Raw genomic sequence first — 57,324 nt, forward strand, 5'->3', positions numbered from 1 at the left:
TTGGGGGTGGGGTTCGGGGTGGGGTCGGGGGTGGGGTCGAGGTCCGCCTCGAAGCAGCAGAAGGTGACCTGATCGGCGAAGCATTCCGCGAGCTGGTCGCCGGTTTGGACCGGACGGGAGACGTATCTTGAGCGCCAAGGGAGGAACGAAGGTCACGGGCCGAGGCAGCGCTGGCTTGCCGCCACGCCTGCTCGATTGCATCCGCAGGTTTGGCGACGAAGGCTGGCGCGAGCGCAAGCAGGCCGTCGAGGAGGTGCTGATGGTCCTCGCTACCGAGCAGCCCGACGGCCCCACCTTCGCCGCGCTGATCGACACGCTGATCGACGGCGTCATCGATCCGCTCGACAGCGCGATCTATGAGGGTCGCGAGAACGAGACCAAGGTCGTGGCGGGCGGGGGCGTCAGCGCGCGCGCGGCCTGCCAGGACGTGCTGATCCAGCTCGGTCGCGCGAGCCTGCCCAAGGTCCTGCAGCGGCTCGACCCCGAGGATACCCGCAGCTCGGGAACCCGGCTGATGGTCGACATGATCGGCCAGATCGGTGGCGAGTCCGAGATCTCGATCCTGACTGGGTTCCTGCGCGACGCCGAGGCCGACGAGAACCTGCGCGCGTCGGCGGCCGCGGCCCTCGGTGAGATCGGCGGACCGCGGGCGATCGACGCGCTCGAGCAGCTGCTCGCCGACGACTCCGAGATGCTGCAGCTGTACGCCCTCGACGCGCTTCGGGCCGCGAGCGCGGCGGTCCCGGTCGAGCGCCTGGCCCCGCTGTTGAGTCACGCGGTGACCCGCAAGGGCGCCGCGGCGCTGCTCGGGGTCACGAGCTCACCCGACGCCGTGCCGCTGCTGATCCCGCTGCTCGGGGACGACATGCGCGGGGTCCGGGCGGCGGCGATCGAAGGCATCGCGCGGCTCCGAGTCGCGCTCGCCGATCACGACCTGTCCGACATCGTCGACGACGCGGTCGCCAACATCGACGACGAGACCAAGGCCAAGGTCCGCGAGCTGATCGGGCACCGCGAGCGCGACGTCTCGATCGCCGCGATCGCGCTCGCCGGGCTGGCCAAGGACGCCGGGGCGGTCGCGGCCGTGCTCCCGCGCATGGAAGATCCAATGGTCTACGAGCGGGCGCTCGCGCTGGTCGAGCGGCTCGGGACCGCGGCCAACGACGCGCTCGTCGAGGTCCTCGACAGCCTCGAGGTCGCCTCGCGCGAGGCCCTGTATCGGTTGATCGGCGCGCTCCCGGGAGAGGTCGATCAGCGGCTGATCAACCTGCTGCTCGAGGGGCTCGAGGATCCGCTCGAGACCGTGGCCGCGGCCGCCTGCGACGCGCTGCGGCGGGTCGGTGGCCGCTCGGCGATGGCCCCGCTGTACCGCGGCTGTGGTCGCCAGGGCCCGGTCGGTGAGCACGCCGCCGAGGCGCTCGCCGAGGTCGCCGAGCGGATGTCGAGGGCCCGGCCAGGCGGCGGTCACGATGAGCTGCTCTTGCTGATCGGCGGCTCGTGGCCGCACGCGGGCTCGCTCGCGCGCAACCTGTGTCGGGTGGTCGGCCGGCTCGGGTTGCTGGAGTTCGTGCCGCCGCTGGTGTCGATGCTCGGCTCGAGTGACCTCGGCGTTCGGGTCGCGGCCGCGCTCGCGCTCGGCAACGTCGCGGGTGAGCACGAGGGGGTGGGGGCGCTGTGCTTCTCGCTCGCTGACGAAGATCCACAGGTCCGCGCGGCCGCGTGTCGCAGCCTCGGTCAGCTGGCCGACACCCAGAGCGTGCACCCGCTGCTGGCCGCGACCTCCGATCCGATCGCCCTGGTCCGGGCCGCCGCAGTCCAGGCGCTCGTTGCGATCGGCAACCCGATCACGCTCGCCCGGATGCGGGAGATCATCCTCGACGACAGCTCGACCAACGTCGTGGTCCATGCCATCGCGGGGCTCGGGCGCTCGACTCAAAACCAGGATCTGACCCTGCTCATGAGCCTGTGCGCGTCACAGGACCACGAGGTCGTGAAGGCGGCGGCGCGGGCGCTGAAGCACTACCCCGCGCACCGGGCCACCGCGGCGTTGCTGGGTCTGCTCTCGCACGAGCGCTGGGACGTCCGCTGGGCGGCCGCCGAGGTGCTGTCGGAGCGCGGTGACGTGACCGCGTTGGGACCGCTCGAGCGGGCTCGAAAGCTCGAGCAGGACGCCCTGGTTCGGCAGATACTTGGACAGGCGATCGATCGCCTGCGGGTGCTGTCCGATCCGAGCAGCGCGGCTGCCGGGGCATCTGAAAAACGCGAGGACTTCAAGCGGGCGTAATCGTGCCTCGTACCAACTCCACCGACCGACTCTTCGCCGGCCTCGGCACCGACAGGGTGCGGATGTCCGACGACGAGACTCGTCTGTTGGTCGAGGCGATCCAAGAGCACAGCGGGATCACCCTGGCGACCAATTCCGGCTTCTTCTTGGAGCGCCGGTTGAGCTCGCGGCTCGAGGCGCTGGGGCTGTCGAGCTACCTCGACTACTACCAGTACCTTCGCTACGACCCGGCTGGCGCCCGCGAGATGGAGGAACTGGTCGAGCGGATCACGACCCACGAGACCTACCTATTTCGCGAGCAGTATCAGCTCGACGCCTTCTCCGAAGAGATCATGCCCGCGCTCGCCAAGCAGCTCGAGCGGCAGCAACGGATCCAGGTGTGGAGCGCCGGCTGCTCGACCGGCGAAGAGGTGTACACCATCGCGATGCTGCTGCTCGAGAGCGGGCTGTTCCGCGGCTGGAACATCCGCGTGATGGGCTCGGACATCAGCCGCAAGGTGCTGGCTACCGCACGCGCGGCGGTCTACGGCGAGAACAGCTTCCGGACCACGTCCCCCGCGCTGCGCCGCAAGTATTTCGTCGAGGCCAACGGTCGCTGGACGGTCCGCGATGACGTCCGCGCGCTGTGTTCGTTTGGCCAGCTCAACCTGATCTCGACCGAGCGATTTCGCGTGCTCGGACCGCAAGACGTGATCTTCTGCCGCAACGTCTTGATGTATCTTTCTCAGGAGTCCCGACACAACGTCGTCGAGGCCTTCTATGATCGCCTGACGCCTGGCGGTTTCCTGCTGCTCGGTCACTCCGAGAGCTTGTTGAACGTGACGACTCGGTTCGACCTCGCCCACCTTCAAAAAGATCTCGTGTACCGCAAGCCCCCCACCGCGACCCCTCCGTCGAGCTTCTAGCCGCCGTGCGTACCGATGTCCGCAAATAGCGAAAACCGACCCCTCCGGGTGCTGGTCGTAGACGACTCCGCCTACAATCGTCAGACCATCACGAGCATGCTCGAGTCCCGCGAGGGGGTCGAGGTCGTCGGTCGGGCGACCAACGGCAAAGAGGCGCTGAAGCTGGCGTTCGACCTCGAGCCCGACGTCATCACCCTCGACCTCGAGATGCCCGAGATGGACGGGTTCTCGTTCCTGCGCCTGCTCATGAGCCGCCGGCCGATCCCGGTCGTGGTGATCTCTGGGTACGCGCAGCGAGACAACGTGTTCAGGGCGCTCGAGCTCGGGGCCCTGGACTTCATCGCCAAGCCGCGGCGCCACATCAGCCCCGACATCCGCAACATCGAGGACGACCTCAGCTCCAAGATCACGATGGTCCGGCGGCTGCAGACCGTGCGGCTCAAGCAGCGGGCCGACTCGCTGGCGGCTCAGGGCGCGCGCCCGCATGGCAGCAGCGACGCCGAGACCATGAACCAGCCGCTCGAGGGCGAGCCCGCCCAGTTCGTGGTTGGGATCGGCTCGTCCACGGGTGGTCCGCCCGCGATCCAACAGCTGCTCGCGGGGCTGCCCGCGGATCTGCCCGCGGCGGTGGTCATCGCCCAGCACATGCCCGCGCGGTTCACCAAGGCCTTCGCCGCGCGCCTCGATCGCGTCGTCGATCTTCGGGTGGTCGAGGCCGCCGAGGGCCAGCCGCTGTGCCGCGGGGTGGTCTACATCGTGCCGGGGTCGTGCAACATCGACGTCGAGACCAGCGCTGGCGGCACCGCGACGATCCGCATCGTCGAGCCCCAGCCAACCCGGGCTGGGGTCGCGCCGCTCACCCCCTCGGCGGACCACATGCTCAAGTCGTTGTCGGCCGCGTTCGAGCGCCGGCTGGTCGCCGTGATCCTCACGGGCATGGGCTCCGACGGGACCAACGGGGCGATCGCCGCCCGGCGCCTCGGTGCCTACGTGTTGGTCGAAGATCCGCGAACGGCCGTGATGCCGGGGATGCCGCACTCGGCCCTCGAGGCGGGCGCCGTCGATCGGGCGCTGCCGCTCGAGCGCCTCCACGACGCGATCATCGAGGTCATCGACAAGCGGCGCGCCGAGGGGGGCTCGTGAGCCCCACGCTCGACTTCAGCCCGCGCTGACTCGGTCTGCGTCGCGCTGGGCGGGTCGGCGTCGCGCTGGGCGGGTCGGCGTCGCGCTGGCCGGGTCTGCGGCGCGGGGGCGTAGCTTTACGCCCCAACGCCAGCCCGCCGCGGCGCGGCGAGGCAGATCGGGCAGCGATCTCGTGTGGATGGCGGTCGTTTTACCCGCAAATCCACGCCTGGACTGGACACCCGTGCTCTCGCGCGCAGCGTCGCTGTGTTACTGTGCGGGCGGTGAGCGCCGACGACCCCAGGCAGAGCCTGCAGCGGAAGACCGACGAATTCTTGCGCGACTTCTTTGAGAAGGGCGAGATGTTGGTCAAGGAGCTGATCACTGAAAATGATCGCCTCCGCTCGCAGCTCGAGACCAAGACAGATCCACGCGAGACCGAGGCCAAGCCCGTCACTCGCGACAACATGGTCGATCTCTTGATGATGCGCATCGGAGCGCTCGAGCGAGAGTGCGACGAGATTCGTCGGATCGCAGGCAACGTCGAGGAGGAGTCCGGTGGGTTTCGCTACCGGCTCGACTCCCTCGAGTCTGAGCACTATCACCTCGCGTCGATGTTCGTCGCTGGTTCGCAGTTCCACGCGGCCACGAGCTTCGACGAGGTGCTGCGAACCATCACGGAGATCCTGCTCAACTTTGTCGGAGCCGGGGCCTTCGTGGTGTACCTGGTCGATGAAGAGCGGCAGGTCTTGTTCCCGGTCGCGCGCGAGGGCGGGCTCATCGACGACATCAAAGAAATTTCGCTCAACGGCGAGGACGCTGGGCCAGCGCAAGCGGCTATCGTCGCGCTCGGGCGTCCGTGGAAGAGCGGCGACCCCGAGTTTCAGATGGGCTCCGAGATCATCAACCTGCCGCTCGTCAGCGGGTCGCGGCTGGTCGGTGTTGCCCGTCTCGAGTCTTTCCTCGAACAAAAGCACGGTTTCGCGGACAACGATCACCAGCTGCTCGGCCTGATCTCCGAGCACGCAGGCATCGGTGTCGAGAACGCCTGGATCCGCGCCCATACAAAAGACGTCCCGCTACAGCGTCAGGCGATCGAACATCTGGTTGGAGCATGAGCACTTCGGGAGAACGTCGTTTCAACGCCTTGGTGGTGGAGGACAGTCCACCAATGCGAAAGATGATCGTGTTCGCGCTGTCGCGCGTACGTGAGCTCGATGTCGTCGAGGCCGATGACGGCGTCGATGCCCTGCGGCGGATCGCAGGGACAAAGTTCGACATCATCATCACTGACATCAACATGCCGATCCTCGACGGGCTCAAGCTCGTCAAGCGGCTTCGCGCGGACGACAATTACAAGGACGTGCCGATCGTGATCATCACGACCGAGGGCGCGGCCGAGGATCGTCAGCGGGCGCTGGCGCTGGGCGCGAACGCGTACATCACCAAGCCGATCCAGGCCCAGCAGGTCATCTCGCTCGTCCGCGAGATCCTCAGCCTGGATTGATTTAGACCCCCACATCCTTCTTCGCACTTCGGGGTCACTCGCTTCGCTCGCTCCCAATGGGCTAGCTGTTCGCGGGCGCATGTGTGGCCCCCTCGAAGGGGGCTCTCGTCTGGGCTCCAACCGCCACCGGTCGGCGCTCCATCCTTCTTGGCGCCCGTGGGTGTTGGGGGGTGGCGCTCTATCCACATGGGGCAGCTCGGGGCTCTCGTCTGGGCTCCAACCGCCACCGGTCGGCGCTCCATCCTGCTTGGCGTCCGTGGGTGTTTGGGGGGTGGCGCTCTATCGACATGGGGCAGCTCGGGGGCTCTCGTCTGGGCTCCAACCGCCACCGGTCGGCGCTCCATCCTTCTTGGCGCCCGTGGGTGTTTGGGGGGTGGCGCTCTATCGACATGGGGCAGCTCGGGGGCTCTCGTCTGGGCGGCGCTCTATCCACATGGGGCTCGGGGGCATTTGTTGGGGGCTCGACCGGGCCGTGCTAGGGGTCATCGGTGGCGCGTGCGCTCGAGCTCGACGATGCCGTGGAGGACTACCTCCAGCACCTCAAGGTCGAGCGCAACCTGGCGCTGAACTCGGTCGAGGCCTACGCCAACGATCTTCGCCAGCTCTTGGATCACCTCGGGTCGGTGGGGGTCACCACGACCGCTCAGATCACGCCGCCGCTGCTGCTTGGGTTTCTGCGCGCGCTGACCGAGCGCGGGCTCGCGGCTCGGAGTCAGGCTCGCCGCTGGGTGGCGGTGCGCGGGTTGTTTCGCTGGCTGCGGCTCGAGAATTTGATCGACGTCGATCCAACCCAGGGGATCCGCATGCCCAAGGCGGGGGCCAAGCTGCCCGAGCTGCTCAGTCGGACCGAGATCGACGCGCTGCTGGCTGCGCCCGGCGTCGACACCCCGCTCGGCCTGCGCGACACGGCGCTGCTCGAGTTCATGTACGCGACCGGCTGCCGGGTCTCGGAGGCGTCTGACCTCGAGCTCGACGCGCTGCACCTCGATCAAGGGCTGGTCGTGCTGACCGGCAAGGGCGACAAGCAGCGGATGGTCCCGCTCGGCGACTGCGCGCTGGTGGCCCTGCTGGCCTACATCGAGAGCGGCCGGCCCGCGCTGATCGAGCGGGCGCGCGGCAAGGCCCGCCGGGATCCGCATGTGTTCTTGAACTGCCGCGGCGCTCGACTGTCGCGCCAGGGCTGGTTTCAGCGCCTGCGTGAGCATGCGATCGCCGCTGGAATCACGCGCGCGATTTCACCGCACAAGCTGCGACACAGCTTCGCCACCCACCTGATCGAAGGCGGCGCCGACCTGCGGGCGGTCCAGACCCTGCTGGGTCACGCCGACATCTCGACAACCCAGATTTACACGCACCTGAGCCAGAGCCACGTGCGCCACGCCTACGACCTGCACCACCCGCGCGCCTGACGGGCTTGCGGGGAACCGGTCGGACTTGCTAGGTAACTCCCTCCGCTCGGTCCGCCCGCGCAGATTGCGCGAGCGTCGGCGGGCGATCTCGGCCCGCACTCTTCGAGACCGCCGTGTCCGCACTCGTCGCCATCGATTTTTCGAGCGAGACCCTGATGACAGTCGGGCTGTACCTGATCTGTCTGATCATCTCGATCGCCGTACACGAGTACTGTCACGCGGTCGTGGCAGATCGCTTGGGAGATCCAACCCCCGAGCGCGACGGTCGAGTGTCGCTCAACCCGATCGTCCACGCCGATCCGGTCGGGACCTTGATCATGCCGATCGTCGCGGCGTTCACGGCGTTCCCGCTGCTCGGCTGGGGCCGCCCGGTGCCGACCCAGCCCAGCAACTACACGCGCAAGGTCAGCATGCGGGGCGGGATGGCGTTGGTCGCCGTCGCCGGACCGTTCGGCAACCTGGTGTTGGTGCTGTTGGTGTTGGGGATCGCCGCCGGCATGGCCCTCGTCACCGGCGACATCAGCCGGGGCATGCACACGGTGCTGCTCACGATGTTGCGGCTCAACGTGCTGTTGATGGTGTTCAACCTGCTGCCGCTGCATCCGCTCGACGGCGGCAAGATTCTGGCCGCGTTCTTGCCCGCGCGGCTCGAGTACATCGACGACTTCTTGCTCCGCTACGGCCCCTGGATCTTGCTTGGGTTGGTGTTTCTCGGCGGCAGCTTCCTCGGCCGCCTGATCGGGCCGATCAACTACCTCGTCGAGACCATGTACTTCGTCGCGGTGGGTCGATGAGCTCGCAGGCGGGTCAAACGGCGGAGACCTCCGAGTCGCCGCCGCCGGCAGTCGAGTCTGCTGGTGTCGAGCGGGCCAAGCCCGAGCGCCCGGCGACCGACTCGATGGCCGACGGGGTCGGCTCGCGCAGCAGCTACGCGGTCGCGCTCGACGTGTTCGAGGGCCCGCTCGATCTGCTGCTACACCTGGTCCGCCGCCACGAGCTCGACATCCTCGACATCCCGATCGCGTTCATCACCGAGAAGTACATCGAGTACATCAGCCTCGCGCGCTCGCTCGATATCGAGGTCGCGGGTGAGTACCTGCTGATGGCGGCCACGCTCGCGTTCCTCAAGAGTCGCGAGCTGCTGCCCGTGATCCCCGGTGAGGACGAGGACGAGCAGGACGAGGAGGACGGCGTCGATCCGCGCGAGGAGCTGATCCGGCGCCTGATCGAGTACGAGCGGTTTCGTGACGCGGGCCTCGAGCTGTCCGCGCGGCCGATCGCCGGCCGCGACGTGTTTCCACGTGGCGGTGACCTGTCGATCGAGCCGCCCGAGCCGGGCCTCGCGCCCGTGACCCTGTTTCGCCTGGCGGAGGCCTACAACCGTGTGCTCGATCGGGCCGTCCTCCGCGAGGACCACGAGGTCGTGCTCGAGCCGATCACGGTCCGCCAGCGGGTCCAGCAGCTCAGCTTGTTGCTCTCGGGCGGCGAGCGGGTCGACTTCGAGAAGCTGTTCTTGCAGCAGACGTGGCCGAACGAGCGGGCGCTGCGGCAGATGCTGGTCGTCACCCTGATGTCGGTGCTCGAGATGGTCAAGCTGGGGGTCCTCGGCGTGCACCAGGCTCACGGCAGCGACGCGATCGAGCTCGAGCTGACCGTCGACGTGACGCAGCTGCAGCAGGTCGTCGCGGACTTTCGCGGTGATGACGAGGAGATCGCGGCTGCGGCCGCGGCTGCGGCTGCGGGCGGACCGGTGGCGAGCGAGGCGGTGGCCGCTGCGCCTGCGGGGAGCGGTGACGCCCCGTCGATCGCACCCGAGCGAGTCGATCCGAGCGCGGAGCTGGGCGCGGAGCTGGGCGCGGAGTCCGATGCGTCGGTGATCGTCGAGGCGGACGTGACGACGGAGGTCGGCGACGCGGTTCCAGACGCCGATCTCGACTCGGCGCGGCTAGCCGAGGAGCTGGCGGCCGACGAGCCTGTGGTCGAGGAGTCTGTGGTCGAGGAGCCAGCGGACGAGTTCGAGGCCGAAGAGCCAGCGGCTGAGGTGCCAGCGGTCGAGGAGTCAGCGGTCGAGGAACTCGAGGCCAAAGAGCGCGAGGCTGAGGAGCCAGCGGCTGAGGATTCAGCGGACGAGCCCGAGGCTGAGGAGCCCGAGGCTGAGGAGCCAGCGGCTGAGGAGCGCGAGGCCGAGGAGCCTGAGGCTGACGAGCCGACTGCGCCCAGTGAGAGCGAGAGCGACTGACCATGGCCAAGAAGCCTGTCCGCAAGCAAGCGCCCCCGAAGCTGACCAGGCGCGCCCCGAGCACCCCGACCGAGGCCGCAGCCGAGGCCGACGAGCCGAGCGTCGACGCGTTGGTCGCTCAGCTTGGCGCCGAGCCTTCGGAGAAGCCTTCGGAGGATCCTCCGGCGGACGACGTCGAGCCGGCCGAGTCCGACGACACGGGCACGGATCGAGCCGACGACGCGCCTGCGGACCAAGCCGCTCCCGAGGAGGGCGACGCCGAGACCGAGACCGAGAGCGAGGGCACGTCAGCGTCAGCGACGGATCCCGAGCAGCAGGAGCTCGCGGAGGTCGAGCCGGCCGGGGTGCAGCTCGTCGACAGCCTGCCGATCGACATCGAGGACGATCTGAGCGACGTCGAGGGCGAGGCGTCCCCCCACTTGGTGTCGATCGTCGAGAGCCTGTTGTTCGCGTCGACCAAGCCGCTGCGGGTCAAGCAGATCCGCAAGCTCATGCTCGAGCCCTCGGTGCGACAGATCCAGCTGGCGCTCAAGCACCTGATCATGGGCAACGAGGGGCGCGGCATCAACGTCGCTCAGGTCGCGGGCGGCTTCGTGCTGCAGACCAACCCGAGCAACGCCCAGTGGGTCCAGCAGCTGCTGCAGGCCAAGCCGGTCCGGCTCAGCCGACCGCAGCTCGAGTCGCTCGCGGTGATCGCCTACCGCCAGCCGGTGACGCGACCGGAGATCGACCACATTCGCGGCGTCGACAGCGGGGCGGTCGTCAAGGTGTTGCTCGAGCGTGAGCTGATCCAGATCGTCGGGAAGAAGGACGAGGTCGGCCGACCGATGCTGTACGGCACCACCGTTGGGTTTCTGGAGTTCTTCAACCTCATGAGCTTGCGCGACCTCCCCGACCTCCGAGAATTCCGCGAGCTGTCCGACGACACCAAGGCGACCCTGCGCAAGAAGATGGACGCCGACGAGGTCGAGGCGCTCGGCCAGGAGGTCTTGAACTTCGCGCGGGACGACGACGAGCCCACGGACGGCGACGGCGACGTCGCGAAGGAGCAGCAGGAGATGGACGCGGAAACAGACGACGCGGAGACGGGCGAAGTGACGGGCGAGGACGCGGAGCCGAGCGACGCGGAGCCGGGCGAAGAGGACGCGGAGCCGGGCGAAGAGGACGCGGAGCCGGACGAAGAGGAAGAGGAAGAGGAAGAGGAAGAGGACGACGAGGAAGAGGACGAAGAGGAAGAGGACGAAGAGGAAGAGGGCGACGAGGAAGAGGAAGAGGAAGAGGAAGAGGAAGAGGAAGAGGAAGAGGAAGAGGAAGAGGGCGACGAGGAAGAGGACGAGGAAGAGGAAGAGGAAGAGGGCGACGAGGAAGAGGAAGAGGAAGAGGAAGAGGAAGAGGAAGAGGAAGAGGACGAGGAAGACGAGGACGAGTAGTCCCGCGGCCCGACCTCCGAGACGCGCGCGGCTCGAGCGGTTCGCGCCGCACCCACGGGCCTCAGATCCCAACCTCACGCGCGAGAGCCCCCGCTTGCAGCGATGCCACAAAGGTCGCAAGCTCGCGGATCCCCATGGCCAACTCCCGCGCACCCAAGTCCCGATCCCAGCAGCCGCGAGCCGACACGGGCTCGAGCTCAGGTCGGCGGCGCGCAGGCTCGCGCGACGCCGGACCAGACAAGCCGCCGTCGGGCCTCCGCCCAGGCAAGCGGGGCCCGCACAAGAAGACCCGCGAGCAGCCGTTCACCCCCAACGAGCGCGAGCTGCAAGAGGGCATCCGGCTGCAGAAGTTCATCGCCAGCGCCGGGATCTGCTCGCGCCGAAAAGCCGAGGACTTGATCGTCTCGGGGGTGGTGCAGGTCAACGGCCAGCGGGTCCAGACCCTCGGTACACGGGTGTTTCCGGGCCGCGACCGGGTGACCGTGCGCGGCGAGCCGGTCGTCGCCGAGGCCAAGGTCTACTACCTGCTCAACAAGCCCGATCAGATCGTGTGCGACGCCTCGGGCAGCGTCGATGAGCGCGGGCGAGCCACGGTGCTGTCGCTGATGCACGGAATCGCCGAGCGGCTGTACCCGGTCGGGCGGCTCGACTACCACTCGCGCGGGATCTTGCTGCTGACCAACGACGGCGAGCTCGCGGCCGCGCTCAGCCACCCGCGCCACGGGGTCGTGAAGACCTACCACGTGAAGTTTCAGGGCAAGCTCAGCCCGGATCAGGAGCAGGCCCTGCGCGACGGCGTCGAGCTCGACGATGGCGCGATCACGCGGCCGCTGGTCGAGCTGTTCGCGTTCCGTGAGACCGAGACCAACGTCTGGTACCAGGTCGGGCTGGCCCAGGGGCTCAACCGCCAGCTGCGGCGCATGGGCGAGGCGATCGGCCACCCCGTGCTCAAGCTGATCCGCGTCGCAATCGGCGACATCAACGCGGACGGCCTGCCCGAGGGCGAATTCCGCCAGCTCACCGCGACCGAGGTCGGCCGCTTGCTGGCCAGCGTGAAGCTCGATCCGCCCACACTACCCCGCCAAGACTCACGTAAGACCCCCCGCAAGCCGGCTGCTTCTGGGGGCGCCGGGGGCCGCTCGGACGCCAGGCCCGGATCTGCTCAGCGCTCGGGCGCAGCCAGGAAGACGGGCGCGCGTGGGGCAGGCCCGTCCAGGGGCCCAAACCCTGGCCGCCGCACCCAAAAGAAGTGAGCTTTCATGCTCAACGGCGCAACTCAGTCCGCTGCCCACGGTGGACCAGTCTACGAACGGCGCCTGCAAGCGGGTCAGAAGTCTGACCCGAGCTGAAAACGGTCTGACCCGAGCTGAAAACGGTCTGACCCGAGCTGAAAACGGTCTGACCCGAGCTGAAAACAGCCTGACCCGAGCTGAAAACAGCCTGACCCGAGCTGAGAACAGCTTGCCCGAGCTGAAAACAGCCGCGGCGGCCCCCCTTGCCAGTCCAGGCTCTGCAAGGTAGGTTGCCGCCCCCGTCAGCAGTCGCCGGCGGTGCCGCCGAAGGAAACCTCGACAGATGGCCAAGCTCTCCCAAGTTCTCCGCGACAAGAAGCGCGAGAAGCTGATCGTAAAATTCGCGGACAAGCGCGCCCAGCTGCGCGCTCAAATGAAGGACCCGGACCTCGACCCCGACGTCAAGGCCGAGGTCATGGCGAAGCTCGACAGCCTCCCGCGCAATTCTTGCCCCACGCGCCTGACCCGGCGCTGCTTCCTCACTGGTCGCAGCAAGGCCGTCTATCGCAAGTTCGGGCTCAGCCGTATCGCCCTGCGCGACCTCGCGCTCCGCGGTGATCTGCCCGGTGTGACCAAGTCGAGCTGGTGAGGAATCCGACCATGCGTAGCGGAATTCATCCCGAGTATCACAAGGTCATCTACCTCGACACCTCGACCAGCGACGAGTGGGTCGGGTACTCCACGATCATCGGCGACGAGCGCAAGATGGTCGAGGGCGAGGAGCTCCCCGTGGTCCGACTGGACATCTCAGCCAAGTCGCACCCGTTTTGGACCGGCCAGGCGCGCACCGTCGACGCCGAGGGTCGGATCGATCGCTTCAAGCGTCGCTACAACCGCAAGAGCTGACTCAGCCGAGTCCGCGACCGCGCCCGGTTCCCCCGTCAGGAGGAGTCGGGCGTCTGCTTTTGTGCCACAGTGCGTTGGATGCCGAAGTCAGCGACGGCCAAAGCCAAGCCCACTGCGTCTGCCGCCTCGCCCGCGCTCGTTCGCACGCCCGAGGCGCCGTTCATGACGGGTCCCCAGGCGATCTCGCGGCAGCTCGCCCAGCAGGTGCTCGAGCGGGCGCTCGCTCGCGGCGGCGACTTCGCCGACCTCTACTTCGAGTATCGGCGCTCGGCCTCGATCTCGATGGAGGACGGCCGGGTGCGCAGCGTCGGTGGATCGGTCGACATGGGTGTGGGCATCCGCGTCGTCGAGGGCCAGGGCGTCGGCTACGCCTACGCCGAGACCCTCGATCCCATGGCGATGCTCGACGCGGCCGAGACGGCCGGCCAGATCGCTCGCGCGGGCGCCAAGATCCGGCCGATCAAGGTCCGCAAGCGCCGGACCGCCGACGTCTACTCGGTCGAGGCCGAGGTCGTCGACATCGAGGGCCGATCTCGCGTCGAGCTGCTGCGCCGCGCCGACAAGGCCGCCCGCGCGGCCAGCCCCAAGATCGTCCGCGTCGACGCCAACCTGGTCGCCGTACACAAGGAGATCTTGGTGGTGTCGAGCCACGGCGAGCAGATCGACATGGTCTACGACTTCCAGCCGATGTGCCGGATCTCCGTGTCCGCGGTCGCGCGTGAGGGCACCCGCAGCGAGAGCGGCAGCAGCTCTGGCGGCGGTCGGATGGGCCCAGAGTACTTCGATCTGGTCAGCCCCGAAGATCACGGCGTCGAGGCCAGCCGCGTGGCGCTGCTCAACCTCGACAGCCGCGAGGCTCCAGCCGGGACCTTCCCGATCGTGCTGGCCCCCGGCGACTCGGGGATCTTGCTGCACGAGGCGGTCGGGCACGGGCTCGAGGCCGACTTCAACCGCAAGCAGACCTCGAACTACTGCGGCCGCGTCGGGCAGTCGGTCGCGTCGGCGCTGGTCACCGTCGTCGACGACCCCGCGATCGCCAGCTCGCGCGGCAGCATCAACGTCGACGACGAGGGCGTGCTGCCCAAGCCCCACCGGTTGATCGAGGGCGGCAAGCTGCGCGGCTACCTGCAAGATCGGATCAGCGCCGAGTGGTTCAAGACCAAGCCAACCGGCAGCGGTCGGCGCCAGAGCTTTCGCCACGAGCCGATGCCGCGGATGACCAACACCTTCATGGAAGAGGGCCAAGACGCGCCCGAGGACATCATCAAGTCGGTCAAGCGGGGCGTCTACGCCAAGAAGTTCTCCGGCGGCCAGGTCAACATCTCGAACGGCGACTTCGTGTTCTCGCTGACCGAGGGCTACCTGATCGAAGACGGCAAGCTGACCGCCCCGCTCAAGGGCGTCAACCTGATCGGCAACGGCCCCGAGGCCCTGGCCACGGTGAGCATGGTCGGCCATGACTTCGAGCTGTCCGACGGCATGTGGACGTGCGGCAAAGATGGCCAGAGCGTCCCGGTCGGCGTCGGCATGCCGACCGTCAAGCTCGACTCGCTCACCGTCGGTGGCTCCAGCGTCGGCTAGCGGTGCTCGAGTCGTCGCACCGATCCACCGATCCATCACCCCCTCAGCGAGGAACAGCAGCGTGAATTCAGCCAAGCAGCGCGGCGGCAAGTCAGCCCGCAAGATCACCGCCAAGAGGTCGCCCAAGTCCAAGGTCGCCAAGAAGAAGGGCGCCAAGAAGGTCGCCAAGAAGGTCGCCAAGAAGAAGGGCGCCACGAAGGCCGCCAAGACCAAGGTCGAGATCACGACCAAGAAGGCGAGCAAGACCAAGCGGATCGCCAAGACCCCGCCGGTCGCCAGCGCGCGCAAGGGCGTGCCCAAGCGCAAGGCTCCAGCCGTGATCGCGAGTGTTGGTGACGCGCTGCCTCGCGCCTCGCGGCGGCTGCTCGACGATCTCGAGGGCACGGCGCTGCGAGCCCTCGACCACCTGCGCGAGCGTGGAGTCGAGCACGCGGAGATCTCCGTCAGCCAGGGCGAGCAGCTCGAGACCGGGGTCCGGCAAGGCGAGATCGAGCTGATCAAAGAGGCCAAGTCGAGCGGGCTCGGGGTCCGGGTCGTCCACAACGAGCGGGTCGCGACCTCGTCGACCACGGATCTCGCACCCGAGGCGCTCGAGCGGTTCCTGGATCGCGTGATCGAGATGGCCGAGCTGTCCGAGACCGATCCGCTCGCGGTCCCGCCCGATCCCAAAGAACTGATGATCGGCGCCAAGGCCAAGTTCCCGGCCCTGGATCTGTGGGACGACAAGATCGCCAAGATCAAGGCCGACCGGGCGCTCCGCCTGGCGCTCGCGGGCGAGAAGGCGGCGTTCGCTGCGGATCGTCGCATCACCTCCTCCGAGGGCGCGAGCTGCTCGCGCGGGGCCAGCCACAGCGTGCTAGCCAGCTCCGGCGGGTTCGTGGGGCGGACCGCGGGGACCCACGCGAGCCTGGTCGTGCACGTGGTCGCCGACGACGAGGGCGGCAAGAAGCGCAACGGGTTCGAGTGGACCGCGGGACGGCACTTCGAGATGTTGATGAGCCCGGCCGCGGTCGGGCGTGAGGCCGCGTCCCGGGCCGTGCGCTCGCTCGGCTCGATCAAGCTCGAGACCGGCGTGTACCCGGTCGTGTTCGAGCGCGAGGCGGCCCGCGCGATCGTTGGCTTGGTCGCCTCGTGCGTGGTCGGTGACGCGATCTATCGCGCGCAGAGCTACCTGGGCGATCGCCTGGGCACCGCGGTCGCGAGCTCGAAGGTGACGATCGTCGACGATCCTCTGGTGCCGCGCGGCCCCGGCTCGCGCATGCATGACGGGGAGGGCAGGGCGGTCCGGCGCAACACCGTGATCAGCGGCGGCGAGCTGCGCAGCTTCCTGCTCGACACCTACAGCGCGCGCAAGCTCAAGCTCGCGCCGACCGGCTCGGCGGGCGGCGGCGGCGGGATCCCACACGCGACGACCAGCAACTTCTACATGAAGGCCGGGCGGGCCAAGCCCGAGTCGCTGCTGCGCGGCATCGAGCGCGGCCTGTTCGTCACCTCGATGATGGGCTTCGGGTTTGATCCGGTGACGGGCAACTTCAGCCGCGGGGCCTCGGGGTTTTTGATCGAGAACGGCGAGCTCACGGTCCCGGTCAGCGAGGTCACGATCTCGCGCAACCTCGACGAGCTGCTCAAGGGCATCGACGCGGTCGCCAACGACCTCGAGCACCGCGCGTCGATCTCGGCCCCGAGCTTCCGCGTCGATCACATGACCGTCAGCGGACGCTGAGCGCTACCGGCAAAACCAGGTGTCCGCGAGCGGGCGCAGGCGGTCGACGAGCGCGTCGTGGTCGACCCCGGGGCCGCTCGCGAGCAGGCCGAGATCGTTGCCGAGGACCGGGCCGGCATAGTTCAGCGGGGCGCCGCGCATGTCGGTCAGGCGCCCGCCTGCCGCGTGGAGGATCGCCTGAGGGGCCGCGCTGTCCCACAGCTTGGTGCCCACGGTCGGGTGCGCATAAAACTCGGCCACGCCGCGCGCGACCATGCAGATCTTGACCCCGGTGCTGGCGGTCCGCAGGGTCTGCTCGGGCGTGATGCCAAGCAGCGCCATGATCGCGTCGAGGCGCTCGCTGCGGTGGCTCTTGCTGGTCACCAGGCGCCACTGCTGCTCGCAGCGGCCGATCCCGTGGAGGGCTTCGACGCGACCCTCGGTGTCGTGACGACACCACGCGTGACGCTGATCGAGGTGGTCGATCGCCCAGCTCAGGCGATCGTGGCCAGGCTCGTGGACGATGCCCAGCGCGGGGTGACCGTCGATCACGAGGCCGACGTGGATCGCCCAGCTCGTGTCACCGCTGGCGAAGTCCTTGGTGCCGTCGACTGGATCGATCATCCAGACCCGTGCGTGCTGGCGCCACTGTGACGCGCTGGCGCTCTCCTCGGCCAGGATCGCGTCGTTGGGAAACGAAGTTCGCAGGGCCGCGACGATCAGCGCCTCGACGGCGAGATCGGCCCGCGTCACGGGGCCCTGGTCATTGGCCTTGTCGCTGGTCTGAAGGCTGTCATCGCCGCCCGCCTGGATCTCCAGCGCGATCGCTCCGCTGCGCTGCACCACCTCGGTGGCGATCTCGAGTTCGTGGTTCAGCAGGGTCATCACCGGGGATTATGACGGCAGTTCAGACATCTGCGGCCGTACGCCGCGTGAGCCAACCGGGTTCGACATCATCCCGTGAACGACAGCCGATCGCTGTCCAAGGTGAACCAGTCTACGAAGGGCGCCTGCAAGCGAGCGAGGCGGCTCGCCGGAGCTGAAACCGGAGCTGAAACCCGAGCTGAAACCCAAAAACAGGAGCTGAAAACAGACGCGCCGGATGAGGTCGAGGATCACGGCTCGCCGACCCGAAGCTCGAGCGCCGCCTGGACCGCCGGCAACGCGTCTTCGTGCCCGGCGCGGGCCAGCGTCGCAGCCAGACGCTTGGCCGGGTCGACGTACGCGAACCACAGATCTGCCGACCACGGGTGCCCGCGCGGGTGGGTGAGACCGCTGAAGTCGCCGGGTCGGATCCGCATGCGGGCGCTCGCGGCCAGGTGACGCGCGAGGATCTGTTCGTGGGTCCACGCCGAGGCGGTGAAGGTCGGGTGCCCGGTGGGCGGTGGCACGCGCCACAGCATGCCCTCTGGCACCTTGGGCAGCTCTGCAGCCGGCCGCGAGAACACGTTGGCCAGGTAGATCGGCAGCTGCGCGAGCTCGGGGTCGGACCAGATCGCACCGATGAGCTGCAGCGGCTTGTCGACGTCGGGGAGCTTGGGCAGGCGGGCACGCAGGCGCTCGCGGTACCACGGGTGGGCCAGCAGCTGCGCGTCGACGTAGAGCGTGTGCGAGCCGGCGCCCAGGACGTCTTGGACATACAGCACCGGAAAGCTTCGGTGGTCGTCGGTGCCAAACACGATCGCGCGGATCGGCGTGGCGGTGGCGCTCGGGATCGCCGGCCCGTCGGGATCGGGGCTGCTGACCAGATCGATCGCCGCGAGCTCGACGGCGCGCTCGCTGCTGGGGCGCCCGCGCTCGAGCACCCCACCGAGCTGGGCCAGCAGCATGACCGCCGCGATCGCGAGGCCGCCCGCGGTCGGGATCCACGGCCGCACCTTCGAGCCCTTGGAGATCTGCTCCGCGGTTTGGTCGGCAATCCATGCGATCGCCAAGCTCGCCGGGACCACCAGGACCAGCACGGTCAGCAGATCGAAGCGCTCCAAGATCCACGCGCCCATGCTGCTCGTGGGGTCGATGTTCTGGATGCTCGGAAACGCGAATGCGCTCAGTATCGCGCTGGCAGCCCAACCTAACGCGACTGGGACGGGCAGCTGGTCGCGGTGGGATCGCGTCCACAGGCCAGCGAGTGTCAACACCAACGCGATCCCCAGACCTCCGACCCAGGCCGCGCTCAGTAATCCAGCCGACATGACCTCGCCGACGCTGGTCAGCGCGCGGGCGACCGTGTCGGCGGCGGCCACCTGCTCCTCGTGGAGGCTGAGGCTGAACGTCCCGTAGTCGCGGCGCAGGACGTGGTGCCACCAGCCGGACGCGGTCTCGACTCGACCCCAGCGCCAGCTGCCGCCCCGACCGATCGCCAGGGTCGCAAACGGCAGCAAGCCCACGAGGCTACCGGCGATCCCCAGACCACCCGCGCGCAAGATCGCCGGCACACTCCGTTGGCCTGCGCGAGGCCACGCCGCACCAATTGCGAGTGGCACCAACAGCACGGCGGTGAGGTGGTGGCTGACCGCCACGCCCAAGCTGATCCCCAGCAGAAAAGCCCGTGGTCGGGCCCGCGTGCGGATCACCGTATGAACAAACAACCCAGACAACAAAAGCAAGGGACCCCACACTTCGCTGTCATTGACGTGCAGGACCACCAGCGACGAGCTCGCCGCCAGCAGCACCACGAACGCCCCGATCCAGGCCCGACCCAGCAACACGCAGCTGCGGTGGATCAACAGCCAGCCCCCGACCCCGCACAGCGCAGGCGGCAGCGCGGCGGCGGTCGCCGGCGGGAGACCGAGCGCCCACAAGCCTCGCGCGACCAGGCCGAGCGCACGCATCCACGGGTAGCCCGATGGATGTGGCACGCCGCCGGTCAGCATCACCGTGGCGAACTCGCCCGCGTCGCCGGCCTGAATCGCGGTCGGCACTGACCACAGTGCGAGTGCGACCAATAGTGGCGCGAGCAAGACGACCGACCACTCGGGGCGGGTGTCGGGTTGAATGGGTGTATCGATCCGCTGCGCTTTGTCGCCACCCATGGTCGGATCGATGTTATCCTAGGATCGTGTCGCGCCGATGCAATGCAGGTTTGAGGGAAGCGATCATTCAGACCAGCCTCGAGCTTGGCAGTCAGCTCGGTGAAGAGGGGCTGACCATGCGCGGAATCGCCTCGCGCTTGGGTGTCAGCGCCACGGCCCTGTATCAGCACTTCGAGAGCAAGGCCTCGATCCTCCGAGAAATTCGCGTCTACGGCATCGACCTGATGTACGACGCGATCAGCCCGGCCCTGCAAGAGAATGTCGATCCCGCCGAGCGGATGCGGCTGATCACGCGTCGCTACATCGACTTCGCTCGCGAAAACAAGTGGCTGTACTCGGTGCTGATGGAGCACGACCAGCTCGAGTGGGCCGAGCTCACTCCGGAGGACATCAGCCGCAGCCTGCGTCCGCTCACCGCGGTCCGCCAAGCGGTGGCTCAGGGCCGGGAGGCCGGAGCCTGGCGCGACGGGGTCAACGACGAGCTCGCGGCGTTTCAGCTGTGGGCAAGCGTCCACGGTCTGTGCTCGCTGCTCAACAACGGCCGGTTCAACGAGCAGCACCCGGCGTTTCCGCTCAGTGACGAGCGCTCGCTGATCGACATGTTCGTCGAGGGCTGCGTCCGCTCGATCTCCAAGTGAGTCGATTGGCGCTGAGCTAGCGGCGCAGCAGGCTGTCGAGCGCCAGCATCAGCTCACCGGCCGCGGTCACCACGATCGCCGCGCCGTCCATGCGAGCGATCACGGCCTCGCGCAGCGTGACGTTGAGGTCGCGCAGGTCATCTGACTCCGGGGCGTTGGGCTCACTGCCCGGGTCGAGCAGCTCGAGCGCGAGGGGATCCACGAGGCGCTGCCAGTCACTGGTCGCGTCGAGCGTGTGACAGCCATCGGGCCACGCCGCCAGTCGAAACACGCGGCCCTCACGATCCAGGATGTTCTGCAGCCACGGGTTGCGAGCGGTGCACAGCAGGTCCAGCTCGGTGTCGGTCCAGCTGTCGGCCGCGACCACGTCGAGCGCTCGACCCAGGCGTGGATCGAGCGGCGCCGGACCGCGCATCGAGTCTTCCGGGCTCGGGCCGCCGCCCGCGAGCGTGCTCAGATCTTCGACGGGGGTGCGCAGCCGGGTCAGCGTCTCGCGGGCGGTTGGACGCGCGCGGGGATCCTCGTCGATCAGCAGCGCGATCTCGTCTTGGTCGCCAGCCGGCAGGTCGTCGAGGCTCGGCGCGAACTGACCGGCCAGCAGCGCGGCCCACAGCGCGCCTACCATGTACACGTCGCCCGCCTGGGTCGGCTCGGCGCCACCGCGCTGCTCGGGCGGGGTCATCGAGAGCAGCTCCTCGAGCCCACCGGTGCGGGTCGCCATCAGCCCCGACAGGTGATGGGCACCGAACGGTCCGAGCAGCGGCCGCCCGAGCGCGTCACAGACGATCTGGCTGGGCAGCAGCGATCCGTGCACGAGCCCCGCGGCGTGACCGGCCGCGAGCCCATCGAGCATGAACGCGACCATCGAGCGGGCCCGGGCCGTCGCTTGCTCGAGGCCAGGGGGCCGGATCAGGCTGCGCAGCACCGGACCTTCGCGGCGCGGCATCGCCAGCAGCCCGATCTCCGTGTCGATCCGCAGGACCGGCCGGATCGCGGGGTGGCCCAGGGCGCTGGCCCGGAGCGCGGCGGCGGCGAACCGGTCGAGCGCCTGGTGGACCGCCGGGCCCGGACGCTCGATCTCCCCGTACTCGGCGACGAGCAGGTGCAGCTCGACCTCCTGCAGGCTGACCCGATCGACCCCGACGTAGGCCGCCCCGGCGTAGGCGGCTGGCAGCGTGGCGGTGACCCGATAGCGACCCTGCGGCGCGAGCTCGCTGGGGCTGCGCTCCGGCTCGTCGTCGTCGGCCTCGGCGAGCACCAGCTGACCGGCGAGATCGTGGCCGAGACTCGACAGCGCGCGGGCGAGCAAGGTTCGGACCTGGCGGCCGAGCTCGCCCTCGAGCGCGCCCGCCCGTCGGGCCCGCTGGGCGTGGCGGGCCGTGGCTTCGGCGTCGCCGAGGTCCCAGCTCAGCGCGGCCGCCAGCGCGTGCTCGCGCGCAGACGAGGCCGACGCGGGGTTGCTCAGCTGCGGGTGAAGTCGCTGGGCCCCCCCGTCGGCCCCGTGGTGGCCGGCGAGGGTGTCGAGCGGGCCCAGGGTCTCGAGCGCGCGCCTGGGCAGGCCCGCCTCGGCCAGCGTCTGCGCGGCCGCGAGTCGATCGCCCGCGTTCATCAGCGCCGCCGCGCGCAGCTCGGGGCGGGCCTCGGCCAGCTCGAGCACCTGCGCCGCGTCGTCGTGGCGACCGCGTCGCTCGAGCTGCCTGGCCGCCTCGTGGAGCAGCTCGGGCTGCTCGCGCGCGTCCGCCAGGACCTGGAACACCGACTGCCACGCAGCCGGGGCGGCGGACTCGATCGCGGTGCGCAGCGCGTCGAGCACCCGCCCGCCGCTGAGGTAGTGGGCGGTCGCCCCGGCGAAGTCCCAGATCTGTTCGAGCACCCAGCCGGCCTCGGCGTGTCGGTTGGCGCGGGCGAGCTCTTTGGCGAGGCCCTCGTGCTCGCCAGCGTCGAGCCGGGCGCGGGCGGCCGCGTCGAGCGAGCCGCCTAGATCTTCGGGGCGGGCCATGGGGTCATCGCTAGTTGAGCTTCTCGAGCTTGACCTCGACCTCGGGGTCGGGCCCGACGACGGGATCATCTGGAAGCGTATACTCGTCGGGGTGCAGGCCCTTGGGCGTGGCGAGCAGCTTCATCAAGCCCAGCGGGGCCCAGTAGAAGCGATCAAAGCCGACCATGCGCGCCGGCTCGTCCCCGATCAGCGACAGCCCGAACCCGGCGAGCGCGCCGCGGGGATCACCGGTGACGCGTGCCGTGATCGCCTCGGCGTCACCGAGGTCGGCGCAGGCCCGGCCGATCGTCAGGCCGACCTCGCTGGGGGGGCCGATCTGGGCGTGGATCCACAGCGCGGCCTCGGCCCAGCACAGCGCCTGGCGGCCAGCGTCGACCGCCAGCGCGGTCGCGGCTGGCTCGGGCAGGCGGGCGAGCAGCATGATCCGGCGCAGGTGCAGGTGGACCCCCGTCGACCACTGGCCGCTGACCAGCGCGACCTCGGGCAGCTCGAGGGCTCGCAGCGCGCGGCGCTGCGGCTCGATCACGCCGAGGTCGAGCAGCTCGAGCACCAGCTGTCCGTCGCTGAGCGGGACGTCGCCGAGCAGCGCGACGTAGCGACCGCAGTCGAGGGTCGGGGCCTCGACCTCGGGGATCACCTCGAGCTCGGTGCGCAGGCGCGACAGGGTGGCCTCACAGCGGGCCGCGTCGACCGGGCGCGGCTCGTCGGCCGCGAGCAGGTTCGGGTCGTGGTCGCCGAGCAGGGCCTCGCGCAGGGCCTGCCAGCGGGCGACGTGGCGCTCGATCTCGGCGAACGCTGGGGTCGGGACCAGATCGATCCGCTCCTCGACGGAGAGCCGCCGAGTCAGCGCCGCCGCGCCGACGATCGCCGGTAACCGCTCGACCGTGGTGACCCCGCCGGGCCCGACCGGCGCCGGGGTGGCCGTCCACTCGTGGCTCTTGCCAGCCTCGGGCAGGGTCACGGCGAGCTGCTCGAGCCACGCGTGATGCTCGTCGCAGGCGGCCGCGAGCTGCTCGAGCCCGAGCCGCAGCGGCTCGTGGTGCTCGGCGAGCAAGGGCTTGCCCGCGAGCGCCCGAGCCTCACGTGCGAGCTCGTCGCTGACGATCGCCGCGCGCGTGACCCCGGCGACCGACGCCGCGCTCAGCTGCGGGCGCAGGCTCGCCACGTCGAGCGCGAGCGTGGCCGGCAGCGCTTCACAGGACGACGGATCGCAGTCGCCATGGAGCAGCCGATAGCGGAGCTCGTCCAGCGCAACCTCGACCGCGTGGAGCCCGACCAGCGGATCTTGATGGGCGCGTGGCCGCCGGTACAGCTCGTCGTTGAGCCGCGCGAACGCGAAGCGCATGCTGCGAAGGATCACGACCTCGGCCGCGGCCAGGTAGGACTCGTCGATCTCGTCGATCGCCCGCCGCGCGGTCTCGGCGACCCGCTCGAGCGCCTGGCGCTGGGTCGGTCGCAGCGGGGGACCGCTCGCTGGCGCGAGGCCAGCTCGCCAGGCCTCGACGGGGTCCGCGGCGATCAACGCCCCCCGCGCCGAAGGCAGCGCCCGCTCGAGCGCGTCCTGGTACGCGTCGCGCTTGAGCGCGTCAGCCTCGCCGTGATCGATCGCGGGCGGCTCGACCCGCTGGTCGGGCTCGGGCGGATCCTTGCAACCAACCAGCGCGAGCGCACAGGTGAGCGCGGTGAGGGTTCGGCGTAGCACGACCCCGAGCATAGCTTGCGCCTACAAGCCCGGGGCCGGGAACTCGGCCAGGAACTCGGCGATCTCGCCGCGCATGCGAGCGGCGAATTCCTCGGAGACCTGGCCGTCGTTGCTCGCGGCCTCGCGCACGCCGTCGCTGATGAAGCCGGCGAGCATCGGCATGTGCTCGGGCCGGAGCCCGCGCGAGGTCACGGCCGCCGCGCCAATCCGCAGACCCGAGGGATCGAACGGCTTGCGCCGATCGAAGGGGATCGAGTTGCAGTTGAGCTCGATCCCGCAGCGATCGAGCGCCTTGGCGCCGACCCGGCCCGAGATCCCCGTGCTGGTCAGATCGACGAGCATCAAGTGGTTGTCGGTCCCGCCCGTGATCAGATCGAGCCCGGCGCCGATCAGCGCTTCGGCGAGCGCCTTGGCGTTGGCGACCACGGTCGTCGCGTAGTCGCGGAAGCTCGGCTGCGCCGCCTCTTTGAACGCGACCGCCATGGCCGCCGTGGTGTGGTTGTGGGGGCCCCCCTGCAGGCCCGGGAACACGGCCTTGTCGATCGCCTTGGCGTGTGCCTTGCGACACATGATCAACCCACCGCGGGGGCCTCGGAGCGTCTTGTGCGTGGTGCTGGAGACCGCGTGGCAGTGGGGGATCGGGCTGGGGTGAGCGCCGCCGGCCACGAGCCCGGCCACGTGTGCGATGTCGGCGGCGAGGTAGGCGTCGACCTCGGCCGCGATCTCGGCGAACGCCGGGAAGTCGAGCACGCGCGGGTACGCTGAGTGTCCGACCCAGATCAGCTTGGGCCGGTGCTGCTTGGCGAGATCGCGGACCTGATCGAGGTCGATCAGGTGGTCGCTCTCGCGCACGCCATACTGCACCGAATTGTAGTAGATGCCGGTCGCGCTGACCTTCCAGCCGTGCGTGAGGTGGCCGCCAGCAGGGAGTGACAGCCCCATGATCGTGTCGCCCGGCTCACACAGCGCGAGCAACACGGCGAGGTTGGCCGGAGAGCCGCTATAAGGCTGGACGTTGGCGTGCTCGGCTCCAAACAGCGACTTGGCCCGGTCGATCGCCAGCCGCTCGAGCGGATCGATCACGCTCATGCCCTCGTAGTAGCGCTTGCCAGCGTAGCCCTCGGCGTACTTGTTGGTCAGGCTGCTGGCGCAGGCCTCGAGCACCGCCTTGGAGGTGTAGTTCTCACTGGCGATCAAGCGCAAGCTCTCGCGCTGACGCCGATCTTCTTGCAAGATCAGCTCGTTCACCTCGGTATCGGCCACGGCTAGGGACGGATCGCGCTCGGTCATCGGCATGGGTTGTCGACTGAGCCACGGCCAAAGTCAAAGTGCGCTCGAGGTGTTGATCGTCAGATCGAAGCGGCGCATGAATTGGTCCAAAGCACATGTGCTGATCGGTCCTACTCCGCCGCACCACCGCCAAACCCGCGCACGGGTGAGCATGCTCTTCACTTGTGTAGGGGGGCCATTCGCTCGACAACCTGGTACGCTCGGTTGGGATGACCTCGGTGCCGCCTAGTGATTCGACGGTCGTGCGTGAGCCGACGGTCGTCACCACGCTACGTGCGTTAGAGGACATGGTGACCGGGCCGGCCTGCCTCGTGGTGCTGCAGGGCGACAACATCGGTCACACCTACGATCTCGACGCGAACAAAGTGCTCACGATCGGGCGCGGTCGCGACAACGACATCTGCGTCAACCACCGGTCCGTGTCGCGCAACCACGCGGAGATCCACGTCGACGATCGCGGCGCGCAGCTGCGGGACCTCCGATCGACCAACGGCACGTTCGTCAACGAGGCGCAGGTCGGCAACGCGTACTTGCGCGACGGCGACCGCATCAAGGTCGGCCGCACGATCCTCAAGTTCATCAACGGCAGCGCGATCGAGGCCGCCTACCACGAGCAGGTCTACACGATGACCCGCTACGACGCGCTGACCGGCGTGTACAACCGGCGCAGCTTCGACGAGAAGATCGAAGACGAGGTCGAGCGCGCGCATCGCTATGAGCGGCCGCTCGCGCTGCTGTTGTTCGACATCGATCACTTCAAGCGCTGCAACGACACCTACGGGCATCGGACCGGCGACTACGTGCTCCGCGAGGTCGCGCAGCTGGTCTCGGGTCGCGCGCGCAAGCACGACTTCGTGGCGCGCTACGGCGGCGAGGAATTCGCGGTGATCCTGCACGAGTTCGAGCAGCCGGCGCCAGCGCTGTTCGCCGAGGAGATCCGTGCGCTGGTCGAGGGCCACGCGTTTGCGTTCGAGGGCCACGAGATCTCGATCACGATCTCGATCGGGCTGGTGGTGTGGAACGCCTCGTACGAGAACTCCGGGCAGATGATCGAGGCCGCGGATCGGTGCCTGTATCGGGCCAAAGCCGGCGGGCGCAATCAGGTCGTCGTCCCGGCCTGAGGTGTTGTGATCTCCGGCGATTTCTTGAATCGTTGCGCCGGGAGAGCATGAACGCGGCGAACACCGAGAGCCTGGCAGGGAACGACAAGCCCAGCGTCAAATTGATGCTGAAGTGGGTCGGTCTGCTGTTGCTGGCTGCGGCCGCCTGCATGCTCGTGGTCGGGCTGTTGCTGCCCCGCGAGTGGCATGTGGAGCAGAGCGTCGAGATCCAGGCTGACGTGGCCCAGATCCACGCCCTGGTCGGGAACGTCGAACGGTGGGACGACTGGATGTTCGACCCGGCGCAGGCCGAGGCCGACATGTCCGTGACGACCGAGGGCGAGCCGGGCCGCGTGGGGTCGACGATCAAGTGGTCGGGCAAGGGCAGCAACGGATCCATGACCCTGGTCGAGGTCGACCCAGAAGCCGGGATCCGCTGGGACGGGCGGATCGAGACCGACGAGATCAACAACCATGGCTCGATTCGCTACGAGCCACTCGAAGGCGGGGTCGTGCGGGTGACCTTGACCGACGACGGCACGCTGCCGCCGGTCCTGGGCGGTTACTTCGTCCCGGTCATGAACTCGGCGTTGTCGCAGCACTTCGAGGCGGCGCTCGGGCGGCTCGCGGTCGCGGCCAAGGCCCCCTGAATGTTGTTTCCGGTCTGGCGGGAGCTGCTGTGCGACGGCGAGACGCCGGTCGGCGTGTTCGCGCGGCTGCGCCGATGCCTGGCCAGCCGAGACCAGCACAGCTTCCTGCTCGAGTCCGTCGTCGGCGGCGAGCGCTGGGCCCGGTGGAGCTTCATCGGGGTGGGTCATCGCGCGGTGGTCCGCGGCTGGTGGCGCGAGGGTCGGCTGGTCGTCGAGTGTGAGCCTGGGCCCGGCTTCGAGTCCCCGCTCGGATCGCTGGGGGGACCTCGCGGGGGCGTTGGCGAGGGCAGCGGGGCGGCGCTGATCGAGGACCTGCTCACGCGTTACCGCGGCGGGGTGGATCCGGATGAGCCAGCGGCTGGCGGCGACGAGCTGCCGCGGTTTTGGGGCGGGCTCGTCGGGGTCTGGGGCCACGACATGGTCCGCGACCTCGAGCGGATCCCGACGCCCGCGTGGACCAGCCCCGCGGATCTGCCGGCGTTCGAGCTGCTGGTCACCGACACGCTCGTCGTGTTCGACAACCTCTCGCAGAAGGTCCGGGTGTTCGCGACGGCGTGCCCGGCCGAGGACGGCGGCGTCGTACAAGCCCGCGCCGCCGCGCGCCGCCGCGTCGACGCTGTGGTCGCGGCCCTGCGCCAAGGTCCGACGCTGCAGCCGCGGCGGCTCGACGAGGCGCTCACTGCCCCGTCGCCCGAGCTGGCCGCGGCCTGGACAGGGGCGGGGTTTCCCAGCCAAGTCGAGCAGGCCAAGCAGTTCATCGGGTCGGGCGATGTGTTTCAGGTCGTGCTCAGCCAGCGGTTTGACCAGCCGCGGGCGCGCGCCGGGCACGACGTCGACCCGCTCGATGTCTATCGAATGCTGCGCGTGACCAACCCGGCGCCGTACATGTACTTGCTCGAGCTGCCGTCGGCGAGCCTGGCCGGGGCCTCGCCGGAGGTGTTGGTCCGGGTCGACGCGGCCGATCGACGGGTCACCGTGCGGCCGCTGGCCGGCACTCGCGGGCGCGGGCGCGACCTCGCCGAAGATCAGGCCCTCGAGCGCGAGCTGCTCGCGGACCCCAAGGAGCGGGCCGAGCACCTGATGCTGATCGATCTGGGCCGCAACGACATCGGTCGGATCGCCGCCGCCGGCTCGGTCGAGGTCGCGGCCTCATTCGAGATCGAGCGCTACAGCAAGGTCATGCACATCGTCTCGGAGGTGTCGGGCGTGCTCGCGGACGGCCTGTCGGTCGTCGACGCCCTGCGCTCCACGTTTCCAGCCGGCACGCTCAGCGGCGCGCCCAAGGTCCGCGCGCTCGAGATCATCGACGAGCTCGAGCCGGCGCCGCGCGGCTGGTATGGCGGCGCGGTCGGCTACTTCGGCTACGACGGCGGCGCCGACTTTGCGATCTGCATCCGCACGGTCGTGCTCACGCCCGACAGCGTGCGGGTCCAAGCTGGCGCCGGGATCGTCTACGACTCCGACCCCGACGCCGAGGATGAAGAGTGCGGGCGCAAGGCCGCCGCGGTGTTGCGGGCGATCGAGCTGGCCCGCGCCAGCGCAGGAGCCGTTCCGGAACCGGGGGAGGGCGCGTGAGCACGCCGGGGCCCGGGGGTCGTCGCTATCAGCCGCCGCCAGGCCGCCAGCGTGCGGCCGCGCGGGTGGTGGTGATCGACAACTACGACTCGTTCACCTTCAACCTCGTCCAGTACCTGCTCGAGCTCGGGGCGATCGTCGACGTGTATCGCAACGACGCGATCACGGCCGCCGAGGTGCTGGCCGATCGCCCCAGCCACCTGCTGTTGTCCCCGGGCCCCGGGCGGCCGCAGGACAGCGGTGTGTGCCAAGACCTGTGCGTAGCCGTGTGCGACCCCCAGCGCCCGCCGCTGCCGACCCTCGGGGTGTGCCTGGGTCATCAGACCCTGTGCGAGGTCCATGGCGCGACGGTCGAGCGCGCTGGCCGGATCATGCACGGCAAGCGCTCGCCGATGCTGCACGCCCACGCGGGCATCTACGCCGGGGTGCCGTCGCCGTTCGAGGCGACCCGCTACCACAGCTTGATCGTCGACGAGGCCACGCTCCCGGCCACGCTGATCGCCGACGCGCGCACCCCCGAGGGCGAGCTGATGGGCGTCCACCACCGCGATCGTCCCGTGTTTGGTGTCCAGTATCACCCCGAGTCGATCCTGACCGAGCACGGCCACCAGCTGCTCGACAACTTCTTGCGTGCGGGCTGAGCCCCCGTCGAAGCTACCCGCCACTCTCCACGCAATGACCCCCTCAGACACGCTGCAGCTCGCTCGCACCCGGGACGGCGGTCTGGAGGCTCGGCCATGAACACGCCGAGTCGCAGCGACGCGCCAGGATCGGCGATCCGCGCGGGCCTGCGCAGCCTCGCGCGGGGGCATCACCTGAGCACCGCGTCGGCGGCCGCGATCTTTCGCGAGATCATGGCGGGCGCCTGCGAGCCCGCGCAGATCGGCGCCCTGTTGATGGCGCTCGCGCTCAAGGGCGAGACCATGGGCGAGATCAGCGGCGCGGCCGAGGCCATGCGCGAGGCCTCGACCCGAGTCGCAACGGCCCGCGAGCGGGTGATCGACGTGTGTGGCACGGGCGGCAGCGGGATCCCGCGGCGCAACGTCTCGACGGCGGTCGCGGTCGCGGTCGCGGCGTGTGGGGTCGCGGTCGCCAAGCACGGCAACCGGGCGGCGTCCAGCCGCAGCGGCAGCGCCGACGTGCTCGAGGCGCTCGGCGTCGGGATCGGGGCGTCGCCCGAGCTGGTCGGCCGCTGCATCGACGAGCTCGGCGTCGGGTTCCTGTTCGCCCGCACCTTGCACCCCGCCATGAAGCACGCCGGGCCGGTCCGCGCGGCGCTCGGCGTGCCCACGGTGTTCAACCTGCTGGGCCCGCTCACCAACCCGGCGCGGGTCCGTCGACAGCTGCTCGGGGTGTTCGACCCGGCTCGCTGCCACGATCTGGCCCGCGCGCTGGGCAGCCTGGGCAGCGAGCGGGTGTTCGTGGTCCATGGGTTTCGCGCCGGCGTCAGCGCGGGACCCCAGGCCCCGCCGGGGATCGACGACCTCAGCCCCGAGGGCGAGTCGCTGGTCGTCGAGTGGCGCGCGGGCGAGCTGCACGAGCACGTTTTGCGGCGCCGCGACGCGGGCCTGGCCGAGCAGCCCCTGAGCGATCTCGCGGGCGGCGACCCGGCGAGCAACGCCGCGGCCCTGCGGCGGCTGCTGGCGGGGGAGGCTGGAGCCTATCGGGATGCCGTGATCCACGCCGGGGCGCTGGCCCTGGTCGTCGCGGGCGATGAGCCGATCTCGACGCTGCCCGAGCAAGCCCAGCGGATCGCCGAGGCGCTCGATCGCAAGCTGGCGGCCGCGCGACTCGACGAGCTGATCCGGCTGACCTCGCCGCCCCGGGCTCGGGGTTGAGCGGGACCGGATCCCTGGCGAGCTCGGGATCCGGGTGCTCTAGCAGGCCCCGCCGTGTATCGGCTACGCTCCCCCGGGCGAGCGATGAGCGACCAACCGACCTACCTCGACGAGATCCTGGCGGCCAAGCGGTCCGAGCTGTCGTCGGGGCGGTCCGAGAACGCCAGCCTCCGGCAGATCGAAGCCGAGCTCGCGGGCGCCCCGGATCCGCTCGATCTGTGGGCGGCGCTCGCCACGGGCTCCAAGCCCCGGGCGATCGCCGAGTTCAAGCGCCGGTCCCCCAGCGAGGGCCTGCTGCGCGAGAACGCAGACCCACGCCATATTTCAACGCTCTACGTCGACGCTGGCGCGGCGGCGATCAGCGTGCTCACCGATCGCCACTTCGACGGCAGCTTCGAGGATCTCCGCGCGGTCCGGGCCGCCGTCTCGGTCCCGGTGTTGTGCAAGGACTTCATCATCAGCCGCCAGCAGATCGTCCAGGCCCGGCGCGAGGGGGCCGACGCGATCTTGCTGATCGTCGCGGCGCTCGAGCCCCCACACCTGCGAGATCTGCTCAATTTCGCCTACGACATCGGTCTGCAGGTGCTCGCCGAGGCCCACGGCGACCACGAGATCGAGCGGGCGATGGCCGCGGGTGCCAAGATCATCGGCCTCAACTCGCGGGATCTGCAGACCTTCGAGGTCGATCTCGACCGCGTGATCCGGCACCGGCCCGACGTGCCCTCAGGCTTTCTGTACGTGGGCGAGAGCGGCATCGCGTCCCGCCAGGACGTCTCGCGGCTGCGCGCCGCGGGGGTCGACGCGGTGCTGGTTGGCTCGGTGCTCATGAAGGCCGAGGATCCCGGGGCCAAGCTCGCCGAGCTCCTGGCGGTCTGACAGGCTGGGCGGCATGGCGGTCGGCCTGGGCCTGAAGATCTGTGGGCTGACGCGGGCCGAGGACCTGCGGGCGTGCGTCGAGCTGGGGGTCGACGCGATCGGGCTCAACCTCTGGCCTTCGTCCAGGCGCTACGTGGATCCGGTCGCCGCGGCCGAGCTGCTCGCGGTATCTGCATCGGCCGGTGAGGCCGATCGCCCGGCGCCGGCTCGCGTGGGCGTGTTCGTAAATGCCTCGCTGGCCGACACCGAGCGGGCGATCGCCGCGCTGGACCTCGATCTGATCCAGCCCCACGGCGACGCACCCGTCGAGCCCTACGCCGAGCTCGCGGCGCGCTACGAGATCGGCTGGATCTGGGTGGTGCGTGGGACCCCGGCGCTCGCGGGCTTGAAGGTGCCCACGCCCGCGCCGCGCTGGGTCCTGCTCGACGCGGCGGTCGCCGGGTTTGGCGGCGCCGGACAACCGACGGACTGGGGCTGGGCGGCCGAGGCCGTGGCCGCGCTCGCGCCCTTGCCCGTGTGGCTCGCCGGCGGCATCACCCCGCAAAACGCTGCCCAGGCGATCGCAGCCGTTCGGCCTGCCGGCCTCGACGTCGCCAGCGGAGCCGAGCCGCCGGGCGGCGTGGGCGGCCACAAGCAGCGCAGCGCGATCGCGGCGCTGGTCGATGTCTGCCGCGCGAGCGGTCGCTGAAGCATGGGCGCCCGAACCCGGCCGACGGGCGTCACTCGAACACGTCGCCAGCGCGCTCGGCCAAGAGCGCGTTGAACATCCAGCGCTGCAGCAGCGCCAGATCGTCACAGGCCATCACCATCGCCTGTTGCTGGTCGTCGACGGCGATCCCTCGCGTGCCGAGCAGCGCGAGCACGCTCGCGCGGACGAACGAGATGGTCTGCTCGACCTTGGCCTCTGCCTCGCCGGCCTTGGCCTCTGCCTCGCCGGCCTTGGCCTCTGCCTCGCCGGCCTTGGCCTCTGCCTCGCTAGCCTTGGCCTCTGCCTCGCCGGCCTTGGCCTCGGCGAGCTCGGCCTTCGCCTCGAGCGACTCGACCATGCCCGTCAGTCGCTCGATCAGGTCATCCGAGCCGATCAGCTCGGCCATGCCCACGTAGAACCGGAGCGAGCCACGCTCGAGCACGAAGTCGAGGCCCAGCACGGACGAGTGGTAGCGGCCCGACTGCGGCACGATCCGCTGGTAGCGGCGAGCCTCGGGGCTGGGCAGACGATAGCCATGGAGCTGCTGCTTGCCCCAGTCGTAGATGAAGTACTCCGCGATCCCGAGGCTCGCGTAGCGCTCGACGTTGTCAACGAGATCTTTCTTGCGGTCGCCCCGGTGCAGCACTTCGAGCGCGAGGTCGAGTCCGCGGCCTTCGTCGGCGACGACCCAGGCCATGCGCTCGTCGTCCTCCGGTTGCTCGACGTCGAGGACCGCGAGCACGTCGGGCGTGAACACCTCCTTGCCCGGGTAGACCACGGACATCTCCTCGGCGAGATAGATGACGCGTCCCATCGCCTTGAAGTGGAGGCTGAGCATGTCGACCGCGCGGCTCTTGGCCCGCTTGTGCGGCCGGCCCTCGATCATCGTGAGGAGGGGATCCGACAGCGCGGCGTTGACCTCGATCAAGAAGCGCTCGCGCTCGTCCGGCGTCATGGCGCGCCACGCCGCTTCGGTCGGGGCCACGGGCAGCGGTGGCGCAGGGGAGCCTGGCGTGCGAAGCGGATCGGCCATGGCCACAGGCTAGCACCGCAGACCGGAAGGCTGAGCCGGAACCCGTGGGGTTGACGGCGTGCATGCCGACCGCGCTTGCCGTCCTCGCGTGGGTCCGCAAAGCTGCCCGCGATGCCGGTTCAGCCCCCAGACACCAGCCCGCCCGCGCTCGGCGACTTTGGCCAGTTCGGCGGGCGCTACGTGGCCGAGACCTTGATGCCCGCGGTCGAGCAGCTCGCCCGCGAGTGGCCGATCGCGTGGGCCGACGAGGCGTTCCAGGCCGAGTACTCGCGGATCCTCTCGGAGTACGTGGGCCGGCCCTCGCCGCTGACCCCCGCGCCGCGCCTGGCCGCGGCGATCGGCGGCGGTCAGATCTGGCTCAAGCGCGAAGACCTGAACCACACGGGCGCGCACAAGATCAACAACTGCGTGGGTCAGGTGCTGCTGGCCCGGCGGCTGGGCAAGACCCGGATCATCGCCGAGACCGGCGCCGGTCAGCACGGCGTCGCCACGGCCACGGTCTGCGCCTACTTCGGGCTGCCCTGCGTGGTCTACATGGGCGCCGAGGACGTCGCGCGCCAGGCCTTGAACGTGTTTCGCATGCGCTTGCTCGGCGCCGAGGTGCGGCCGGTCGAGGCCGGGTCGGCCACGCTCAAGGACGCGATCAACGAGGCCCTGCGCGACTGGGTCGCCAACGTCGCCGACACCCACTATGTGATCGGCTCGGTGATGGGGCCCGACCCGTACCCGAGCATGGTCCGCGACCTGCAGCGGGTGATCGGCGACGAAGCCCGGGCGCAGTGCCTCGACCGCATGGGCTCGCTCCCCGACGCCGTCGTCGCGTGCGTGGGCGGGGGCTCCAACGCGATCGGGATCTTCGCGGCCTTCCTCGATGATCCCGGCGTCCAGCTGATCGGCGTCGAGGCGGCGGGCGAGGGCCTCGAGGGCCGCCACGCGGCGACCATGAGCCGCGGCGAGGTCGGGGTCTATCACGGCATGCGCAGCTTGGTGCTGCAGAACGACGACGGCCAGCTGCAAGAGGCCCACTCGATCTCGGCCGGGCTCGACTACCCGGGGATCGGGCCCGAGCACGCGCACCTGCGTGAGCGCGGTCGGGCGCGCTACCTGGCGATCGATGACGAGCAGGCGCTCGCCGCGTTGAGCTTGCTGTCGCGCACCGAGGGGATCATCCCGGCGCTCGAGACCGCCCACGCGCTCGCGGCTCTCGAGCCGCTGGTCGCCGAGCTCGGTCCGCAGGCCAAGCTGCTCGTCAACCTCTCGGGTCGCGGCGACAAGGACATGCACACGGTCATGGGCCGGCTCGACGCCGAGTCGCTGGCCCTGGTCGAGCGCGCCCGGGCCCACAGCAGCCAGGCCCAGGCAGGGCAGGGGGGCCAATGAGCGGCTCGCATCCCGGCCGGATCGCCGCTCGCTTCGCGGACTGCCGCGCGCAGGGCCGGGCCGCGTTGGTCGGCTACCTGACTGGCTTTGATCCCGATCACGAGCGCAGCCTCGCCAACTTGCTCGCGGCCTGCGAGGCCGGCGTGGACGTGCTCGAGCTCGGCGTACCGTTCTCGGATCCCACCGCCGACGGCCCCGAGATCCAGGCCGCCATGGTTCGCGCGCTCGCGGCCGGGGCCAGCCTCGAGGGCGTGCTCGGCCTCGCCAGCCGCGTGCGCGAGCGGTTCGCCGAGCTGCCGATCGTGCTGTTCTCTTACGCCAACCCGCTGCTGCGCGCCTGCGATCGAGACCCGGCCGGCGCCCGCGGGTTCTGTGCGCGCCTGCGCGAGCTCGGCGTCGACGGTCTGCTGGTCGTCGATCTCCCGCCCGAGCAGGCCTCGATCCTGCGGGCGCCAGCGATCGCCGCCGGGCTCGACTGGATCGGCCTGTGCGCGCCCACGAGCCCGCCTGCGCGGCTGAACAAGATCGTCAACGACGCGAGCGGCTTCGTCTACGCGGTCAGCCTCACGGGCGTGACTGGCTCGGCGCTCGATGCCGACAGCGAGGCGCTGCGAGCCCAGCTCGAAGATCTTCGCGGCCGCACGCAGCTGCCGATCGCGGTGGGGTTTGGGGTGCGCGAGCCGGCTCAGGTGCAGGCCCTGGCCCCGCAGGTCGACGCCGTCGTGGTCGGCAGCGCCCTGGTCCAGGCCGGGCGAGACGGCCCGAGCTCGCTCGCGTCGCGGGTCGCGGACCTGCGGGCCGCGACCACCGGCTAAACTCAGCCGTCAGCATCCGAACACGCTATCCTCTCCAGGCATGTCGGGGTTCTCGAGCGAGGAGGACAAGTCGGCCCTCGTCGCCGCGATCAAGGCGGTCGAGGCCCGAACCAGCGCCGAGCTGGTGATCTGCGTGCGTCGTCAGTCCGCGTCGTACCTCCACGCCGATCTGCTCGCGGGCATCGTCGCCGCGATCGTCACGCTCGCCTGTCTGCTCTACCTCCCGGCCGAGTTCGGCCTCCACACCTTCTTGCTCGACCCGATCGTCGTCGGGCTCGCGGTCGGTCTGCTCAGCTCACGCGCGCTCACGCTCCGCCGCTGGCTGACCCGCCCGTCGGTGCGCGAGCACAGCGTGGTCCAGGCCGCCCACGCGACCTTCTTCGCCAAGGGGATCCGCCGGACCTCTGACGCGATCGGGATCCTGCTCTACATCTCCCGGCTCGAGCGCCGCGCCGAGGTCGTCGTGGATGACGGCGTGGCGCGGGCGGTCCCCGAGCAGGACTGGCGGGCGGCCGTGAGCGTGATTCAGAACCTGGTTCGATCGAGCGCCGACACCAGCGTCGTGTGCAAGGCGATCGAGTCGCTCGCCGTCGTGCTCGAGCCGTGCCTGCCGCGCAGCGACGACGACGTCAACGAGCTGTCCGACGAGGTCCACGAATGATCGACCGAGCCACGATCAGCCCGACGAGGCTTGGCCTAAAATCCAGCTTCTGGGTGCTCGCGCCGCTCCTGGTGCTGGCGGCGATCATGCTCGTCCCGATCCTCGCCGACGCCCGCCCCGGTGGCGGCCAGACCTACGGTGGAGGCGGAGGCGGCAGCAGCAGCAGCGGGGGCGGAGGCGGAAGCGGCGACGGCGAGCTGTTCGGCCTGCTGCTGTGGATCGCGTTCGAGCACCCCGCGATCGGGATCCCGCTGCTGTTGATCGCCGGGGTCGTCTACGTCGTGTCCAAGCGCGGCGTCGGCCAGGACTGGGACAGCGGCGGCGGGCTCGGCTTCGATCCTGGCCCGCGCCAGCGCGCCCCCCAGGCCAAGCTCGGGGATCTGCGCCAGATCGATCCCGACTTCTCGACGATCCTGTTCGAGGACTTCGTCTACCGGCTCTACGCCAGCGCCCACGAGGCCCGCAACGCCCCGGCCAAGCTCGACGAGCTCGCGCCCTACCTCGACCAGCGGGTGCGTGAGGGTCTCGCCGCGCGCCAGCCCAGCGGCGTGCCGATCCGCAACGTCGTGGTCGGGGCCCTGCGCGTGCTCCGGGTCCAGCTCCCGAGCTGGGACGCGTCGGCGGCCGAGACCCAGCGTCGCCACCCGGTGACCGACGAGCCCGAGTCCGAGGTCGAGCTCGAGTTCGAGGCCAACGTGACGGCCGGCGGCACCGAGTCACCCGCCCAGGGCTTCTACCTGTGGGAGCGGTGGATCTTGCGGCGGCCGATCTCGGTCACGACCCCGAGCCCCGAGCGGGCCCGCAGCCTCGCGTGCCCCAACTGCGGGGCCCCGTTTCGCACGGCCGACATGCAGCGGTGCGAGTACTGCCAGGAGGTGGTGACCGACGGTCGGTTCGACTGGCGCGTCGTCGCCGTGCAAGAGCTCCGCTGCGAGCCCAAGCCGCCCGCGCTGACCGGCGACAACGCCGAGGCCGGGACCAACCTGCCGACGATCTACGATCCGCACCTGCCCCAGGCCTGGACCTCGCTGGCGAGCGCCGATCCAGCGCTGATCCCCGGCGCGATCGAGCAGCGCGCCCAGCTGATCTACCGTGAGCTCAACGCCGCCTGGGTCGCCCGTGATCTTCGCTCGGCGCGGGGCTACCTGTCCGACGGCATGGCCGACTACCTGCGCTACTGGGTCGAGGCGTACAAGCGCGAGGGGCTGATCAACAAGCTCGAGCAGATGCGCGTGACCGGGATTCAGCTGGTCAAGATCACCCGCGATCGCTGGTACGACGCGGCCACCTTCCGGGTGTTTGCGAGCGGCCGCGACTACACGGTCCGCGACACGGACGGTCGCCACGTCAGCGGCAACCCCAGCCGCGATCGGGCCTACAGCGAGTACTGGACCCTGATCCGCGGTGCGGGCGTGCGTGGGGCTCCGCGCGCAGGTCCGGCCGACGACGCGGGCTGCCCCAACTGCGGCGCGCCGCTGGCGATCTCGATGGGCGGCACCTGCGAGCACTGCAGCGCCCACGTCAGCTCCGGCGAGTTCGACTGGGTGCTCAGCAAGATCGAGCAAGACGAGGTCTACGGCGGATGACCCGCGCGCGGGCGATCGTGGGGTTGGCGGTGATCTGTCCGCTGCTCGCGGCGGCGGCCGGCTGCGAGTTTCAGGTCCCGGCGGCGACGTACATTCACCAGACCAAATTGATCTCGGTCGAGGCGGAGGTCGTCGAGCTCGGGCCGCTCAACCCCGGGCGGGTCGGGCTGCCCAACCCCGCGCCGATCGCCGAGCCGATGCCCCACGATCGCTTCAGCTTCGAGGCGGTGGTCGTCGATCCCGACGGCCGTCAGCTGCCGGCCAGCGAGATCGAGAGCATCTGGTTTCAGTGCGGCGTGCACCCGTGCCGCGTCACGAACAGCGCGACGGGCTCGCCCGTGGCCTCGTACCAGCGGCGCTGTGACGAGATCGAGCCCGACCCATCGGTCGAGCAGGGCCCGCTCAGCATGGATGACCAGTGTCGGATCGGCGAGGGCGACGCGCGCTTCGAGTTCGTCCTGCCCGAGCTCGGGCCGACGATGGCGGACCACCGCATGGCCAACTACTACGGGGTGATCGGGTGGAACGGTCGCCGCGCCGAGGACTGCTGGAGCGCCCGCCTCGCGCTCGACGAGCTGCTCGACGACTGCGCCTTCATCACCCGCACCGTCAAGATCGGGCCGAGCTGGTGGATGTTGGCCTACGCCAGCGAGGTCCTGAACTTTCAGACCCAGATCCCGTTCTGGCAGATCCCGATCGCGGTCTACGGGCAGGCCGCCAACCGGACGCCGTCAGCTCGCGTCGAGGTGTGGATCGACAGGGCGCTCGCGGGCACCCACCCGGACGCGGACAGCTTCACGGTCGAGCCAGGCTCGCGCATCCATCTCGAGCCGATCTATGACGAGTTCGAGCAGTTTGGTCAGACTTACTTTCGCGCCCAGTTTGATCCTGAGTACCAGAAATTCTGGTTCCAGCCGACGGTCGAGCTGCTGCTCGAGATCCCCTACACGACCAACGCGATCCACTCGACCTCCCCGTCCGACGTCACCACCTTGCTGCCTCCGCTCGACTTCGTGGTCGACGAGAACGCTGGGGCCGGGCGCTCGACGATCTTCTTGATCCTTCAAGATGATCGGTTTGGCGAGCGTGTGGTCCGGCTCGACTTCGAGGTGAAGCCGTGAAGCTCGGGGGCTGGATCGTGCTGCTGACGGCCGTCGTCAGCGTCGGGCCGTCGTCAGCGTGGGCCAGCCCGCCCGAGCAGGCCGCCGAGCAAGCGGCGCCGCCGGAGCGGGTCACGATCGAAGGCCGGGTGATCGAGGCCGGGGGAGCCCGCGCGCCGGTGTCGGGCGCCGTCGTCATGCTCGTCGACGCGCCCGCCAACGTTCGGCCCGGCAAGCCGGCCCGCGATCCGCTCGACCCCGAGGCGATCGCGTGGATGCTGCGGGCCGAGACCGACGCCGAGGGCCACTTCTCGATCGCCGAGGTCCCGCCGGGCAAGCTCCGGATCGTGATCGTGGCCGGCGGCTACGAGCGCCTCGAGCAGTGGGCTGAGGCCCCATCCAGCGCCAACCTCGAGCTGTTCGTGGAGCCCGATCGAGACGGCGAGTACCGGACCGAGGTCGCGGTCGCCCGCGAGCGGCTCGACGCGCCCGAGCACAGCCTCGATGGGACGCAGGCACGTCACTACGCGGGCAGCGGCGACGAACCACTGCTCGCGGCCCTCAACCTGCCCGGGGTCGCGCGCTCGCCAGGCGGGTTCGGGCTGTTGTCGCTGCGCGGCGGCAACCCGACCGACACGGGCTATTATCTCGACGGCCACCCGATCCCGCGGGCGTTTCACGTGGTCCCGATCGCGAGCGTGCTCTCGCCACCCCTGACCGATCGGGTCGAGCTCAGCCCCGGCAACTACGGGCCCGGCTATGGCAGCTTCAGCGGGGGCATGGTCCACGTGTACAGCAGAGCGGGCCGCCGTGACGGCGTCCACGGACAAGCGCACGTCGACCTGTTCGATGTCGGCCTGACCACCGAGGCGCCGGTCGGTCCGGGCTCGATGAACTTTGGAGTTCGCCGCAGCCACATCGACGCGGTCGTGCAGGCGGCCGAGGGCGTGGTCGGGCCGACCGGGATCTTGCTGCCGAGCTACTGGGACTACCTCGGCCGCCTCGACATGTCGGTCGGCCAGCATCGCCTGACCCTGCGCGCGCTCGGAGCTGGCGATCGCCTGCGCGGGCGCGGGCCCGACCCGATCCCGGGGGAGACCCCAAACCTGTTCGACTACGCCGCCTCGTTTCATCGCTTCGACCTCGACTACCGGGTCGACGAAGGGGACTGGCGGGTCCTGGTCAGCCCGTCGATCCGGCTCGACAGCGCGCGCCTCGAGCAGGACTTCTTGTTCCGCCGTGACGCGTCGGTGGTCTCGGGCCGCGTCGAGGCCGAGAGCGACCTGCAACCGTGGCTGACCCTGCACCTCGGGTCGGATCTGGTCTACGAGCGCTGGCGTCGACGATCACGGGTCGCGAGCATGGTCGGCGGCGACGTCTTGGACAGCGAGCAGGTCGACAACGACACCTCCTACCGCGGGGATCAGGCCCGGTTTGGGATCTGGCTGGCGACCACGATCCGGTCCCGTGGGTGGTCGTTCGTGCCCTCGCTGCGCATGAACCTGTTCGCGTACGCGGGGCGGCAGCTGGTCCGCCTCGATCCCCGGCTCGAGGTCCACGCCCAGCTGCGCCCGAAGCTCGAGTGGTTCAGCAAGATCGGCATGTTCTCGGTCCCGGTCGTCGCCACGAACGGCGGCGCGGGCATTGGCCTGGTCACGCCGAATGGGACGTTCCAGGGCGGGGTCGCAAACATCCCCCCGTATCTGCTCGCCTACTTCGACCCCCAGATCGACGGTGAGCCGCGCGACGGAGCGTCCGCGGCGACCTACGCCGTGCAGGCCTCGACCGGCGTCGTCGCCCAGCTCGGCTGGGATCTGGATCTGAGCGGCACCGTGTTCTGGCGCGAGGTCATCCCGACCACGATCAAATTCGGGCCGAACATTGCGGCGCGGCGGACCGCTCGTCAGCGCTCGATGGGCGTCGAGCTGATGCTGCGTCGCGCGCTCGGCCGCAAGCTCGATGGTTGGATCGGCTACACCCTGCTGTGGTCCCGGGTCCGGCCGGACGAGCAGGCGTGGATCCCCGCCCAGTTCGACCAGCGCCACAACCTCGTGGTGCTGCTCAGCGCCTCGCTGCCCCGCAATTTTCGGTTTGGCGCGCGGTTCCGGGTCGTCTCGGGCAACCCCGAGAACACGGTGCTGGGCGGCGAGGCCTCGAACTCGTCCGTCATCTGGAACTACGACCCGATCCGCGGGATCCGAGGCACGACCTATCAGCCCGTGTTTCACCAGCTCGATCTGCGCATCGACAAGCGCTGGGCGCTGCGGCGCGCGTCGGTCACCGCCTACCTCGACGTCCAGAACGTCTACAACCGGCAGTACCCCGAGGTCTCGCTCTACACCAACGACTGGTCGCAGCGCAGCGCGCTGATCGGGCTGCCGATCTATCCAAGCCTGGGTGTTCAGGTCGATTTTTGATCCTGCGCTCGCGCTGGGCGGGGCCGCCCCAGCATCGCGCCCACGCCCGCCCACAGCCCGGCGACCGGCGCCATCAGCAGCGCGATCCCGCCGAGCCCGAGCCCCAGCGCCTTGATCCCCGTGAACGCCCAGCCGGTCAGCGCGTCGCCACCTCGATACACGACCGTGTCGATCAGGCTCTTGGCTTTGTAGCGCTGCGATCGATCGACCATCGTGTACAGGACCTCGCGGGCCGGGCGAGAGATCGCATAGCTGGCCACGCGACGCAGGATCTGAAACCCGAGCAGGGCGACCAACACGGGCGCGATCGCCAGGCCCACGAAGCCCAGCGCGCACAGCAGCGGCAGCGCGGCCAGCGACCAGCTCAGCCCCACGCGCTGGATCAGTCGACCCGTGAGCACCGCCTGGATCGCCAGCGTGAGCACGTTGACGGTGAGATCGACGCCCGCGAACACGGCGGTGCGGGTGCTGGCGTCGGTGAAGCTGACCGCGACGATCTGCGCTTGCATGAAGTACAGCACCGTCGAGCTCATCGTCAGCAGCAGCACGTAGGCGCAGATCCCCAGCAGCAGGGGCGACCGCAGCAGCTGGGGGATCGCCGCGAACGCCCCCCCGCCGACCGCGGTGGTCGGCGCGGGCCAGGTCTGCGGCTCGCTCGCTGACGGCGCTGCCGAGCTGTCGGGCCCGCGAAAGTCGGCACCTGCGAGCGTCGGCTCGGCGCTCACCCGTCGCATCGAAGCCAGCGAGAGCTCGAGCAGCAGCGCCGCGATCAACGGCAGCAAGCTCGGCCGAGCCCACAGCGCCACCGCGCCGCCGATCGCAGGCCCGGCGATCGCCCCGATCGAGCCACCCACCCCGATCAGCCCGAACAGCCGCCGCGCGTCCTGACTCGAGAACAGATCGGCGAGCACCGACCAGAACAGCGAGATCACGAACAGGTTGAACACGGACGTCCACACGAAGAACACCCGGGCCGTCCAGATCGCCAGCGCCTCGCTGCCCGCACCGACCCAGCCCTGCATGACCACGAAGAACCCCAGCAGGTGCAGCGCGAAGAACCGATGCACCAGCGGGACCAGCCGCGCGCGACCGCAGCGGGCCACGGCCAGCCCGTAGAGCGGGACCGCCGCGAGCATGACCAGGAAGGTCGCCGTGAACAGCCACTGCAGATCATCGACGCCGCCGGTCAGCGCCATCGCGTCGCGGAGCGGATGCAGGGCCCCGTTGGCCGTCATCAGCGCACAAAACCAAGCCATGGCTGACAACACCTTGGGGCCCTCGCCGGGCCGGAGGTCGGCGATCTGTCGCAGCTGCACCGACCCTCGGACCCCGGTCGAGGCCCGCTGGCTTCGGCGAGGCCCACGAAACCTGCTCGGGCGGGCGTGGGTCCAGTGGCCGTGACCTGGACCCGTCGAAGCATGTTGGCGTCGCTGGCCTCGCTTGGGCTGTTGGGCGTGTCGGGCTGTGAGCGCGACAAGCCAAGCGCGCAACCTGCGGATCCCCCGGGGGGCGCCAAAGCGGACGGATCACTGGCGATCTTGGTGCTGGGTGGCACCGGCTTCCTGGGCCCGCACTTCGTCGATGGGGCGCTCGCGCGCGGCCACACCGTGACCCTGTTCAATCGGGGCAAGTCCAACCCGCACCTCTACGCCGAGCTCGAGCAGCTGCGTGGCGATCGCAACGAGGGGGATCTAGACGCGCTCGAGGGCCGTCGGTTCGACGCCGTGATCGACACCTCGGGCTACATCCCCGATCACGTCACGGCCACAGCCTCGCTGCTGGCGAGCAGCGGGCAGTACCTGTTCGTGTCCAGCGTCTCGGTCTACCGCGACCAGACCCAGGCCGGCCTGAGCGAGTCCGACCCGGTCGCGCCCCACCCCGAGCCCGGCAACGACAAGCTGCCGGACTACTACGGCCCGCTCAAGGCCCTGTGCGAGCAGGCTGCCGAGGCCGCGATGCCCGGCAAGACCACCGTCATTCGCCCCGGCCTGATCGTGGGACCTGGGGATCCGACCGATCGCTTCACCTACTGGCCAGTTCGGATCGCCCGCGGTGGCGAGATGATCGCCCCCGGGGATCCTGAAGATCCAGTCCAGTGGATCGACGCGCGCGACCTCGCGGCGTTCATGCTCGAGTGCGTCGAGCGTCGCCAGTTCAACGTCTACAACGCGGTCGGACCGGCCGAGCGAACCAGCGTAGAGGCGATGCTGAAGGGCGGGATCGAGGCGCTCGGGGCTGACGCGAGCCTGACCTTTGTCCCCGCCGACTTTCTGGCCAAGCACGAGGTCTCGCCGTGGATGGACATGCCCGTGTGGGTCCCGCCAGCCGGGGAATTCGGCGGGTTGGGCAGCGTGAGCGGAGCCGCGGCGCTCGCTGACGGCCTGCGCTTGCGCCCGCTGGCGCAGACGATGACGGACACCCTCGCGTACTGGAATGAGCTCCCTGAAGACCGAAGGGCGGAGCCCCGAGCGGGGCTCTCGGCCGAGCGCGAGGTCGAGGTGCTCGCGGCCTGGCACGAGCGCGCGGGGTAGGTGCGTCGCTTCGTCGAGCGTCGATAGTTTGGGGATCGTACCTTGCGCGTACGACTCGCAACGGACGTCAAAGCCCGCAAAACTAGCCCTCGAGCAGCTGCTCGAGCCAGCCGCCGAACGTCTCGGTGCTCACGAACTCCCGCGCCTGTTCACTCAGCGCTCGCTGCAGCGTGGGCCGCCACGCCGCCTCGAGTCCCGAGCCGTCGAGGAACTCGCGGGCGCTGACCTGGCCGTGCTCGCTGACCACCTCCGACAAGATCTCGGCGACCTGATCGCCGAGCCCGCGCCACGCGGCCAGTGCTCGCAGGATCGCCGCGACGTCGGCCGCGAACGCCTTGGGCGGGTACTTGTGGCGCTCTGCGATCAGCTGGTCGATGGGCAGGCCGAGTACGGCGTGCAGCACGTCGATCCTCCAGCTGACGAACTCGGGCACGAACGCGTCGGAGCTGACGCGCTCGATCATCATGTCGATCGTGACCCCGAGGATGTCGTCGACGAAGCTCTTGACCTTGGGCTCGAGCTGGCGCTCGAGCTCGCCGCCGACCGCCGAGGCCACGCCCTTGGCGACCCCCGCCAGGCGCGACGCGAACCCGCCGCCGGGCAGCTTCGAGACCGCCGAGGTGTCCGGCATCATCGAGCGCATGCGCTTGCCAAACTCGAGCAGGTTGGCCTGCAGGATCTCGCGGATGATCGTGCGCATCGACGGGTGGTCGAGCAGCGTGCGGACCAGCTCACGATCGGGCTGGTAGGGGCGCCCCAGCGCCTGCTCGAGCGGGCCCAGCAAGGTCACCGGGAGCTTGTCGCCGAGCGCACCGTCGAGCCCGTCGACCCGCGCGAGCGCCCGGTCGACGCGGGTCTCGACCCAGCGCTCGAACTCGGGAGACCGGGCCGAGGCGCGGATCCCATCGCTCACCGCCTTGGCCAGCCACTGGTGATCGATCAGCTCGGCGATCGGTCGCGCGAGCACGTGATCGAGACCCAGCTCGACCAGCGCGTCGACCTGGCGCGGCTCGTCGCGCAGTCGCTGCAGGGCTCGTGTCGTTGCGTCGTTCATGCCGACTCGGGATCCGGCTTGCCGCCAGACAGCAGCTCTTCGCGGTGCAGGGCACCGTACACGATGCCAGCCCCCATGAACGACAACGCGACGGCGAGCATGTACTCGGGGAACACGCGCATGAAGCCGAACACGTAGCACAGCGCCAGGTTGACCGCGGTGAAGACCTTGAACGCGCGGCCGGACTCGTGGCCGAGCTTGGGGATCACCAGGTTCGAGACCATCAGCAGCGCGAGCACCAGCGCGAACACGGGCAGGATCCCGAGCAGCCAGTCGAGCTGGTGGCGAAGGCCGATCAGGAGCAGCAGCGCGAGCACGCCGCCCGCGAAGGTCGACGCGGTGCCAAAGAACACCGGAGGCCCACCCTCGTCGTCGAGCACGTTGAACTTGGCGAGGCGCAGGGCGGCGCAGACGACGAACAGCGCCAGCATGCCGTACATGATGTACATGCTGATCGGGCTGAGGCCCGCGTCGCCGAGCCAGCCCGTGAACAGCTCCGGGCGCGCGCGCATCAGCAACAGGATCGTCCCGGCGGGCGCGACCCCAAACACGACGAGGTCGGCGAGGCTGTCGAGCTGCGCGCCAAATTTGCTGCTCGCGCCGAGCAGCCGCGCGACGGTGCCGTCGAGCTTGTCGAGCAGCACGCACCAGATCGTGAACCACCCGGCGAGTTCGAACTCGCCCTCGCTGGCGACCGCCAGCACGACCAGGCCGAACACCAGGCTCAGTGACGTCACCGCGTTGGGGATCACGTAGCGCCAGGTCGCAACCCGATCGCTCGCCTGGTGCGTCGCCTGGTGCGGCGATTGTTGGGTGGCGTCGGCGGCCATCTGCGGGGCATTAACACCACATCCCCCGACCGAGGCAAGCTCGACGGGGGATGTCGGGGGGAGCGGGGCGCCAGGCGGCGATCAGTCGATCTCGAACGCGAGGCTGATCGACTCGCGCATGCTGGTGCCGACGGCGACGTCGAAGTCGAAGTTCCACACGCCCTCGTCGGTGAGCACCACGTTCTCGATCCGGTACTGGCCATCACCGATGTAGGTCACGACGGGCTCGGTCTCCATCGCCTGGTCGCGCTTGGGCATCCAGGCGTCGATGTCGACGCGAGCGCCGGGGATGCCCTGGCCAGGCGCGTCGGCGTGGACCGGATCGTGGAAGCCAAGCCGCAGGACCAGGTCGTTGCGGCCGACTTGGATGTCCCCGGTGTCACTCCACAGCATCACGCGAAACGCGCCCTGGTCGCTATCCCAGGCCATGCCGTCCTCGAAGTTCTCCACGGCGCGGGTCTCGACGTCACCTTCGTCGCTGGCGTCGCAGGCCGTGAGGGGGCAGAGCAGGGCGAGGGCGAGTAGTGCGGACTTGATGTGTGACATGAGGAACCTCCCGAGAGTCGTGGGTGACGGTGTGGGTGGTGTAGGTGCGTGTCCCCAAAGGACATTCATAGGAAGCCTCATCCACTCCCACGCCGTCAAGCATTTTTTTTCGTGTGAGGTCGCAGATGTAGGACACTGTGCTCTTGCCAAATAAACAGTGTTCCTGGGTGGTAGCGTGGGCGCGGCATCGCGCAGAGCCGGGACTGTACCAGGGATCAGTCGACCGAAATGCGCGGGGCCCGCTGATTAATCGGGAACCGAGAACACGAACGCGACCGACTCATCGATCGTGGCGCCCACCGCGATGCTCAGCTCGAACCGCCAGATCCCCGGTTCGCTGAGCTCGAGCCCGATGATCTCGTAGCGGCCATCCCCGAGGTACTGGCCGCGCAGGTCGCTCACGACCCCTGATCCGTCCGCCATGTACGCATCGAGCTGCACGTCCGCCCCAGGGATCCCCACCCCGGGGTCTTCTGGATCGTGCGCGTCGTGAAATCCGACTCGCGCGACCAGGCTGTTCTCGCCGACCTCGAGCCCGTCGCGGCTGGACAGCACCACGCGAAAAGCGCCGCCCTCGGTATCCTTGGCGACGCCATCTTCAAATAGCTCTGCGTTCCTCGCGGCGATGTCCTGACTGTCGGAGTCACATGCGCCCAGCGTGAGCACAGCGCAGAGCGAGAGAGCCAGACAGGTGAATCGACGCAGCCGAGGGCGAGGCATGCCGGCTTACAAGGCAAGCGCTGTTCCAGATCCGAAAAGTTCCCACTGGCACAAAGATCACACGGTTTTTCCCAGATCCTGTGTCGTGTGCGTGCGCGCACCCCTGGCTAGAAACGTTGAGCGAGAGTCGTCAATGCGCTCGGCTGCTGGCCATGACGTCGGCGTCAGACCTAAAACCCGACGGGCTTGCCGAGCATCATGCGGGCCTGGGCCAGGATCTCGCGCAGCTGCGGATCATCGATCGCGTTGAGCGCGTCCAGGGTCTCGCTCGGGACCTCGGGTTCGAGGACGGGCGTGCGATCGACGGGGATCGGCTCGGGCGGCGGTGGCGGTCGACGCTCGCTCAACGGCGGGAGCTCACCGACGTAGCCGTCGATCAGCTCGACCTCGCTGTCGGGCCAGGCCGCGCGGAGCTGGGTCATCACGTCCTGGCGCCAGTAGGTCATCTCGTGTAGCCACTGGCTGTCGTGTACGTGGACGATCAAGCGCCCGCCCTGGACGAGCATGGGCCACACGTGATCCGCAAAGCTGGCCGGGAACAGCTCGATCCACAGGTTGCGCAGCCGCGACAGCCGCTGGACCTCGGTCGGGACGTGCCGCTCGATGACCTCGGTGATGACCGTGGCCAGGTCGACGCGGCCGCGACGCTTGGGCCGACGCTTCTTCGCGCGCGGCTTGTCGGCGGGGGTCGCCATCGGCGAACACCATGCCACACGCCCGGCATGCTGGTCATGCTGGTCACGCTGGCCATGCTCGCGGGCACGCTGGGCTGCGCCAACGTTGGCCAGTGGTCGGTCAGCGAGGCGCGGACCTGTGCGCCCAAGGCCGCGCCGCGGGTGTGCGTGAGCGCGGCGCCAGACTTTGGCCACGTCGTCGAGCTCGCGGGTGTCGAGCTGCTCCCGGGCGAGTGCGCGGTCGCGGTCGGCGAGGGCCGCGGCGGGCTCGTGCGAGTCGAGACCCACGACCCTCAGCGCGCGCGCCAGTCCAGCTGGCTCAACGTGCCGCGCGGCCAGGCCACGGTCGTGGAGATCGGCGAGGACGGAAAGCCGCGGCGGACCGGCCGCCTGATCTGCGACGGCACCCCCTACGAGCTCGGTGCCGACTCGGTCAGCGTGGGTGCAGCAGGGCGTCGCGAGTAGCCAGGGCGAAGCGCTGGCGCGTCCGCGTGTCGCGACTGGTCTGGCTCGATCCCGGGGGCCACTGCCCGGCGACCCGTGGCCTCAGGCGGGCCAGCGCACCGTCGTCGACCGCGTCGAGCAGCGCGAACAACAGGTCATGGTGGGCCCGGACCACGTCGTCGTTGGCGTCGAGCAGCTCGTGGATCGCGTCGGGTCGCCAGCGCAGGGTCCTGACTACGCGGGCCCGTGCGTGGCTACGCGCGAAGTCAGGGCCGCGTCCGTGGGCGACCTTCAGCCAGGCGTGGGCCTCTTCGGCGACCCGCGCGGGGTTGGGCCACTCGACGGGGAGCTCGGGCTCGAGCGCGTGGCTGCTGGCGACGTGGCGCGAGCTCGGGGTCGTGCGGCGCGCTCGCTCGACCCGCCGGGCCAGGCGTCGCTCGTACTCTCGCAGGTCACGCTCGCGCAGATCCTCGGTGACCACCGCCGCGAGCGGGTCGAGCCCGTAGCCCCCGGTCGCGGACCCACGCTGCATCGCGCGGTCGAGCGCGAGGTCGATGAAGCCATGGTCGAACAGGCGATCGAGCTCGTGAACGAAGGGCAGCAATAGGTCCGTACCCAGCACGGGCGCGTCGCTGCGCTGGCGGGCCCGCGCCGCGATCCGCCCGGTCGGACCGCTGGACTCGAGGTACGCGCGGGTCCGCTGGCGCTCGACGGCCAGCAGCGCGGGATCGCCAGCGTGGGGCGTGTTCTCGAGATCGATGAGCAGCGCGAGCAGCTCGAGCTCGGTGTCCGCGAAGGTCCGCTCGAGCCCAGCCACGCGGCGCTGCCAGTAAAACCGACAGAAGCTGCGCCCGTGAAACAGCGCCGGACCTGCGAGCAGCCGGGCGAACGGGGGCAGGGGACGGCCCGCGCGAAGGCCCAGGGACGCGAGCGCCTGCAGATAGATCCGGGCCAAGAGCGCGTGGGCCTGGGTCCGGCGCAGCTCGTCGAGCTCCGGCTCGCGCAGCAGCGCGTGGGCCAGCTCGACGGACGCGAGGATCCGATCATCGATCGGGGTCAGCAGCGCCGTCGCAGGATCGAGCAGCTCGGCGGGCAGCGGCTGACTGGCGTGATCCAGCATCGCGAGCCGGACCAGGCCCTGCAGCTCGGCGTCACGATCGAGGGCCGCGACCATCGTCGCGGCTTCGGCCGCGCTGCCGACCTCGAGCAGGACCCGCCGCAGCTGGCTGTGGTCGAGCCTGATCCCGGGGCACAGAACCGGCAGCAGCCCGACATCCGCGCCGCTGCGGGCGGCCCGTTGGTGCAGGGCCGCGCAGTCGGGGACTGGCTCGACCGGGTCGGCGTCCGCGGCTGGCTCGCCGCTCGCGCCGTCCGACTCGATCGCGGCGTCGATCTGGGTCTGGACCTGCCCGGGCGTGGATCCTGGCACCGCGTCATCTTCAGCGCCGCAGCCCAACGGCGCTGCCAGCCACAGCGCCGTCACCACGCGCCGAGCCCATGGACGTAGCCTCTGACCCTGCTGCGGCGCGGACACGGCTAACCGCTACTGCTCGACGAGCCGACGGATGACCTCGCGCAGGCGGTGCACGCCGCCCATGTCGCGGGCCATGAACTCGAGCCCGACGCCCTCGTCGTTTTGCGAGTTGCGGACGACCGCGAGGATCTCGAGCGGCCGGGCGCTGCCGGGCGGCGTGATCTCGATGATCACCTCGTCCTCGACGTCGGGCCGGTCTTGGGTGAGCAGCAGCGAGCCGCCCTCGGAGATCTCCGAGAGCGCCGCGGTCTTGAAGTCGCGCTCGTTGCGGCGGCGCCACCGGACCTCGACGAGGACCGGGAGCCGAACATGGCGGCGGCGCGCGGTGAGCTTGATGTCACCTGTCGCCACGCGCTTGAGGAACTGGACCTTGCGCCACTCCGAGCCGGCGCACATCACGGTTCCGCCCGCGCGGACCCGCAGCCGGGGTCGGGCGGCGTGCCACTCCTGGCCGATCGCGCGGACCATCATCTTGCCTGGCAGGCCGGTGAAGGACAGCTCGAGGAGGACCTCTTCGCCGGGCTCGAAGCCGTCCGTCGTAAACACCTCGAGCGCGCTATCCTGACGGATCGCCGCGACGAAGTCCTCTGGGGTGCCGTAATGCGAGCGTATTTTTCGCAAGGAAACGTACGTCCGTCCGCGTGTGCGCACGCTACCACAGTTGGCGAGAACGTGCGCTCGTTTCGTCACCCTCGGATCACGTTTGTTAGGCCGAGGGGCGGTTTTGCAACGTGCGGAAACACGCGCACTGGCGTACGCCCGCTGCACTTGGGGTCGCGGTGGACGAGGATCTGAGCCCGACCTCGCCTATGGTCGCACCATGCCCGAGGACACAGGCGCGCGACCGCTCGTGCTGTTGCCAACCTACAATGAGCGAGAAAACCTCGAGGGCATCCTCGACGCGATCTTTGCGGTCCAGCCCGACTTCCATGTGTTGGTGATCGACGACGCCAGCCCCGACGGGACCGGTGAGCTCGCGGATCGCCGGGCCGCCGCCGACGAGCGGGTCGCCGTGCTGCACCGCAGCGGCAAGCAGGGTCTGGGCAAGGCCTACGTGGCGGGCTTCGAGTGGGGCCTCGCCCACGCGCGCGGCTACACCCACCTGTTCGAGATGGACGCCGACTTCTCCCACGATCCGCGCTACCTCGGCGCGCTGCTGCGGGCCTGCACCGAGGGCGGCGCCGACATGTCGATCGGCAGCCGCTACGTGCCCGGCGGTGGCACCCGCGGGTGGCCCTGGCACCGCCAGCTGCTGTCGCGCGGGGGTGGCCTGTACGCACGCACGCTGCTCGGCCTGGAGATCCGCGATCCGACCGCGGGCTTCATCTGCTTTACCCGGCGGGTGCTCGAGACCCTGGATCTGCACGCGCTCGCGACCCGCGGCTACGGGTTTCAGATCGAGCTCAAGTACCGGGCGGTGCGCGCCGGCATGCGGATCCTCGAGGTCCCGATCGTGTTCGTCGAGCGCGAGCGCGGGCAGTCGAAGATGGACGCCAAGATCGCGGCCGAGGCGTTGGTCAAGGTGCTCGGCCTGCGCCTGCGCGGATGAGTGTTCGGGCCCCCAGCAGTGCCCGCGTGGGCGGGCGCCGTTTCGTGGGCGTTCGCGGGGGGCTATAAGCCCAGCCGTGAGCACCAAGGTCTGGCTGTCGACCCACGCGCGGGTCCTCGATCCGCAAGACGCGAACATCAGTGTGTTCGATCGCGGCTTCCTCTATGGAGACAGCGTGTACGAGACCTTGCGGACCGCGGGCGGTCGGGTCGTGGAGATCGGTCCGCACCTCGACCGGCTGCGTCGCAGCGCCGAGGGCATCGCGTTCGAGCTGCCGTTCACCGACGCGCAGATCACCGACGCGCTGCACGAGACGGTGGCGGCCGCCGCCAACCCCGACAGCCGAATTCGCGTGGTCGTGACCCGCGGCGCCGGCCCGATCGCGCTCGACACCCGCGAGGTCGAGTCCCCCGTGCTGGTGATCATGGTCTCGCCGATCGTGGTCCCGACCCCGGAGGAGTACGAGCGGGGGATCTCGGCGGTCATCGTCGGGCGCGAGGGCTCGATCCGACCGGGGCTCAAGACCGGCAACTACCTCGGCAACATCTTGGCCCTGCGTCACGCTCACGAGCTTGGGGCCGAGGACGCGATCATGTGCAACGAGCGCGGCGAGGTGGCCGAGGGCGCGACCTCGAACCTGTTCATGGTCGTCGACGGCTCGGTCCACACTCCCTCGCTGGCGACCGGCCTGCTCGCGGGCATCACCCGCGGGGTCGTCATCGAGCTGCTCGAGCGACGGCTGGGGATCCCCACCTGCGAGCGATCGATCAACACGGAGGAGCTGAGCGTGGCGGACGAGCTGTTTCTGACCAGCTCCGTGCGGGGCGTGATGCCCGTGACCACGCTCGGCGGCCGCACGGTCGGTGGCGGGACCGCGGGCCCGGTGACCCGGCGTGTCCAGGCCATCTATGAGGAGTTCCTGGATGCTGGTGGCGCTGCGTCGCCTCTTGCCCTGCGCGACGACGACGACTAGGGTACCGCCCCACGCGAGAGCGGAGACGAGCCAACGTGAAGCCCATCGAAATCTGCAAGCATCTCGGACCCGAAAAGGTCGACGCCTACTACGGTGAGCTCTCCGGCAAGGAGATCCGCGCCGTGCTCAAGGCCGGCGGTTCACACTCGAACACGCCCAGCACCGCGTTCTCCCAGGCCGCTCGCCGCAAGGTCTGGCGCAAGCGCTTTGACAACGAGTTCGGCAAGGACAACGAGCAGCTGGCGCTCGCGCTGCTGATCGAGTGGCTGATGCGTCACCACCGGACCATGCTGGTCGACTTCCTCGATCACCTGAAGGTCAAGCACACCCAGGGCGAGACCGACGAGGACTTCTGCGAGACCAAGACCCCCGAGGAGCTGCGCGAGGGCGTGGATCTGCTGCTCGCCAAGTACCCGGCCCACGAGGTCGGCACCTATTTGCTGCTGGTCGGCCACCTGCAAGAGACCCCGGTGTTCGACGAGACGCCCAAGGTGCTCGAGGCGGTCGGCATGCCCAGCGCGGAGATCGAGGCCTACGTCGCGCAGTTCAAGCAGCGCTGGGCCGAGCGGCCGGTCAAGGACAAGGGCGCCGCCTGAGCGCCCGCTCGGGCACGACATCAGCCATGGATCGCCTCGGCATGCTGGAGAAGATGGTCGCCGCCAAGCCCGGCGATCCGTTTCCTCGCTACGGCCTGGCGATGGAGTACAAGAAGCTCGGCCGCAACGACGACGCCGCTCAGGCGTTCGTAGCGCTGGCCGAGCACCACCCCGACTACGTGCCGGGCTACCTCATGCACGGCAACCTGCTCGAGGCCATGGGCCGCGGCTCGGACGCGGTCTCGGTCTACGAGCGGGGCCTCGCGGTCGCGTCGGCGGCCAGTGACGAGCACGCCGCCTCGGAGCTATCGAGCGCGTTGGCGAGCGCGCTGGCGGCGGCCCAGGACGCGTCGTCATGACGACGGTCGTGTTCGCGAGCCCGCGTCGGCTGCCCAAGCCGCGTGAGCTCGACGGGCGCGTCGTCGTGCTCGACATCGCGTTCGCCTCCGAGGGGCTCGGCAAGGGCTTCGACAAGACCACGGGCAAGTTCATCGAGGCGCTCGGGCCCCGGCTCGCGCGCTGGGTCGACCACCACGATCACCCCGCCCACGCCCGGTTTGCCGCGGATCCCCGGTTCGTGCTCGCCATCAAGGCCGAGCACGGGGCCTGCCCAGAGATGATCGACGAGGAGCTCGTGCGCGACACCGGGCCGGTCGACACGATCGTCGCCCACTTCGATCTCGATGGGCTGTACTCGGCCGCCAAGTGGCTGCTCGGCGGGCGTGAGCCGTACCCGGGCGCCGACGATGACGCCCGGGCCGTCGACACCCGGATCGGGCCGGTCAGCCCCGAGGGCGCCCGGATCGACAAAGCCCTGCGTGCGCACTACCGCGACGAGGTGCTCAAGCAACGGATCCTTCGCTACCTGGTCGAGGGTCGCAAGCCGGGGATCGAGCGCGAGTCGATCGAGGCCGCGGCCGCCGACTACGATCGCATGGCCGCCCGCGCGGGCGAGCTCGCGGAGCTGTACGTCGTGGACGGGGACGTCGCGGTCGTCAGGCTGCCCGGCGGCGCGGGGCAGTTCGACAAGACCGAGCTGCTGCTGCTCGGGCAGCAGCGCGCGACGGTGGCCGTCGTGGTCGACGGTGGCAACGCCTCGATCGCGGCGCCGTTCGACAGCGGGCTGAACTTCGTCGACCTGCTCGAGCTCGGTGGCGGGATGCCGACTCGCGTCAGCGTCCCCACCAAGCGCGTCGACGAGGCGCTTCGGTTGATCCGAGCCGCGCTCGACCAGCGCGCGGCGACCTGACGGATCCTGCACTCGCGGGGTTCCTGCAGACGCGGGGTGGCGGGCCGTGTCACACTCGCGGGATGCGATGGGGGTGGCTGTGGGTTCCGATCATGGCTGGGCTGGCGTGCGCCAAGCCGGATCGAAGCACGTCGATGCAAGACGGCGGCGGGGCGTCCGAGTCGAGCGAGGGCGCGGAGTCGACGACCCAGCCGGGAGACACCGAGACCGAGACGGGGACCCGCGCCAGCGAAGACGGTGATGGTGACGGCGACGGCGACGGTGACAGCGATGGCGATGGGGACGGCGATCGGGTGATCGTCGAGGTCGAGCAGCTGTCCTACGGCGACGACGCCAGCCAGACCCTGGATCTCTACACGCCCGAGCGACCGGCCCAGACCTCGCTGCCCACGCTCGTGCTCGCCCACGGCGGGCTGTGGCAGGCGGGGGACAAGAGCGCGCTGGCGGGCTTGTGCACCGCGATCGTGACGAGCTCGGCCGGCGCCCAGGCGTGCGCCAGCATCAACTATCGGCTGAGTCAGGCGCTCGGCGGCGAGTGCTCGGGCACCGGCCTCGACACGTACACCGAGCAGGTTCGGGATCTGGCCGCGGCCGTCACCGCGCTGCAGAACCAGGCGGCGCAGCGGGGTCTCGATCCGGCGCGGTTCTACGTTGGGGGCCACAGCGCGGGCGGGCACATGGCCCACGAGCTCAACCTGCGCTGGCCCGACTTCGAGGGTGGCTGCGCGCGCCCAGGTACCTGCCCGCCAGCGATCGGCGCGATCGGGTTCGAGGGGATCTACGACATCGCCGCCTGGGACAGCTACGACGCGAACTTCTGGGCCGGCCAGTTCGCGTGCGCGACCCGCAAGGCGTTCGGCGCCCCACCGAGCGCACCCGACGGGTGCACTGACCAGACCTACGCGCGGCCGTGCTGGGACGTTGGCTCGCCGCGCTACCTGGCCGACCACCTCGACGATCTGAGCCTCGCGGCGGCCGGCGACGCGCTGATCATCCACTCGCCCGGCGACGACTGGGTCGACGTGGCCGAAGCCACCACCTTCGGGATCGCCCTCGATGCGGCGGCCCCCGAGCGCAGCGTGATCACCTCCGTCGACGGCACCTGCGCGAGCGGCCAGCACAACGACGTGCTCGGCGATCCGGCGCTGGCCAGCTGTATCGTGAACTTTGTCGCGTCCGCGGGCGCGAGCATCTGATCGGCTAGCTCCGGCATACCGTGAGCGCTGAGTCGACCACGGCAGCGCGGGCCTGCTAGCTCAGACGAGCCGTCGCGCGCACTGGCGGACGCCCCAGTGCGGCGAGCCGAGCAGCTGCCTGGCCCACGCGCGAGCCTGCTCGGGCCGATGCGCGCCCAGCCACTCGAGCGCGTCGACGCTCAGCCGATCGGGCGTCGCGGTCGGCCCCAGGCAGCGTCGCAGCAGCTCGTCGAGGTGCTTGGGCAGCAGCTCGGCGAGCACCGCAAACTGAGCGGACTGAGCCCCGACCACGAACTTGCTGGGGATCTGATCGCGCAGCTGCTGCTCGATGAACGCGGCCCAGGCCTGTTCGCGGGTCCACACATCGCGGAGGTACGCGGCCAGGCCGTCGATCCACGCGCGCGGGGCCGGGCGGGCCCCCGCGATATTGCTACACAGGGCGGTCCACAGTCGGTCCGACAGCTCGGGGGTGCCGTCGCGCAGGGCCGCGTCGAGCCGCGCGTAGTCGCGTTCGTGCAGCACGCAGACCCACGCCTCGAGCGCGGCCTCGCGCGTGGGTGGGGCGTAGCTCAGCGCCCGCTCGAGCTCGTCGCGGGCGCTGCGATCGCCCCAGCGCGCCAGGCATGCCTTGGCCTCGTAGCTGGCGCGTGGATCGGTCGCGCCCTGAGCCCCGTACACGGCGTCGCGGTCGAGCGCCGGGTCGCCGTGACGCAGCAGCAAGCTGGCGTAGCCATACGGGGGATCGAGCCCAAACGCGTCGCGGAACCGTCGCAGGTGAGCAACCAGCCGCGGATCATCAAACTCGATCAGCGCGGGGGTCAGCGCGACCGCGATGATCTTCATGAGCGAGGCGGACTCGCTCGCGCGCAGCAGCGGCTCGATCAGCGCGTAGTCGTCCACGCTGGCCAGCGCGCGCAGCAGCTGGCGGATCTGCCTGGCGGCCTCGGGCGTGTCGACGAGCCCGAGCTCGACGATCCGCGCGGCGACGATCTCGGCCCCGACCGCCCGCTCCGCGATCGTCTCGCCACCGCGCAGCAGCGAGCGCGCGGCCGCCCAGGCCACGCTGGGCTCGGCGTCACGCAGGTGCTCGCGCAGACGCGGATGCGCCAGCGCGATCGGCCACAGCTCGAGGTGCTCGACCGCCGCGCTGAGCATCCGCGGGTGCGCGTGGCGATGCCCGCTCAGGATCGGCTCGAGGATCGCCGCGGGCAGGGCGAGCTTGGCCACGCGTGTGCACTGCAGCGCCTCGAACACCACGTCGGCGTGGTCGTGCGCGAGCAGGGGCACCAGCGCGGGCGCGTGGCCGTGCAGGTGGGGGTTGTCGTGCAGCCAGCGGACCGTGCCCAGCACGATCGCCGGCTCGTCTGCGAGCAGCCGCGCGAGGACCCCGGCGAAGTCCGCGGCCTCGGCCAGGTGGTGCAGCCCGTACTTGGACTGGACGATCTCGCTGCGGTTGGTCATCGCGCCGAGCTCGAGCCAGCGCTCGAGCTCGGCGGTCGCGGGCGACGGATCGGCTCCGCTGCCCGTCCACGGGTTGCAGCCGTAGAGGTGCAGCAGGCCGTCGCGCTCGCGCCAGGGCACCTGCGCGGCCGGCCGCGCGACCAGCTCGTGGAGGAGCCGCGAGAACCGGGCCGGGGTCACGCGGTAGAGCAGATCCGACAGCCGCGAGCGTACCTCTGGGGCGGCGACGAAGCGGCGCTCGAGGCTCGCGAGCTCGGCCTCGCCGATGCGCTCGGGCGCCCGCTCGAGGGCCCCGAGCGCGCGCAGAAACTCGGCCGTGTCGCGGGCGAGCGCGTCGGGGAGCTCGTGCTTGGGACCGGCCCGCGGCGGCGTGTTCGGCAAGATCCGGGCGAACTCGCTGCGCTGTCGCAGCCCGGGATGCAGCAGCGCGCGCTGCTCGAGCACGTAGCGCAGCTGGATCCCAAAGTTGGGCCCCAGCTCGAACTCGGCGAGCGGTCGGCGGTAGTCGTCGGCGACGCGCTCGGGCGGGCGGCTGTCGATCTCGGGCGGGAGATCGTCGATCAAGCCGAGCCGGCCAAACCCGATCCGCGCCTCGCCCAACCGCCACCACGGCAGGCAGACCCGCTCGCCAGCGGCCAGGCCCACGATCGGCGGCAGCGGATCGCGGTGGGCGGCGTAGTCCAGCGCCCCAAACGCGAACATGTTGCCCAGCGCCGCGCAACGCAGCGCCCACTCGCCGTGCTCGGCCTGGCCCCAGCCCGGCTCGACGAACGACGCGACCGCCAAGGTCTGCGCGGGATCGGGGTAGGGGACCGCTTCCCCGCTCGCCTGGGTGGGCAGCTCGATAGCGTCGATCTCGAGCGCCTCGGCCAGCAACAGCGCGAGCACGCGGGCGGCCGGGTCGACGGCCGCGACCGCCGACCAGCGCCAGTCGAAGTTCGACGCGAACCCCAGCAGCCGCGCGCAGGTGGCCACCACGTCGTAGTTTGAGCACAGGTAGGTCGAGTACCAGGGGATCGTCAGCCCGTCGTCGTGACCGGTCCCCAGCAACACGACCTGGTACTCGACCAGCAGCAGCTCGCGCATGCTCGCGAGCGCGGGCTTTTGTTCGCCGCGCTCGCGCTGCCAGCTCAGGCACGCGTCGAGCAGGCCCTCGAGCTCGGCGTCGCCAGCGAAGCCCTCGCTCAGCGCCCGCTCGAGCAGCGCCTGCAGCCGCGGGTACGCCCGGATGTCTCGCAGGACCCGCGCGAGGTAGGCCAGCGGCGGTCGC

The 57,324-nt window shown here is 69.9% G+C and carries 51 protein-coding genes (1 of these 51 only partly in view); 36 read left to right on the plus strand and 15 right to left on the minus strand.

Annotated elements, in window-relative coordinates; all coding sequences use genetic code 11:
- Window positions 1-127: 127 nt before the first annotated feature.
- From ENSA7_RS31255 to ENSA7_RS31325, 14 genes are all read left to right on the plus strand, one after another.
- Window positions 128-2,284 carry a HEAT repeat domain-containing protein gene (locus ENSA7_RS31255; protein ID WP_146158348.1) on the plus strand — a complete coding sequence of 719 codons (2,157 nt, stop codon included), beginning with the start codon at window positions 128-130 and terminating at the stop codon, window positions 2,282-2,284.
- A gap of 62 nt (window positions 2,285-2,346) precedes the next feature.
- Window positions 2,347-3,189 carry a CheR family methyltransferase gene (locus ENSA7_RS31260; RefSeq protein WP_106093166.1) on the plus strand — a complete coding sequence of 281 codons (843 nt, stop codon included), beginning with the start codon at window positions 2,347-2,349 and terminating at the stop codon, window positions 3,187-3,189.
- A 15-nt stretch (window positions 3,190-3,204) separates the two neighbouring features.
- Window positions 3,205-4,332, plus strand: coding sequence for a chemotaxis-specific protein-glutamate methyltransferase CheB (gene cheB / locus ENSA7_RS31265; RefSeq protein ID WP_106093061.1), 1,128 nt, complete (start codon window positions 3,205-3,207; stop codon window positions 4,330-4,332).
- Between the two features lie 263 nt (window positions 4,333-4,595).
- Window positions 4,596-5,429, plus strand: a complete 834-nt coding sequence (locus ENSA7_RS31270; protein WP_106093062.1) for a GAF domain-containing protein — start codon at window positions 4,596-4,598, stop codon at window positions 5,427-5,429.
- Window positions 5,426-5,818, plus strand: coding sequence for a response regulator (locus tag ENSA7_RS31275; RefSeq protein WP_106093063.1), 393 nt, complete (start codon window positions 5,426-5,428; stop codon window positions 5,816-5,818). Before ENSA7_RS31270 ends, ENSA7_RS31275 begins: the two co-directional genes overlap by 4 nt.
- A gap of 488 nt (window positions 5,819-6,306) precedes the next feature.
- A complete protein-coding gene (xerD, locus tag ENSA7_RS31280) occupies window positions 6,307-7,227 on the plus strand; it encodes a site-specific tyrosine recombinase XerD (RefSeq protein WP_106093064.1) in 921 nt (306 codons plus the stop codon).
- Window positions 7,228-7,340: 113 nt separating this feature from the next.
- Entirely contained in the window at window positions 7,341-8,021 is a 681-nt protein-coding gene (locus tag ENSA7_RS31285) for a site-2 protease family protein (RefSeq protein ID WP_106093065.1), read from the plus strand.
- Entirely contained in the window at window positions 8,018-9,466 is a 1,449-nt protein-coding gene (locus ENSA7_RS31290) for a segregation and condensation protein A (protein ID WP_106093066.1), read from the plus strand. The genes ENSA7_RS31285 and ENSA7_RS31290 overlap by 4 nt, the downstream gene beginning before the upstream one ends.
- Window positions 9,467-9,468: 2 nt before the next feature.
- The gene (gene scpB, locus ENSA7_RS31295) at window positions 9,469-10,896 is read left to right on the plus strand and encodes an SMC-Scp complex subunit ScpB (RefSeq protein WP_106093067.1); all 1,428 of its coding nucleotides are present in this window, start codon (window positions 9,469-9,471) and stop codon (window positions 10,894-10,896) included.
- A gap of 134 nt (window positions 10,897-11,030) precedes the next feature.
- A complete protein-coding gene (locus tag ENSA7_RS31300; protein WP_106093068.1) occupies window positions 11,031-12,149 on the plus strand; it encodes a pseudouridine synthase in 1,119 nt (372 codons plus the stop codon).
- A gap of 322 nt (window positions 12,150-12,471) precedes the next feature.
- Window positions 12,472-12,777: a 30S ribosomal protein S14 gene (gene rpsN, locus ENSA7_RS31305; protein WP_106093069.1), complete on the plus strand. Its 306-nt coding sequence runs from the start codon at window positions 12,472-12,474 to the stop codon at window positions 12,775-12,777.
- Between the two features lie 11 nt (window positions 12,778-12,788).
- Entirely contained in the window at window positions 12,789-13,034 is a 246-nt protein-coding gene (locus ENSA7_RS31310; protein ID WP_106093070.1) for a type B 50S ribosomal protein L31, read from the plus strand.
- 78 nt (window positions 13,035-13,112) lie between these two features.
- Window positions 13,113-14,615, plus strand: a complete 1,503-nt coding sequence (locus ENSA7_RS31315; protein ID WP_244923970.1) for a TldD/PmbA family protein — start codon at window positions 13,113-13,115, stop codon at window positions 14,613-14,615.
- Window positions 14,616-14,676: 61 nt separating this feature from the next.
- Window positions 14,677-16,338: a TldD/PmbA family protein gene (locus tag ENSA7_RS31325; protein WP_244923971.1), complete on the plus strand. Its 1,662-nt coding sequence runs from the start codon at window positions 14,677-14,679 to the stop codon at window positions 16,336-16,338.
- A gap of 3 nt (window positions 16,339-16,341) precedes the next feature.
- On the opposite strand, the gene ENSA7_RS31330 is transcribed toward ENSA7_RS31325, so the two are convergent.
- Window positions 16,342-17,202, minus strand: a complete 861-nt coding sequence (locus tag ENSA7_RS31330) for a 3'(2'),5'-bisphosphate nucleotidase CysQ family protein (protein WP_106093072.1) — start codon at window positions 17,200-17,202, stop codon at window positions 16,342-16,344.
- Between the two features lie 230 nt (window positions 17,203-17,432).
- Complete coding sequence (locus tag ENSA7_RS31335; RefSeq protein WP_106093073.1) at window positions 17,433-19,349, minus strand: DUF2723 domain-containing protein; 1,917 nt, start codon at window positions 19,347-19,349, stop codon at window positions 17,433-17,435.
- 50 nt (window positions 19,350-19,399) lie between these two features.
- On the opposite strand from ENSA7_RS31335, the gene ENSA7_RS42695 reads away from it, so the two are divergent.
- Window positions 19,400-19,987: a TetR/AcrR family transcriptional regulator gene (locus ENSA7_RS42695; protein ID WP_181234290.1), complete on the plus strand. Its 588-nt coding sequence runs from the start codon at window positions 19,400-19,402 to the stop codon at window positions 19,985-19,987.
- A gap of 16 nt (window positions 19,988-20,003) precedes the next feature.
- On the opposite strand, the gene ENSA7_RS31345 is transcribed toward ENSA7_RS42695, so the two are convergent.
- Genes ENSA7_RS31345 through glyA form a run of 3 tightly spaced genes read right to left on the minus strand, consistent with a single transcriptional unit; the run spans window position 20,004 to window position 24,984 of the window.
- Window positions 20,004-21,986, minus strand: a complete 1,983-nt coding sequence (locus tag ENSA7_RS31345) for a protein kinase family protein (protein ID WP_106093074.1) — start codon at window positions 21,984-21,986, stop codon at window positions 20,004-20,006.
- A 10-nt stretch (window positions 21,987-21,996) separates the two neighbouring features.
- A complete protein-coding gene (locus ENSA7_RS31350; protein ID WP_146158350.1) occupies window positions 21,997-23,688 on the minus strand; it encodes a hypothetical protein in 1,692 nt (563 codons plus the stop codon).
- Between the two features lie 21 nt (window positions 23,689-23,709).
- A complete protein-coding gene (gene glyA / locus ENSA7_RS31355; RefSeq protein ID WP_219908092.1) occupies window positions 23,710-24,984 on the minus strand; it encodes a serine hydroxymethyltransferase in 1,275 nt (424 codons plus the stop codon).
- A gap of 236 nt (window positions 24,985-25,220) precedes the next feature.
- Here glyA and ENSA7_RS31360 point away from each other — a divergent pair, with 236 nt between their 5' ends.
- The 7 genes from ENSA7_RS31360 to ENSA7_RS31390 all read left to right on the plus strand — a co-directional run bounded on the left by ENSA7_RS31360 (window position 25,221) and on the right by ENSA7_RS31390 (window position 31,705).
- Window positions 25,221-26,099, plus strand: coding sequence for a diguanylate cyclase (locus ENSA7_RS31360; protein WP_244923972.1), 879 nt, complete (start codon window positions 25,221-25,223; stop codon window positions 26,097-26,099).
- A 47-nt stretch (window positions 26,100-26,146) separates the two neighbouring features.
- Window positions 26,147-26,728, plus strand: coding sequence for an SRPBCC family protein (locus tag ENSA7_RS31365; protein WP_106093076.1), 582 nt, complete (start codon window positions 26,147-26,149; stop codon window positions 26,726-26,728).
- Window positions 26,729-28,303 carry an anthranilate synthase component I family protein gene (locus ENSA7_RS31370; RefSeq protein ID WP_106093077.1) on the plus strand — a complete coding sequence of 525 codons (1,575 nt, stop codon included), beginning with the start codon at window positions 26,729-26,731 and terminating at the stop codon, window positions 28,301-28,303.
- Window positions 28,300-28,944 carry an anthranilate synthase component II gene (locus ENSA7_RS31375; RefSeq protein ID WP_106093078.1) on the plus strand — a complete coding sequence of 215 codons (645 nt, stop codon included), beginning with the start codon at window positions 28,300-28,302 and terminating at the stop codon, window positions 28,942-28,944. Before ENSA7_RS31370 ends, ENSA7_RS31375 begins: the two co-directional genes overlap by 4 nt.
- A 96-nt stretch (window positions 28,945-29,040) precedes the next feature.
- Window positions 29,041-30,141, plus strand: coding sequence for an anthranilate phosphoribosyltransferase (gene trpD, locus ENSA7_RS31380; protein WP_106093079.1), 1,101 nt, complete (start codon window positions 29,041-29,043; stop codon window positions 30,139-30,141).
- An 84-nt stretch (window positions 30,142-30,225) separates the two neighbouring features.
- Window positions 30,226-31,017 (plus strand): indole-3-glycerol phosphate synthase TrpC, encoded by a 792-nt coding sequence (trpC, locus tag ENSA7_RS31385; RefSeq protein ID WP_106093080.1) that lies wholly within the window; start codon window positions 30,226-30,228, stop codon window positions 31,015-31,017.
- Between the two features lie 13 nt (window positions 31,018-31,030).
- The gene (locus ENSA7_RS31390; protein ID WP_106093081.1) at window positions 31,031-31,705 is read left to right on the plus strand and encodes a phosphoribosylanthranilate isomerase; all 675 of its coding nucleotides are present in this window, start codon (window positions 31,031-31,033) and stop codon (window positions 31,703-31,705) included.
- A 31-nt stretch (window positions 31,706-31,736) separates the two neighbouring features.
- Here ENSA7_RS31390 and ENSA7_RS31395 read toward each other — a convergent pair whose 3' ends face one another.
- Entirely contained in the window at window positions 31,737-32,738 is a 1,002-nt protein-coding gene (locus ENSA7_RS31395) for a Uma2 family endonuclease (protein ID WP_106093082.1), read from the minus strand.
- 75 nt (window positions 32,739-32,813) lie between these two features.
- Here ENSA7_RS31395 and trpB point away from each other — a divergent pair, with 75 nt between their 5' ends.
- From trpB to ENSA7_RS31425, 6 genes are read left to right on the plus strand one after another with little or no spacing between them, the layout of a single operon-like run.
- A complete protein-coding gene (trpB, locus tag ENSA7_RS31400) occupies window positions 32,814-34,118 on the plus strand; it encodes a tryptophan synthase subunit beta (protein ID WP_443655667.1) in 1,305 nt (434 codons plus the stop codon).
- Window positions 34,115-34,933: a tryptophan synthase subunit alpha gene (trpA, locus tag ENSA7_RS31405; RefSeq protein ID WP_106093084.1), complete on the plus strand. Its 819-nt coding sequence runs from the start codon at window positions 34,115-34,117 to the stop codon at window positions 34,931-34,933. Before trpB ends, trpA begins: the two co-directional genes overlap by 4 nt.
- Before the next feature lie 40 nt (window positions 34,934-34,973).
- Window positions 34,974-35,594, plus strand: coding sequence for a hypothetical protein (locus ENSA7_RS31410; RefSeq protein WP_106093085.1), 621 nt, complete (start codon window positions 34,974-34,976; stop codon window positions 35,592-35,594).
- A gap of 53 nt (window positions 35,595-35,647) precedes the next feature.
- Window positions 35,648-37,180 carry a TIM44-like domain-containing protein gene (locus ENSA7_RS31415; RefSeq protein WP_181234291.1) on the plus strand — a complete coding sequence of 511 codons (1,533 nt, stop codon included), beginning with the start codon at window positions 35,648-35,650 and terminating at the stop codon, window positions 37,178-37,180.
- Window positions 37,177-38,301, plus strand: coding sequence for a hypothetical protein (locus tag ENSA7_RS31420; protein ID WP_106093087.1), 1,125 nt, complete (start codon window positions 37,177-37,179; stop codon window positions 38,299-38,301). Before ENSA7_RS31415 ends, ENSA7_RS31420 begins: the two co-directional genes overlap by 4 nt.
- On the plus strand, window positions 38,298-40,697 hold the full coding sequence (locus ENSA7_RS31425) for a TonB-dependent receptor (protein ID WP_106093088.1): 2,400 nt from the start codon (window positions 38,298-38,300) through the stop codon (window positions 40,695-40,697). Before ENSA7_RS31420 ends, ENSA7_RS31425 begins: the two co-directional genes overlap by 4 nt.
- On the opposite strand, the gene ENSA7_RS31430 is transcribed toward ENSA7_RS31425, so the two are convergent.
- Window positions 40,682-42,013, minus strand: a complete 1,332-nt coding sequence (locus ENSA7_RS31430; protein WP_106093089.1) for an NTP/NDP exchange transporter — start codon at window positions 42,011-42,013, stop codon at window positions 40,682-40,684. The two genes, ENSA7_RS31425 and ENSA7_RS31430, sit on opposite strands and share 16 nt — an antisense overlap.
- 102 nt (window positions 42,014-42,115) lie before the next feature.
- Between ENSA7_RS31430 and ENSA7_RS31435 the strand changes: the two genes are divergently transcribed.
- Entirely contained in the window at window positions 42,116-43,228 is a 1,113-nt protein-coding gene (locus tag ENSA7_RS31435) for an NAD-dependent epimerase/dehydratase family protein (protein WP_181234292.1), read from the plus strand.
- A gap of 82 nt (window positions 43,229-43,310) precedes the next feature.
- On the opposite strand, the gene ENSA7_RS31440 is transcribed toward ENSA7_RS31435, so the two are convergent.
- The 5 genes from ENSA7_RS31440 to ENSA7_RS31460 form a co-directional block, all read right to left on the minus strand.
- A complete protein-coding gene (locus ENSA7_RS31440; RefSeq protein ID WP_106093090.1) occupies window positions 43,311-44,282 on the minus strand; it encodes a hypothetical protein in 972 nt (323 codons plus the stop codon).
- Window positions 44,279-45,112 carry a CDP-alcohol phosphatidyltransferase family protein gene (locus ENSA7_RS31445; protein ID WP_106093091.1) on the minus strand — a complete coding sequence of 278 codons (834 nt, stop codon included), beginning with the start codon at window positions 45,110-45,112 and terminating at the stop codon, window positions 44,279-44,281. The genes ENSA7_RS31440 and ENSA7_RS31445 overlap by 4 nt, the downstream gene beginning before the upstream one ends.
- 81 nt (window positions 45,113-45,193) lie before the next feature.
- Window positions 45,194-45,658, minus strand: a complete 465-nt coding sequence (locus ENSA7_RS31450; RefSeq protein WP_181234293.1) for a FixH family protein — start codon at window positions 45,656-45,658, stop codon at window positions 45,194-45,196.
- A 246-nt stretch (window positions 45,659-45,904) separates the two neighbouring features.
- Window positions 45,905-46,324 carry a hypothetical protein gene (locus ENSA7_RS31455; RefSeq protein ID WP_106093093.1) on the minus strand — a complete coding sequence of 140 codons (420 nt, stop codon included), beginning with the start codon at window positions 46,322-46,324 and terminating at the stop codon, window positions 45,905-45,907.
- A gap of 224 nt (window positions 46,325-46,548) precedes the next feature.
- The gene (locus ENSA7_RS31460; protein ID WP_106093094.1) at window positions 46,549-47,073 is read right to left on the minus strand and encodes a DciA family protein; all 525 of its coding nucleotides are present in this window, start codon (window positions 47,071-47,073) and stop codon (window positions 46,549-46,551) included.
- Window positions 47,074-47,100: 27 nt separating this feature from the next.
- Between ENSA7_RS31460 and ENSA7_RS31465 the strand changes: the two genes are divergently transcribed.
- Window positions 47,101-47,517 (plus strand): hypothetical protein, encoded by a 417-nt coding sequence (locus tag ENSA7_RS31465; protein WP_106093095.1) that lies wholly within the window; start codon window positions 47,101-47,103, stop codon window positions 47,515-47,517.
- Here ENSA7_RS31465 and ENSA7_RS31470 read toward each other — a convergent pair.
- On the minus strand, window positions 47,486-48,925 hold the full coding sequence (locus ENSA7_RS31470; RefSeq protein WP_146158352.1) for an amino acid adenylation domain-containing protein: 1,440 nt from the start codon (window positions 48,923-48,925) through the stop codon (window positions 47,486-47,488). The genes ENSA7_RS31465 and ENSA7_RS31470 overlap by 32 nt on opposite strands.
- A 114-nt stretch (window positions 48,926-49,039) precedes the next feature.
- Complete coding sequence (locus ENSA7_RS31475) at window positions 49,040-49,651, minus strand: PilZ domain-containing protein (RefSeq protein ID WP_146158353.1); 612 nt, start codon at window positions 49,649-49,651, stop codon at window positions 49,040-49,042.
- Window positions 49,652-49,850: 199 nt separating this feature from the next.
- On the opposite strand from ENSA7_RS31475, the gene ENSA7_RS31480 reads away from it, so the two are divergent.
- From ENSA7_RS31480 to ENSA7_RS31505, 6 genes are all read left to right on the plus strand, one after another.
- Window positions 49,851-50,579: a polyprenol monophosphomannose synthase gene (locus tag ENSA7_RS31480; protein WP_106093098.1), complete on the plus strand. Its 729-nt coding sequence runs from the start codon at window positions 49,851-49,853 to the stop codon at window positions 50,577-50,579.
- 76 nt (window positions 50,580-50,655) lie between these two features.
- Window positions 50,656-51,552 carry an aminotransferase class IV gene (locus ENSA7_RS31485; RefSeq protein ID WP_181234294.1) on the plus strand — a complete coding sequence of 299 codons (897 nt, stop codon included), beginning with the start codon at window positions 50,656-50,658 and terminating at the stop codon, window positions 51,550-51,552.
- Between the two features lie 35 nt (window positions 51,553-51,587).
- Entirely contained in the window at window positions 51,588-52,148 is a 561-nt protein-coding gene (locus ENSA7_RS31490) for a hypothetical protein (RefSeq protein WP_106093100.1), read from the plus strand.
- 26 nt (window positions 52,149-52,174) lie between these two features.
- Entirely contained in the window at window positions 52,175-52,507 is a 333-nt protein-coding gene (locus ENSA7_RS31495) for a hypothetical protein (protein WP_106093101.1), read from the plus strand.
- Window positions 52,504-53,397, plus strand: a complete 894-nt coding sequence (locus tag ENSA7_RS31500) for a hypothetical protein (protein WP_106093102.1) — start codon at window positions 52,504-52,506, stop codon at window positions 53,395-53,397. The genes ENSA7_RS31495 and ENSA7_RS31500 overlap by 4 nt, the downstream gene beginning before the upstream one ends.
- A 92-nt stretch (window positions 53,398-53,489) precedes the next feature.
- Window positions 53,490-54,593 carry an alpha/beta hydrolase gene (locus ENSA7_RS31505; protein WP_146158354.1) on the plus strand — a complete coding sequence of 368 codons (1,104 nt, stop codon included), beginning with the start codon at window positions 53,490-53,492 and terminating at the stop codon, window positions 54,591-54,593.
- Between the two features lie 60 nt (window positions 54,594-54,653).
- On the opposite strand, the gene ENSA7_RS31510 is transcribed toward ENSA7_RS31505, so the two are convergent.
- On the minus strand, window positions 54,654-57,324 hold the 3' portion of the coding sequence (locus ENSA7_RS31510; RefSeq protein ID WP_106093104.1) for a tetratricopeptide repeat protein. The gene runs 329 nt beyond the window's last position; only the last 2,671 of its 3,000 coding nucleotides appear in the window; its start codon lies beyond the right edge, outside the window; it ends in the stop codon at window positions 54,654-54,656.

This window comes from Enhygromyxa salina (assembly GCF_002994635.1).
In the GTDB taxonomy this organism is placed as follows: Bacteria; Myxococcota_A; Polyangia; order Nannocystales; family Nannocystaceae; genus Plesiocystis; species Plesiocystis salina_B.

What these genes read in the sequence shown, in the direction of transcription:
- ENSA7_RS31260 (WP_106093166.1), top strand. Translation starts at nt 2,347, where the DNA reads ATGTCCGACGACGAGACTCGTCTGTTGGTCGAGGCGATCCAAGAGCAC.
- cheB (WP_106093061.1), top strand. Translation starts at nt 3,205, where the DNA reads ATGTCCGCAAATAGCGAAAACCGACCCCTCCGGGTGCTGGTCGTAGAC.
- ENSA7_RS31275 (WP_106093063.1), top strand. Translation starts at nt 5,426, where the DNA reads ATGAGCACTTCGGGAGAACGTCGTTTCAACGCCTTGGTGGTGGAGGAC.
- ENSA7_RS31290 (WP_106093066.1), top strand. Translation starts at nt 8,018, where the DNA reads ATGAGCTCGCAGGCGGGTCAAACGGCGGAGACCTCCGAGTCGCCGCCG.
- scpB (WP_106093067.1), top strand. Translation starts at nt 9,469, where the DNA reads ATGGCCAAGAAGCCTGTCCGCAAGCAAGCGCCCCCGAAGCTGACCAGG.
- ENSA7_RS31300 (WP_106093068.1), top strand. Translation starts at nt 11,031, where the DNA reads ATGGCCAACTCCCGCGCACCCAAGTCCCGATCCCAGCAGCCGCGAGCC.
- rpsN (WP_106093069.1), top strand. Translation starts at nt 12,472, where the DNA reads ATGGCCAAGCTCTCCCAAGTTCTCCGCGACAAGAAGCGCGAGAAGCTG.
- ENSA7_RS31310 (WP_106093070.1), top strand. Translation starts at nt 12,789, where the DNA reads ATGCGTAGCGGAATTCATCCCGAGTATCACAAGGTCATCTACCTCGAC.
- ENSA7_RS31315 (WP_244923970.1), top strand. Translation starts at nt 13,113, where the DNA reads ATGCCGAAGTCAGCGACGGCCAAAGCCAAGCCCACTGCGTCTGCCGCC.
- ENSA7_RS31330 (WP_106093072.1), bottom strand. Translation starts at nt 17,202, where the DNA reads ATGACCCTGCTGAACCACGAACTCGAGATCGCCACCGAGGTGGTGCAG.
- ENSA7_RS31335 (WP_106093073.1), bottom strand. Translation starts at nt 19,349, where the DNA reads ATGGGTGGCGACAAAGCGCAGCGGATCGATACACCCATTCAACCCGAC.
- ENSA7_RS31345 (WP_106093074.1), bottom strand. Translation starts at nt 21,986, where the DNA reads ATGGCCCGCCCCGAAGATCTAGGCGGCTCGCTCGACGCGGCCGCCCGC.
- glyA (WP_219908092.1), bottom strand. Translation starts at nt 24,984, where the DNA reads ATGCCGATGACCGAGCGCGATCCGTCCCTAGCCGTGGCCGATACCGAG.
- ENSA7_RS31365 (WP_106093076.1), top strand. Translation starts at nt 26,147, where the DNA reads ATGAACGCGGCGAACACCGAGAGCCTGGCAGGGAACGACAAGCCCAGC.
- ENSA7_RS31370 (WP_106093077.1), top strand. Translation starts at nt 26,729, where the DNA reads ATGTTGTTTCCGGTCTGGCGGGAGCTGCTGTGCGACGGCGAGACGCCG.
- trpD (WP_106093079.1), top strand. Translation starts at nt 29,041, where the DNA reads ATGAACACGCCGAGTCGCAGCGACGCGCCAGGATCGGCGATCCGCGCG.
- trpC (WP_106093080.1), top strand. Translation starts at nt 30,226, where the DNA reads ATGAGCGACCAACCGACCTACCTCGACGAGATCCTGGCGGCCAAGCGG.
- ENSA7_RS31390 (WP_106093081.1), top strand. Translation starts at nt 31,031, where the DNA reads ATGGCGGTCGGCCTGGGCCTGAAGATCTGTGGGCTGACGCGGGCCGAG.
- ENSA7_RS31395 (WP_106093082.1), bottom strand. Translation starts at nt 32,738, where the DNA reads ATGGCCGATCCGCTTCGCACGCCAGGCTCCCCTGCGCCACCGCTGCCC.
- trpA (WP_106093084.1), top strand. Translation starts at nt 34,115, where the DNA reads ATGAGCGGCTCGCATCCCGGCCGGATCGCCGCTCGCTTCGCGGACTGC.
- ENSA7_RS31410 (WP_106093085.1), top strand. Translation starts at nt 34,974, where the DNA reads ATGTCGGGGTTCTCGAGCGAGGAGGACAAGTCGGCCCTCGTCGCCGCG.
- ENSA7_RS31420 (WP_106093087.1), top strand. Translation starts at nt 37,177, where the DNA reads ATGACCCGCGCGCGGGCGATCGTGGGGTTGGCGGTGATCTGTCCGCTG.
- ENSA7_RS31435 (WP_181234292.1), top strand. Translation starts at nt 42,116, where the DNA reads ATGTTGGCGTCGCTGGCCTCGCTTGGGCTGTTGGGCGTGTCGGGCTGT.
- ENSA7_RS31440 (WP_106093090.1), bottom strand. Translation starts at nt 44,282, where the DNA reads ATGAACGACGCAACGACACGAGCCCTGCAGCGACTGCGCGACGAGCCG.
- ENSA7_RS31445 (WP_106093091.1), bottom strand. Translation starts at nt 45,112, where the DNA reads ATGGCCGCCGACGCCACCCAACAATCGCCGCACCAGGCGACGCACCAG.
- ENSA7_RS31450 (WP_181234293.1), bottom strand. Translation starts at nt 45,658, where the DNA reads ATGTCACACATCAAGTCCGCACTACTCGCCCTCGCCCTGCTCTGCCCC.
- ENSA7_RS31460 (WP_106093094.1), bottom strand. Translation starts at nt 47,073, where the DNA reads ATGGCGACCCCCGCCGACAAGCCGCGCGCGAAGAAGCGTCGGCCCAAG.
- ENSA7_RS31465 (WP_106093095.1), top strand. Translation starts at nt 47,101, where the DNA reads ATGCTGGTCATGCTGGTCACGCTGGCCATGCTCGCGGGCACGCTGGGC.
- ENSA7_RS31480 (WP_106093098.1), top strand. Translation starts at nt 49,851, where the DNA reads ATGCCCGAGGACACAGGCGCGCGACCGCTCGTGCTGTTGCCAACCTAC.
- ENSA7_RS31495 (WP_106093101.1), top strand. Translation starts at nt 52,175, where the DNA reads ATGGATCGCCTCGGCATGCTGGAGAAGATGGTCGCCGCCAAGCCCGGC.
- ENSA7_RS31500 (WP_106093102.1), top strand. Translation starts at nt 52,504, where the DNA reads ATGACGACGGTCGTGTTCGCGAGCCCGCGTCGGCTGCCCAAGCCGCGT.
- ENSA7_RS31505 (WP_146158354.1), top strand. Translation starts at nt 53,490, where the DNA reads ATGGCTGGGCTGGCGTGCGCCAAGCCGGATCGAAGCACGTCGATGCAA.